The following is a 57,671-nucleotide window of genomic DNA, read 5'->3' on the forward strand; positions in this document are numbered from 1 at the left end:
TCTCCCACAACCCTTGACTGGGACGCGTTTTTAGGCGATGCGCCCAAAACGCCTTTTGATGCCAAACGATTTTTCCGTTGGAGAAACTACAAGGACTATGGTACCGGCGTTGCAGGCGATTTGTTTGTGCACCTGATCACCGGTGTTCATTTCGTAACCAATTCACTCGGTCCGGAACGTATATTTTCTTCGGGCGAGCTGAGTTACTGGAAAGACGGCAGAGACGTTCCCGACGTACTGGTTTCGATCCTTGAATATCCAAAAACGGATTTGCATGCAAATTTCCAGATGGTGCTACGGGTCAATTTTGCCAATGCCGGCGCTATCGCCAATAACACCCGGATCATCGGAACAGAAGGACAGATAGAATTTACAGAGAATAACCTCATTCTTACCAAGAAAAAATTGTCAAAAGCGCCGGGATATGGTGGATATGATAGTTTTGGAACCTTTTCCGCAAGCGAACAAAAGGAGTTCGAGAAACAGTACAATGCGCAATATCCTGCCGATACACGAAAGGCTGATCCCGTTAAAGAGATCAGGTTTGAGGCCCCGAAAGAGGACGATGCACATGCGAACCACTTCCGTGATTTCTTCGAGAATGTAAAAAAAGGAACACTCGGTACCGTTGAAGATCCTGTTTTCGGATTCAGGGCAGCTGCACCGGTACTTGCCTGCAACGACAGTTATTTCAAGAAGAAAATAATTCATTGGGATCCGGTAGCAATGAAACTAAAAAAATAATTGCTGACCTGCGTTGAAATGTACATCAGTTGGCATGGTTGGTACAATTATAGTAGCTTTTGGGAGGTGTAATTTTACGCGCCGTATTCTGAAAAAATACAGCGTTGAAATGATTCAAATCAATATATCAAACCTTTAAAGTATTTCGAAATGAAACCAGGAATCGGAATCTCTGATGAAAACAGAAAAGTAGTTGCTGACCAACTGGCCATACTGCTGGCTGACGAATTTATACTATATACCAAGACCCTGAACGCGCACTGGAACCTTGTCGGGCCTGATTTTCACTCTGTTCACGTTTACTTTGAAGAACTTTACGGACAATCAGCTGAAATTCTGGATAGCGTGGCAGAAAGAATCCGTCAGCTGGGTCATTTCGCACCCGCCAAACTGAAAAACTATTTGCAGATAAGCCACCTTACCGAACAATATGAAGGAGGTAATGACAGCCTGAGCCTGATCAAATATCTGTTGCAGGATCATGAAAGCATTATCGAGTTTATTCGTGGAAATATCAACACATTTGCTGACCAACATAAAGATGCCGGAACAAGCGACTACGTAACCGGCCTTATGGAACAGCATGAGAAGATTGCCTGGATGCTGAGAGCGCACGTTCAATAATATGGATATAAAGTAAAGAGGGTGTCTCAATTCAAAAATGAGGCATCCTCTTTTCTTTGGATTTCTAATAACTGAAACTCTATTCTGTAAGGCAACTGTGTCCAATTCTGAAAAAATCCGATACAGCCCTCCCATAAAGATGATCAGCACGCACACCTGTTTTTTGAAATAAACGGACTTCCCGGCATTGAAGCCATAGCGGGCGATGATGCCAAAAGTATCGCCAAAGCAGCCGGTATCCGGATACCAAGATTCCTTAGAAGCAATGACATGTCCGTCGAAATGCCAAGCCTTCCGGGAAATATATACTATTTGACACTTAAACATAAAAAGGGCCCAGTCCCGTTTCACATCGTTAAAACAAAAACTGGCAGCGTATCTCGCAGCAATATGGTATCCGACTGGTAAATCTTTTGAAATTCAACCGAACGATCTTCAAAAATCCCCTTTTGCAAACGGGTCGGGTGGTATGGCTTAACAAAAGACGCCCAAGAAAAACCTCGGCCGAACTGACAACACCCGAACCGGCCGACACGACAGCAATTAACCCAATGATTGCTGCTTTGTCGGAGACGCAATCTCTGCCGCCACAAAGACGCGGAAATCAGCCCCTTGGAAAGAGAAAAGTATGCATCAGCTTCTATTGACGAAAAACAAGATAACACGGTAGCCGAAAATCGTCAGCCGGAGACAGAAACAGCTCCCTCCGCTGTTGCGGCCGAGACGGAAACTCCCGCCGAGGAAACTAAACCAACCGACGATACGGTCGACCTGGCAGCTGGCGAGCTAGAGGGCAATAATAAGGGTGTAACCAAATCAGCGACGAAAGCTAAAACGGTATCAGGCAAAACAGAACCTAATTCACAATCCAAAAATCCATTTTCAACACCCTCTGAAAATGCCTCCCACATACCTGCCAACACGCAACCATCTGCTTTTGCCAATCCTCTGACACCAGTACCGGATAAACCGATTCCAGGTGAGACGACTTCCGCCGACACCTTTCACACGGTTCAGGATGGACAAACGTTTTTCAGTATTTCCTGATTGTATAATCTATCGGTGAAAGAATTACTTGCGCTGAACAATTTGCAAAAGCTTGTTACATTAAGTATTGGTCAGAAACTGATTGTAAAAAAGCAACCTCCTGCTACAAAAGCTCTCCAAACCGGCAACCCGGCACAATCGGCTAATTTAGAACGTAAGGAACCGGAACAAGCCACAACATACAGATCGCATATCGTGGCACCTGGTGAAACCGTATTCCGTCTTTCCCAGATTTATCAGCTTAGCATTGAAGAAATTCAGAAACTGAACAAGCTCTCTGATTTTATAATAAAAACCGGACAAAATATTAAAATACCTCACAAATAAAATACTCGTTCCGGGTATCTGGTAGAACAATACCGAATCCGTAGATTATCATAAAAAACATTTTACAAAATCTGATACTTTTTCGAATAATCACAGTCTATGATACTGTTATCTTATCTCCCATATTTAACCAAACGGACATGGAATTCTTGTATTTTCTATTGATTGGAGCTATTTCGGGCTGGCTGGCCGGCTTATTTTTCAAAGGAGGCGGTTTTGGTCTAATCGGTAATATTGCCGTAGGAATTGTTGGTGCGCTAATCGGCGGATGGCTCGCCCAACAGCTAGGCGTTGGAGGCGGCGGGCTGATATGGCATATTATTGTCGCAGCCATAGGAGGCTGGATACTTCTTCTGCTGATCAGTTTTGTGAAACGAGCCTGATTCACCTCATCAAAATCCCCTTATGTGTAGCCTGACTGCTACCCATAAGGGGACTTTCATCTTTACACCAAGCATTTTGTCAAGGGGGGCCGCGTCCTTTTGCCTGTAAACCCCTCCCGCTCACACCAAACGAGATCAGATATCCCTGGATACTTTAGAAAACTTATTCTTAGCCATAAGACAAAAAAGGATCCATGCAATCACACGAATCCTTATTAAACTATACAACATTAGTAATTGAATCTTCTAGGCAACATTTTTAAGAAAAATCACGAGGGACGGAACCCCGACAAAATTACACTATATCCAGAGGCCATTCGAAGGCAAATAGCAAAAGCCGATTGCAGGACATGCATGCAAATTAATTAACACACATCGAGGCAACATTAAATACTTCTTTACTTATATATCTTTTACCGGCCAGTAAATTCACCAGGCACTGGTTCAATTCCGATAGCGCGGCTTTTTTTGAAACGTAGGCATGCGAGCCAAACTTTAAATAAGAAAGTCCCAGGATCAGTTCGGCATTTTCATCATAAATAATCAGTTTGGCGCCAGAATATCGACTTCTGATTTTCGCAATCGCGTTTTTATTACCGCACCTGGCGCGGCCATTCACGCCTAAAAAAACCAGGGCCACACCGGAGGCCAGGTATTTGACCGGGACACTTCTCGGATCTGATGCTTCCTGGATGCAGGCGGTTGCAAAACGGTCTTTTAAATAACAGCTTAATCCTTTTCGAAATACAGGAAACTTATCAATAATCAAAATATTCATCGTCTTGATTTTAACTTACCCAAAACTATTTAGTTATGTAAAAAACTGTGAATTTAAAGGCACATCTCTCAACTCTCCGCTAATCAATATACGTCAATAAACTTAATGAGCTGACAATGAAACAGGTCCATCATCTCATTACATTCAAGAAAATTTCCAGGCGAGAAATCAAGCGTCTATGAAACAACAGCATTTCACAGATTGCTCGTGAACAAATGTAGAAAAACCAAAACTTAATACGGCTCGAACTAAAACGCAGAACCATTAGAAATGATACTAAGGATTTTATAAAACTCTCTTAACCCGTGATTGGTCTTTGAACAAATTGAAAAAAGGGAAAAACCAGAACAGACTTCTATACTTATTTAGAATTTATTTTCAAATGATAAATCAGCCGTTTACGATCAATAAATTGTTTAAATCAGAATTGGTCGAAACACATAAATCATAAAATCTATTTGTAAAACAGCAGATTCCAAATAAGAATCACTTTCAGTTACATTTATATCATTAAACAATGCAAAAATCATCGCAACGCTGCTCCGTTGAAATGTCAAACACATTTTCAGAGCCATAAGGCGAGTCGCACAGTAGAAATATTTCGAACGGATTTCGAGTAAATTACGAACGCGAACGTCGTATTATTACCGTGATAGTTCTAATTTTACAGAAATTCTTTACCCACCCGTGTTAAACTCATAACCAGATGAACCAAAACACCACTAAATTTTTGATCATCGAAGACCATGAAGTTGTCGTCTTTGCATTAAAGGAAATACTTTTTAAACATTTCCCTAATACCCATTTACAAGCCGTTAATTCGGTTGATGAGGGAGTCCGAACTTTAAAAGGCAGTTCCTTCGACCTGATTATTCTAGACATTGATGTAAACGGCGGAAACAGTCCGAAAATGATCTCGCAACTTCGACAGGTACAGCCGCAAATAAAAATCCTGATCCACTCGGGAATGGAAGAAGACAAAGGCTCGCTAAGATACCTTTCGGCTGGCGCAGATGGTTTTTTTTCAAAGAAAGATCCGTTTCCACTGCTGCCTATGGCAATAAAGACCATCTTAAATGGCAAACGTTATATTAACCACTCAACCCAGGCGCTAATTACCGACAACTACTTCAACCATCCCGGCACCTCAGAATTTGGGCAGCAGGCGGTGGTGTTTTCTTCCCGGGAACAGCAGGTGATCAGCCTGCTCCTTGCAGGAAAGTGGACAAAAGAAATTGCCGATGTACTGGACCTTAAGCTATCTACGGTAAGTACCCACAAAGCAAGGATATTTGAGAAGCTTGACATAAGCAGCATCATTGAGCTCTACAAAAAAATCGAAGTTGGCTGGCCTGAGCTACTTGAAAAGGCATAGCGCCTACGAATTAAAATTTTATAGTTTCAGAATAGCGTATATACCTTATCGTCGGCTGGTTATGTTTGTTTTCAATGATCTAGTGCCGTTTGTGAATCTTTAATGCCGCCCCGTACAATTTTTATTAAACCAAATCACCGACCATATCCATATTTTAGCCCGGTTACTGACTTCCATCATGCGTGACGTAAATCAATCCCTTAAAATAAAATGCGCTTATCTCCGCAACGATCGAAAAGACAGTTCAAACCGGTGAGCGGGATAAAGTATTCAAACTAGGTGTTATCATTTCCGATCTATCGAGCCGGATGTAGAGCATGCTCAAAGAGTTTCCGGACTACGTTAAGATCGAGGTGTATGGCAATCAAATGCAATTTAGTAATGAAGTAAAGGTCAGGCGGACTGATAAGATATACTTTCAGTTGCTTTTTGATCGACAGATGTAAAGAATTGCCTGGCATATCACAACATCTGCCAGGCAATTCTTTACATCTATTATTTTGGGCCGCGTACTGAAACTGATATTTGGGTTACCTGACTTTTCAGGAAATTTTTCCAGCTTCTTTTATGTCCCACACTTGTTACTTAGCCGAAGCCGCTTTTTCTGCCACTTGTTTTCTAAGAAGATCCTTAAGTGCAGCTACTTCCTGAGCGCTGAAAACATCCTTTTCGGCAAGTTTGGTCTTAAGTGATTCGATTTCTTTCTGCTGATCCTGAATGGCTTTGACAAGTAACGGCGTTACTTTGGAATAATCTACTGTCCACGGATTTACCTTAGGATCTTTTCCGCCAACCGTTACCGCTTCTGGATAAATCTTGTAAAGTTCCTGGGCAATGAAACCGGTTTGCCCCTCCTTCTTCTTGTCGCTGATATAGTTGTAATCCATTACCCCTACCTTCATTAAATCCCGGATTCCGTAGTGCGTAGTTTTGACATTTTCCTTTAAGCGACCATCGGAGGTCGTATTATAACTTATATTCCACCCAGTGGTGCGGGTAATAGAACCGGCAGTTTGCGTTGTTCCGCCACTAGTCATAGCAAACCTTACAAAAACATCACCACTTGATGCACGATCTTTGCTCAAATAAAGGTTGGGGGAAGCGCTGTTATTCTGGACGGCGATATAGGCATTACGGGTGGTAGTATTGTAGTAATTTACGATGCCATTATAGTTATGCGTTCCGTTTCCTAATCCTGCGTGGGTTTGGCCATTTCTGGTAATTAACACAAGGCCCTCCGTGTGAAGCGAGGCCCTCGGATTAGTTACCCGGCCCAAACCAACAAAGCCTCTCCGGTAAATCGCACTTGATTTATTCCCCTTCGCGTCAACGGTAGACTTAGCAAGGTAAAAAGGAGTGGTGTTGGGAGCAGGTTTCGGTACATAGTCAACCCAGGCCCCGGCTACACAACTCCAGGTATTACCCTCCGTATTGCTATCTTCGAGCGTATCCACATATATGGTGCCCGTGGTACAAGACCCGGTGGGTGCACCAGGCCCATATATAAACACCTCGTCCGCTTCCGCACCTACTCTTACCCATTTAGTTCCGTCGTTGTAGTAGATACCGGGCTCTACATCGGTGCCCGACGCCGTATTGTAGACCTGCATACCAGCAACATGGGCGGTGAGCGGTGAAGGATTGGTTGTAGCTGTAAGCGGTAGTCTAGGAAAGAGAATTCCCTTAGAAGCACTCTCTACATCCAATACCGCATTCGGGTTAATAACAGTAGGATTGTTACCTATTTTAACCTGTGCAAAGGACACGGCGGCACTAAGCAGTAATGTTAAAAACAATCCAACTCTTAGAATATTTGTTTTTAAATGTTTCATATGATGCATAATTTTAGTTTGACATTTTACTTTCACCAATAGCCTTACGCTCTTCCAAGAAAACTTCTCCGGCTTTTTGTTCAATGAAAACCGTTAGGATCGTTTTTAGTCGCTTAGTTTATACAATGCGACGTTGAAATTATAGGCGCCATTTCCGGCCCAATCTGACGCGGTGGTCAATCGGATTTGTACAATATCATTAGGGTTAAGCTTGTACATTCCGGTGTTTGTGCTACCTGTACCTTCGCCACTTTTTGCCCTTCCACAAATACTACCAATGTTCGTCCCATTTACAAATACTACATGACAGTAATCAAAGGCGCTTCCGGGAGCCCCCGGTTGGCCAGGACCCATTGCTGACACTGCATAAAAATAAATACCTGCCGTATTGATTTTAATTTGGCCATTGGCTGGTGTATATGCAATGTCATTGGTCAACTGAGGTGTTAAATTTATCACAGCTACGTTGGCCCCGTTGGTTGCAGTAATTACTCCGCCTTTTAATCCGAGGTAAGGGATTTTCCGTGTGATCGCCCGGACATTTCCATTTGCATCTACCGTCAGTATGCTATCGGTAGACGCTCCGGGCGGTGTGTTTTCAATAACTACGGTACCGTTGTCTTTGTGAACAATAACTTTTTTATTGTTAGTTGCCTCCACTTCCAGATTCGAGTTTGAACCTATCGTTGTAGGGTTCGTTCCGATCTTCACCTGCGCGGAAGAAAGCGTCGCACTCAGCAATAATGTGACGAGGAATATTGCTCTACTTATTTTTGAACTTTTCATTGCGTGTATATTAAAGTGTAACTAATTGCCAACCACTACCGACTTGGTATCGGCTGCAAGCAGCTGAGCCAATTTTGCTTGAACCTCTTTGATTTTATCCGTCATTAAGACCACCTTACCCAGTTCGCTTTGCAATGCCAGATTTTGGCTTTTCAACTTTTCTATCTCCGCCTGTTAAGACGTCCTCCCGGTTTTCTGTTCCATTGACAGGCATGATTACTAGTAAAAATGAAAGCCCTATCAAAATATTCAGGCCAATGCCGCTGATATTCCCTTGACCGTTTTATTTGCTCACTACGATTTTTTGAGTAGATGTAAGCCCATTGGCTCTGCTGATTTTAACGATGTACATTCCGGACTTCAGACCTGATATATTAATTTCACCAGTAGTGTTTGCATCCGCCTGATACACGGCATGACCGCTTAAATCGTTGATCTGGATATTGGTAATTTCTTTAAAATCGCGTAGAAACAGTTTATCGCTTACCGGATTAGGGTATATGGTAAGGTCTTTGGTGATCCCGTCAAACTTCACGCTTTGGATGCGACTATAGGCAAAAGTCTGGTCTTTATCTACCATTCTCAGGCGGTAAAGGTTTTCCCCATTTACAGGATTGCCATGGCTGAACGTGTAGTTTTTGAGTGTGCTACTTTCTCCGGTTGAGGCCACATTTCCTATTTTAGCCCATTCCTTACCGGTAACACTGTGTTGGATCTCAAAATAATCACTATTGGTTTCTGCCGTTGTCGCCCATTTAAGTTTTGCAACCTGTCCTTCTTTTTGCACATCAAAGGAAACCAAGGTGACCGGAAGGGGTGCCGTTACAGCAATGGATGTGATACTGTTGTCATTGGCGATGTTATTGCCCGACGTCTGAGGGCCCTGAAATCCCAGAGTTCCGTTAAAATTAGTCGACCCGCTAATAACCGTTCCTATCACCCAGACATAAAATTCAACGCACTCCCCATTAACAAGCGGAGTTTGATTCAACAGCCTTACAGTTGTCGTGGTCTTGCTTAGAATAGTCCATCCGGTCAAGGGAGTACCGTCTGTATTGGTAACTGATGAGAAAATGACATTATTGGGAGCCGACAGCTGCGGACGAAGTTTGTTTGCCGGAGCGTCGATTGGATTTGGGTCTTCATTGCAAAGACTGACAAGTACCGGTGTCGAGTCTCCCTGCGCGATCGAAGCAGCATTGGTAACGTTGATACTGACATCCTGTGCCTGGCTGTATTGAGAAACCAACACGCCGGTAACGATCATTAGATATGCGATGATTTTTTTCATGATTCAAATAATTAGAAATGGATAGAATAAATTATTGTGCTGTAACCGTGGTCACCACTTGGTTATTGGTTGTATTAATTTCGCCCCCTGATCCTCCGATAATGGTGGCTGTGATATTTTGGGAATTACCCGGGGGAGTACCTGCCTTTCTGGTAATATTGAAACCGATTAAGGCCTGCCCGTTTGCCGGTATCGTCACACCCGCCTTCGCAGTAGCCGTAATAAATCCACTCGTTTCTGCAAAAGTCCAATTGCCGTTTTGATTGGAAATTCCACCAAAAACGTTAGAGACGGTGTTCGTCGTTGGGTAGGTAATTGTGAAGGCAGACAGCTTCGTAACACGAAGCCGGATCTGGCCTGTTGCCTCCAGATTCTCAATCTCGTATAGGTTTACGATAAAATCCCTGCTGGTACCGTCTGTAAAAAAGCTTAGCTCGTCAATATCGGTTGTTGGCGTTAAATCCGGAAACCGACAGAGCGTGTTAACCGTTATCTCCTGATTTGTTAAACCGGGGAGATAAGCCCAGTTGTCTATAAATGCGCTATTCCCCCAGCCGGTTTGGGCGTTCATCGCCCATCCATGCGTTGTGGTGGTAAAGCTGCTATTTACGTTGGTTCCTAGTAGAATGGGCGTTGGATTCGGTCTATTGGCAGTATACACACTGGTGTCATCCCAGTTGATGAGACTGGAAGGAGAGCTTGGTCCGTTCGTACGTGTAATTTTAATTCCGCCAAGCCCCTCAGCGTCGCTCATTACAAAATGGATTTCACCTGGCCTATCCAGCACCACTTTTGCTTTCAGCGTTGCTGTACAGGGAATGTCATTCCCAACTCCATCTTTACCATCAAAAGCAATCGTATTAGCACCCTGCTGAACCCCTGCTGAAATAGACCTGTCCACCGCGTCGGTATACAGACCGTTGTTGTCCACATCGATCTGCAGTGTGGCATTGCCAATGTAATTGAAGACATTAAAGGTAAAAGATCCCGCAGCTACACCAGCCGCGGCTCCCGGCGTGTAAGCGAGGCCAGTAACATTTTCGGTAGCGATCTCCGGATTCAACCACTCTGTCACCGTCGCATTGGTAGTAAGATTGTAACGGGGTGCAGAAGCAGGGACATCCTCAGCAATCGTATTTAAAAATATTTTCGACGCACCTCCGCAATTATCTCCCCAGGCATATCTTGGATCACTGCTATCGGATGATTTGTACGCGGACGTACATGTTCCAGCCAGTACATTGCCAAAAGGATTGATAACGAATGAAATATAAATTGGGTACAGATTATAGAACGTCGAAGTATATTTGTATCCCTGCTGATTCACAGAATAAACAGAGAAAGTGCTCATGTTGGTGACCTCACCATGTAGAAAATTAAGGCGCTCGGTATATACCCGACCAACGATCGTGGCGCCCGTACTGGTTGCTTTTACATTGATGTCGGTAATGTAAGGAATTGAAAAATTACCAGCCTGTTCAATAAGAAATGTCCAGATTCCTATTTCGGTAGAAGCGGTTTGTCCGGTTTTAGCAGTATTAAGCGCATTTGACGCTAAAATAGTTTGATTGTAAGTCAGGTTACCAGAAGGCGAATACACTTTAATAGTCAACTTATCCGTAGACACTGCCCCCGTTACTGCCGCAGCTGATTTTATGAAACTAAAAGCTATCTGTTCTGCCGCAGTTTTTTTATAGGCGTAAAATGTCATAGCAGTAGCTCCATTGTTAGAAGGAACTGCCTTCCCGGGCCCTATCCCTTCGGCAGAAGCTACCATTATGGTTTCCGCAAGCAAGAATAGAAATAATAATAATTGTTTGGTCTTCATGAGTTGTGCCGGTTTGTGAAGAAGCTATTGCGCAGTAACCGTGGTCACCACCTGATTATTAGTAGTATTGACTTCTCCTCCCGATCCTCCGATGATGGTGGCTGTGATGTTCTGAGAATTACCCGGAGGAGTTCCTGCCTTTCTGGTAATGTTGAAGCCAATTAAAGCCTGCCCGCCTGCCGGGATGATCACACCTGCCTTCGCAGTCACCGTGATAAAACCGCTGGTTTCTGTAAAAGTCCAATTGCCGTTTTCATTGGAAATTCCACCGAAAACATTGGAAACCGTACTTGTAGTTGGATAAGTAATCGTGAATGCCGACAATTTGGTAATCCGGAAGCGGATCTGTCCTGTTGCATCTACATTTTCAATTTCGTACAGGTTCACAATGAAATCCCTGCTGGTACCATCGGTAAAGAAACTCAGCTCGTCGATGTCGGTCGTAGGCGTAAGGTCAGGCACCTGCGCAGCGAGTGTATACACCGTGAAATTACCCGGGATAACAGTCGCATTAGTTGTGATTGATCCGGCTGTCAACGTACTGGCTCCGCCACCTACAATAGCAGCTGCATCGATTGTCGCAGGAATTTTGACCCATTTTTTAATTGCAGGATCCCAGCCCACGATGGTCAATTTGGAAATACTCCCTCCCGTCATCGTCGTTACATCGCTAAGCGCGTTCCAGCTCAGCGTGATTTTAGTGGCAGTCGTTCCGTCAATATCCCAGTATTCAATCTTGCTCACATTCTTTACCGTCATGGTTACACTGTCGCTAGGGAAAGGTCCTGTGGTGGGTAATACGGGATAGTTGCCTCCTGCCAGATTACTGGTAATGGCCGAAGTCGGATCTACGTGAAAATAAGCCCCGGTCGTATTGGCTGCCGTGGCTGCAAAAGGGCCGTAAACAGCGTTATCGCCAACAGGATATACAAACTTGCCCGTACCGAGGTTGCGCACATATCCGTCAACATGGTTGGCATCATTGGCGCCTGTGACGAGCAGAGATGCTGATGCGTAATTCAATACCCCATAACCGGTACCGGTCGCGGATGTCGTACGCTCGGTATTGATGATACCGGGCATAACACCTGCACCTCCGGCGCCAAAATTATGATTACCAAATATGGTCATTTGCGCACCTGCAAAAATAGTAGTGTTTCCCTGGCTGCCTTCCTGCGCTTGCGCACCGGACGCAAGTGCCAACAGCGGGATTAAAATGACCCGACTCAGCCAGTTCCGCTTCCGCGAAAATGACGTATGGTATAGCTTATTTGTAGTTTTGTACATTGTTTTGGTTTGTTTGGTTTGTGTATAATTTTAATCGTCGCTAAGTTGACATCTGGTGATATTGATTTAAGGCAAATAGGTAACAGATAGCTCTCCAGACTCGATTTTAGTTGTGCATCCGGCCACAGCACCGAAATTTGCGTAGGCAGTAGCAGACACCAGGCCGTTTGCAGGCACGTACATGGGACTAACCAGGGTTAAAGAAAAACGATCATTGAGCCTTACACTCGTCCGATCGTCGAATACCGCGGCGTTGGTTCCATTTCTTTGAATCCACATCGCAGCACTTATTTGACTATTGCCCGGGCATCCATCGTTTACGAACTCTAATTTTTGTGTAACCATGTACACACCAGCTACTGGCACTCTCAAGGCCTGTCCAACCCTGACGACACCGCCCTCTGCATACTCGTTACTCGCAAAAGACACATCCACCGGATTCCCGGAGGCCAGATTATTAGTTTGGGCACCGACCATTTTCCCCTTGGGAAACGCAGCCACATTAGCAGCATCAATAAGCTGCCAGCTTGCTGCGCCGTTGGCATCAGAAGTTAAAACCTTGTTATTGCCCTGGGTTCCATCTTTAAGGGTAACCTGCCCGCTGGTTTTGTTTACCTTGAATTGCCTGTTTGCTGTTGAAGCCTCCACTTCCAGATTTGAAGCCGCTTCAATAACTGTCGGATTCGTGCCGATTTTCACTTGTGCAAATACTACCGGGCAGGAAAAGAGTAAGATACCTGCAAAAAAAGCCGCACGTAGAAATTTTGATAATGGTGGTTTCTTTTTCATCAGAAATGTAGTTTTTAGTTCTAGTAAATTGATTTTTGTTTATTGGTAAGAACAGTATTATCCTGTGCCGCCACGGTTTGATTAGCGGGCGGTTCGGGTGTATGTATAATATGAGATGTACAGTATTTTTTAGCCGGTTTCTACGCTTTATCCGATCCGGACGGCGTATAAAAGAATGGCAGAAGCCCCTGGCTGGTCAGGAACATATTTATCAATACGATTCCATCAGCTCACTTTATCCAATGCGTGAGTACATGCAGGCCTTTTCGGGTGAAGACGTATGAGTAAGTTTAATTCGGTTTTACAAAATAGAGGCTTTGTAAAAATGTAGTCTGATGTGGTATAGTGTAGTGTCATAATGAACAAATTTTAAAGTAAAATAAAATCGTAAAACTTTCAGTAAGTAATTGCTAACGAATAAGATATTCTGTCACCTGCTTCTATTTATGTAAAGCATTCTAACAAATGACAAACATCCTTTGTTAAAGCATAATCAGGTAATCTATTTCGTCATAGGTGTGTTAGTTATGTAAATAATCAGTTTTTCCTCAGATCTTAGACATCAAATAATAAGAGTACCTTTCGACTCAAACATTACTGTAAAACAGCGCCTTACAATATCACCCAAACAAATGAATCGATCTAAAATGACGACAGGTACCAGCGATCTAACATGACAAATTTAAATCAAACCCCGCGAACAATCATTAGCAACATTACCGCAATTGATTCGAAATATTTCTAATCATCATCCTGGTTTAGCAGGACTTATATGAACTGATTATAAAATAACATGCGTAATCGTACCGCCAAAAAGCTGCCGGATTAAATGAAATAAGCATGATCCCCGATCCTTATCGGTACAGAAAAAAGTGTTCAGCACGCGAAATCATTTGTTAAACAACTCATCGGTCAATGGCGTTGATAATATACTGGTGTCTAATAAGTTAGTCGATTCGAATTGACCGAGTGTCTGCTGTTTTTATTGATAAGACCTGATTTACCAACATCGTCACATCCGGTTTATCATTTTGACAAAAACCATGAAATTTTAGGCAAAAAGGTACTTATTCTCGTTAAGCAGAGTGAACGCCAATTAAATGAAGATATTGAAACATTAGATCCCTGCACGGACTATTCCTCTAAGCGAATGAACTGTGCGTGTAATATTCAATTACATAAATAACAAATCGTATCAACACTAACCTATACAAATATACGTATGCATAACTTTCCAGTCAGCCGACCTTTTTTAACCGGACAACAATGGATAATATTTAAGCAGTTTATTTCACAAAAAACATTGATTTCTTGTTCGCTTCTATTGTTTTACCGAGAAGCAGGACAAATATAAATTACTTTGCTCTTGTCAGTATTCGTAATAATCATAAAACAGATTCGAAATATTTCTAATCACTGTCAAAATGGGTAAAATGATTGACCGAAAATTTTAAACAGACGGCTCTGCTACTGGTAAATAGCACCGTCGCATTTTTCATCAGACCAAAGAGTCCATTTCTAGTGTATGTAATATTAATAACCTCAGCTCAGGCGGGAGAAACCAGACGAACACTGGCTATCAAGGATACGGACATATATTTTTCGAAGCATCTCTCTGGATCTTAGCAACCGCATTTTTATGGCATGCTGGCTGACTTGAAACCCCTCAGCAATGGTCTCAATGCCCAGATTGTCTTCATATTTGAGCAGCAGAATCTGCCGCTCTTTCGCCCTGAGCTGAATCAGGGCGGCCTCCATTGCCTCTTGTCTGCTGCTTTTCTCCTCAGAGTCTTGCCGGAGGTATTCAAATGAATATCCCTCCCCAAAATCATCAAAGGATAAGTGCCGGCTTTTATTTTTCGCACGCAAGTAATCAAAACACTGATTGTAAGCTACGGAAAACAACCAGGAGCAAAATTTTGATTCTCCTTTAAATGTGTTCAAGCGAAAAAACAGCTTCAAAAAGATTTCCTGGGTCAGATCCTGCGCTTCGGCTTGGTCCTTGACAATCCGTACACACCTTCGGTAAACTTTTTTGGCGTACCTGTCATATAATTTCTCAAAGTAAACGTCCGCTTTTGTACTCAAATATAAGGTGACGAGCTGTTCGTCCGTCAGGTTATTCCCATGAAGATCTATTTTGACCTTATGGTTTTTGCTGTACGCATTTTCCTTCATGATATCGTTGGGTATAGGCCTTCCCAGAAGTTTCAAAGTTCCCAAAAGCCTCGTTTAAGAATACTATGCCGTAACCGACATGTGGAATTAAGTTTTTTACTAAAAAAGACAGTTAAAAAATTCAGGTCAGAAACAAAATCTCCTGCTCTGAAAAGAGCAAAACAAACATCGGCCATGAGCCTTTGCCGGTTCGTAAAAATAAAATGAAATTTTTTGATACTTTAAGCTAACATTTAGATATTATTCTACAAATCATTAGAAGTTAATCGTTGGAAAAAGCAAAATCCAGAAGTCTGTAACAACTTATCTGAATATCTATACGGTAGATCACAAGAGCATAATGATTTTATTTAATGCGCCTTCACTCTCCAAATCTATTGTGGCTTCCAGATGTATCTATCCTCACGCATTCGAAATCTGGTCAGCCAAACACAAAGTAACACGCTGATAGTGAAAATCCCGTGAGCCTTCCAGGCAATATAGAAATTGACTTGTCTGGTATAATTCGTAAGTCACTTACAATTTATTAGAAATATTTCGAATCAAATATAAAAATTGTACTAGTAAAACTAGAAGATTTTGAAATCGATAATCCCTAATATTGCAACGCTGCTACGGTCAATGCACACTAAACACAGTAACTTAAATGGAACAACGGTTAAATCTAATGATTATTGAAGACCATGAAATTATTGTATGGGCTCTTACCTCTATTATTGAAAAATACTTTCCGAATTCAAATATTACTGCTGTATCCAGTTTTTCGGAAGGAATCGGTCGTCTTCGGGATGGCTACAACGACCTGATCATTCTTGATATTAAGACGCCCGGCGGCGGCACTCCAAAAATGATCACCGATTTAAGACAGATACAATCGGATGTTAAGATTTTAATTCATACAGGTTTGCCAGAAGAGGAATATGCTGTTCAATATCTACAACAAGGCGCGAATGGATTTCTATCAAAAAACGCCCCTTACGAAACCATCATAGAAGCGGTAAGACACGTACTGAGTAATCGCAAATATATAAGCCCTGCGATCCATCGCATTATAGCCGAAAACTTTCTCGCTCCAAATGAAACCAGCCATAAAAAACTCAATTTTGAAGTTTCTGAGAGAGAAAAGGGAGTGATTCGTTTATTGTTAAAAGGAAAATGGACCAAGGAAATAGCCGATGAACTGGAACTTAAGCAGACTACCATCAGCACCCATAAGGGACGTATTTTCGAAAAATTTGACGTAACCAATCCAATAGAACTATACATCAAGATCCAAAAGGTTATGCCGGAACTTTTAACTTGATCGGGTTTAAAACCACGTTTGACGTGTGGGAAGTTATGCTTTTTCGACACTTACAGGCAAGCTTTGTATAGTGCTTACTTTCTCCGGACCAGAATATCGATGAGACCAGGTTTCCTTTCCCGAAAAACAGTAGTGTTGAAATCTATTGTGTCTTTGAGACATCTTGATCTTCAATGATAACCAACGTTTTACCGGACCTGCATATAGTTAAGTTATATTTAATGCCACCCAAAAACAGCCCTCATGGACAATTGCAATAAACTGATAAACAAATGCCTGGTCACAGTCGGTGGATGGAATCAGTATTCTTCTTCTCAATGTATTCTTATCGTCTCCCTTGTACTTGCCGGCTATATTTATACGGTTTACCGGCTTTTTCAGATTAAAGGGGAAAATACCGTATTAATCGAAACGATTGCAACCAGAACCCAATCCTTTGAATCTACCTTAACTGAGCAAAAAGAGTATAAGGATAGAATGGCTAATCAGATTCGTTTTATTTCGATTCTGTTAGCCTCCATAACCCATGACATTCAATCCCCGTTGCGTTACGTCTCGCTAACCGCGTCTGGCATACCCGATCTGCTGAGGACCGGACAAATCGACAAAACAGCTCAATTGGGACAAATTATTTATGACGTATCTAAAACGACGAGTAACCTGATGGAGGATATGGTTGATTACATCAAATTCCAAATCTACGGTAGTGCCGTCAAAGTCGAAACCATTTTTCTTCTGGAACTCATCGATTCGAAAGTGAAAATTTTTAAAGCCGCCGCTGAACTAACCGGCACACATATCAGCATTAAATGTTCGCCAGAAACAACTGTCGATTCCGATTACCATCTACTCTCGATCATCCTTCACAATCTCCTTGATAACGCATGTAAGTACACGCGACGGGGATTCATTTTGATTGATGCACATGCGAATCAGGAAGGAAAAACGGAAATTAACATTTCCAATACCGGTTTGGGACTTTCAACAAAGGCCGTTGAATTGATTAATCAGGATCCAGGAGACTCCTCCGAAGCTACCCCTCCAAGGGAAAAGAGAATATTTGGACTGGGGTTGTTTATTGTAAAAGAATTGGCTAGACTCCTTAATATTAGAATAAACGTCAGCCAGGAAGATAAAACCCATTTTAAATTAGTCTTCAGTGCTGGATACGAAACCGAAAATTCATAATTAGAAATGTTTCTAATAAGGTAGACAAGGATTACTAACCGAACTTTGCACATCTGCAACTACATTTGTATCATATTCCTGCCAAAACGGAGAGCACAAGAAAACAAAAGGTTGCATAAAATGATAAAACTGCTGTCCGTAATAATTTAATCATTCGGTTAAAATTGTTTTTCACTCCATTGGCGTATACACACAACGGTTAAAGCACGTATAATCTAAAACACAAAAAAGAATTGCGTGCCATAAAAGACAGAAATAAACCCGGTTAAAAGTTATTGTGACATAATTGCTCAACGTTTGAATGACAACCCTCCTCTCAGCTAATGATACCTGGCATTTTACAGCGCGGCTTGATCAATTTGCCGCGTCAGCCTTACTGCCTATTTAGCCATCAGAGTACGCTGCGGTATCTCGATGAGAGCCGCAGCTTCTGTTCGCAGCTCTTTCTGTTTTGATCACTCTTAGCAGGCTTACAAGATATCTATTCATTCAAACCGCCTCACACTCACCTTACTGGTGCAGAAAACGGCTATCAAACTTTATGACCATATCAATTTAGAGCGTTAACACATTTACCGAACATCCATGTACCTACCCCTTTACGTAATTTCTCGAAAGCACAGCCAAAATCCATTAGATATATTTCTATGCGTTTCTAACGATTTTCGACAACTTCATTTGCACATTTATTCTAGATTTGAATGATTTTTCGGAGGCAGATAATGGCGAAATAAAAATTCATTTTACCGATCTTACAATTCACAACAGGCAATTCACAACATGACAAAAATACTGATGTTAATCAACAACGATCTGCTGAGCTTAGGTATCATTTCCTGCCTTCAGAACAAAGGTATCGAAGCTACTTTTTACCAGGAAAATACCTGGGAAAGCATCCAGGACACATTGCAGCAGACCAGCTTTGATCTACTTATTATTGACGGCCACAAATCTGACTATACCCATATAAATGTGTTTGATAAAATTCGCAGAAAATACCCTTCTTTAAAAACAATACTTCTCGGCGACGAAGCACATAAACAAGTAACGGTTGCCTACTTAAAGAAGGGTATCGAAGGAGTTTGTATGAAATCGATCGGCCAACAGAATTTTCTTCTCGCCTACGCGACAATTATGAATGGGAAAAAATATCTTGACGAAAGCATAACCGAATACCTTTTGGCTGATCTGAGGGATAACAATCATGTTGGCAAACTTTCAACGAGAGAATCACAAGTGGCAAATCTACTGATACAGGGGATGCGTACGGCGAGTATTGCCGATCGATTAAATCTTGCGGTTTCCACGGTCAGCACCATCAAGTTCAATATTTATCGAAAGATGGAAGTTCAGAATATAGTCGATCTTGCCGGCAAATTGGAGTATTCCCGGCGGGCACAAGCTATATGACGTTCCTATGAAAAATCAGAAAAAGCCTTACAGACTACTACTTTTGTAAGGCAAATGAGACTATCTGGTCAATTACCTTTGGCCAGCATGCTGATTCTATCGCGCCTGCTATACGCCATTAACTCAAAAGGTCAATGGCTGAGCTGGCTTTGCCTGAGAGCTAAAATCCGTAATTGATGTAAAACAACGAAGCACAAAAGTAGTCCTGATGTTTCACACAGGATCCCTGGGTACTTTGAAAAATACTCGCATGACCGAACCGAATGATAACCAAACACTACCCGGCGTTTTTAACATTTTCCGGGAGGCCGCTCCTTGTTGGCATCTGCATTGATTAAGGTAAATCCTGCCGATTTACAAATAATAAACCGACATCCGTGAGTGGGATTCCTAATCTTGAATGAGTCCCCGCGAACGCATAAGTGTGGGTTTCCAGAGAAAATCTTAATGTGTGTATAGTGCACTTCGCCGGGCAACGATATATAGTAATAGTTTGCTACATAACAGTACAAATATATTAGACACAGCGATATTTCGGTATCGAATTATGGCCAATTACAGTAGAGATATTTCTAATAAATAAACATCAGAGATTATAAAATTCTGTTACCAGACTAAGCTAAAAAAGGCCACTTCAAATTGTAATTGAACGAAACATCTGTGTTTGCTGCACCAAGCTACCCGGTTAAATATTGCGCTGTAAAAGCTAAATTGACCAACTTATTGCTGTACCTATCGCAGTAGAGCAACAAGTTGGTATCTTCGATTAAAACAATACTTCAATTCCGAAAATTAAGCCATTCTATGTGGACTCTCCCAAATTAGGCGAGTTGATGAAAAGGCACGTATTTGTAAATATGTTACTGCAAACAGGGGATTCTCCGCGGAGCTCTCGACAATGACTGTGCCTTCACCTTTTTTACTAGTCGGGCCTGGAAACCAGATATAGTTCGTCGTATCCTCGCAAATAAATTGCTACATTCGTGCGAGAGAAAATCTAAAAAAATAGGCTTCAATTGATTAATTCCCTCATTCAGATAGTAAATATCTTTCGGTCCCTGCTCATACCCGGTGCTGCGAACCGAATTCATATCGATTTTCCAATCACCTACCACAATTTAAGTTATGAAAAATAATTTTGCCTTTCTCCTCTTTTTTTTTGTTCCTATTTATCAGATTATAGTTTTGGACAAAGCGGTTACACCGTCGATCACTACACAGCCGAAAACGGTTTGCCGCAAAACAGTGTAAAAAGCATATCAGCAGATTCAGAAGGTTTTATCTGGCTGGCCACCGAGGACGGCCTGGTCCGTTTCGACGGACACAAATTTTATGTTTTCAACTCCTCCAACCTGAAAAACATAAAAAGCAATCGTGTGATGACCATACAACCTTCTTCCAGAAACGCCACTTTATCAGAAAATTCAAATACCGGTAAACGTTCCAATGTTACCTATGCACAATTTGAGTTTGGTCAGGCAGTTAGAATTGAAAATGGGTGCGCGGTATACGACTCGATGTATTTGAGCAATAGAGGTCCAAAAATACATTCGCTAACAAAAGATCCCAAAAGTATATTTTACGTTTTTGGCCTGCCTGACTTGTGGAGCAGGCCCACTTTGGCCAATTATCGTTTTGTTAATGCAGGCGGAAGCTTTATGATAACTGGCGGCAGCGCAGAAGGTAATTTCTATTTATGTGATAAAACGCATGCGACATACTATCAGAATTGGAAGAAAAAACATGAAGTGATCCATCCAGCACAGAATCTATGGAACTATTTTTCGTTGGGAGAAAGGCTATACTATCTTCATCAACGGGAATCATTTACCGAAATTTTTGGCCAAAAAGTATCTACGTTTATGATTAAGGGAGATATCTTGAATAACCCTTTCTTCAAAACCGAAAAAAGAGAAATCAAACTTTACTGGAACAACAATTCAGATCAAGCCTTTCTCTTCCTTGCCAAGAATCTATACGCTCTGGAACAACAAAAGGATGGAGGTTTGGTGACCAAGCTTATGCTGGAAGATTTTGACCTGCCCTCCCAAAATATCAAAGTCATACATTTCGACAAGATCAATAAAAAAATATACTTAGGCAGCACGACTACCGGCCTTTATGTAGTGAGCAAGCATCAATTTGAGACATTAACTATTTCCGAAGATAAAAAACTGGATATTTTTTTCACCCAGTCACAGCCAAACATTTTCTATTCACAACTACCCTATCAAAATAATGCGGTCTTAACATCTACGGGCTTTATCGTTGGAAAAGATGAACAAAAAAACAGGATCATTGATAAACGGCTTAAAATTCTGGAAAGAACCAATCCCTTTGACAGGCGCGCCATTACCAAAGACGCAAAAGCCCAAATCTGGGTTAAGAGTAACGAAAACATTTTTCAATTAAGCCAGGATGAGAGAAAAATAATCAGACACTGGAAATTCAAAAATGAAGTAAAGGCTATTTATCACGGAAAGGACTCGCAAATCTGGTTGGGTGTAGACAACGAGGGTTTATATAAAATAAATCCTGAAGATCCTGGCTCAACTCCTCAGTTTTTTGGGCCAGATAGTTTAAAGAATATTACCTACCTGGAATCTCTCACCGAACATGAACTTTTAGTTGGTACCACTACCGGTCTTTATAGTGTTAACGTATCTAAAAAAGAGTATAGACTCTTTGAAGGGACGAAAGGTTTGTCTATCAAAAGCTTTCATATTTTCGATCGGGAAAATATCTGGATTGCGGCACTGCAAAAGGGCATTATGCTTCTGAAGGGTAAGAAAAGCCTGGTTACATTTCCATTAGATAAAAACAATTACCTGGCAAGTCCCCACTGTGTGGTCAGTGATGGGCTGGGTTACCTATGGATACCTACCAACAAAGGGCTTTTTCAAATGAACATTAATGATCTGCTTAAGTATGCTGCATTGAACGAAACCGAGCATTCAAATAAATTACAGACCGGGCCAACCAAACCACTCCACGAATTATTTTATATGTATCATGCGATGGATGAAGGCTTTAAAACCAATGAATTTAACGGAAGTTGTCAACCATGCGGAGTAAAGCTGGCCAATGGATATATTTCCTTACCATCGCTTAACGGACTGGTGTGGTTCAGGCCTGAACAGATCAGCAGATATATACCCGACGGACACATAATTCTTGATAAGGCAGAACTTAACCAACAACCGATAGCTGTCGAAGGAGATACCGTCCGGTTTCCTCTAAATCCCGAAAACATCAAATTTCATTTTTCAACGGCTTTTTTTGGAAACTATAACAACCTTAATCTTTCGTATACACTTGTCAAGCAAGGATCGGATACAGAGCCTGCGAGCTGGCTACCCATAGACAACAAAGATTTTACAGTCCGGTATTCCAGTCTGAATTCAGGAAAATATACCTTGATTGTCAGGAAACAGGATGGTTTTGGAATTAACAATTTCAGTACAAAAAGCATACATCTTGTTGTACCCCAGGTATGGTATGAAACTACTGCAACGATAGTCTTTTTTGTAATTATCCTCATTTTGGCCCTTACTCTCGCAGTTTATTTTTACAACTTACATAGATTAAAAGCCATCAGGCGCGAAAAGGCAGAGCTGGAAAAAATTGTCTTATCCCGTACTGTCTCACTGAAAAATGCTTTAAAAGAACTTGAAAAGTCCAAAAATCACTCGGATCACCAGGTGCATGTTATGTCCAGGATGCTTGCATCCATTACTCATGACGTTCAATCTCCGTTGAAATTCATCGCAATCGCATCCGGATATATTTCCGATATGGTACAGGAACAGCGTTACGAGGATGTGTCCGAAGCCGGGACAATGATATCGGGTTTATCTCATCAGATTGGAAACATGCTTCGCGATTTGCTGGATTACATTAAAGTTCAGGTCTATGGCAAACGGATGGATTTCGAGGAAATAAACCTAAAAAAATTAATTGACCTTAAAATAGATTTATTCAAGAGCGTTGTGGAGCGCAGGGGAAATCATTTCACCAACGAGTTAACCGACAATATTCAGGTCAGCTCTGACTATCAGCTATTATCCATTGTAATCCATAATCTGATTGACAATGCCGTGAAGTATACTAATCAGGGAGAGATCAAAATTTGTGTACGGACCAGCAACAATCAGACAGAGTTAATTATTTCCAATTCCGGAATCGGCCTCGCCCGTGAAAAAATGGACCTGATCAACCTCGACCCTAATGTAAATGAAATCAATCATGCGATCAACAGCGAAAGGAAGACCGGCCTTGGACTGATCATCATCAAGGAAGTCGCCGAACTGATTGGGATTAGGATTAAGGTTACCCAAACCGAGGTAACGAGCTTTCATTTATTTTTTAATCAGTAGTTAAGCGCTGTTGAAAGGCCTGTCCGGGAAAGCCATCAGGTTCTCTAAGCCGGCTTGTGAGATTGCAGAGGCTTTTTGACAGTCGTATGGTTAGAGATATTTCTAGTACGCTATTCGATAGAGTACTAACACCTTACCGGTGGCCACTTTTTACATTTGTGAATCTTTTTCATTTTCTAAATCAGTTTAATTTCTAAAAATTATCACGACAATGGACAAATTTACACACTTCAAGTTTAGCTGTCTTACAGCACTTTTTTTTGTTTCATTTGGTGCTTTCTGTCAGGTAAAAATTGGCTCGAATCCTACTGTCATTGCCCCAAATTCCAATTTAGAAGTAGAGGCGGCTAGTGGAAATAAAACCGTAATCCAGAAAAATAACGGTAATGTAGGCGTCGGAACTGCAACACCGGGGAATAAGCTGGAAATTAATGAAGGAAATGCAGGTAACTCGGGATTAAGATTTACACAAATGAATGATGTGACGCCACCCGCCACAAATGGTGTAGCACCGTTGGGAGTAAACACAGCCGGTGACGTAGTCGTGATAAACTCCTCCGTCGGCGTGCAGTTTTCACTTGTTCCCTTTAGCGGTATAAATGGCAGTAATGTTGCCGGTGGTGAAGTGTGTTATGACAAAATTTGCGTCCGCTCCGTTGCAAGCGGTTCGGCCATTCCAAGTACCCCTGATGGAATTGATTTACAGGTTAGAAGTAATACGGGCGCTGCCCTGTTGAACTCTGGTGTAGGCGGTTATCAATTGGCAACCAGTGGAGTTAATTTAGGAAATACCTGGATAGGAACGTTGAACACCACATATACCAATGGCACTTATGCATTATCGAATGGACAAAGAGCGTATTTTTTCGGCGCCGCATTGCCCGGAGAATACATATTTTCCCATATCACGTTGGCTGATGCCTCTTACTATCGCGTCACCCAGAACGTTATAAACGGCACACCCGGCATGACCCAGCTTATTTTGGAGAAAGTGAAATAGATGGTTTCTACTGAAAAGACTTTATTTTAAAAGGTCTATTAAAATAAAGCCTTTTCAGCAGTATTTAAAAGCAGCGACCAAACACCAACAATAAGCAGATCGCCTGCGAACTGGGATTAAGCAGGCACACTGTTTTAGCGCACCGAAAGAATATGTTGCTAAATCCAGCCACGGATCTTTTGCCGAACTCGTTGCTGGCTAAACATCATTGGTAGAACTGACTGCTCAGATAATTGTAAGACAAAAAGCAATGTTCAACAACGCTGCCTTCGTTATTAACAACAACCAAAATGGTCTCACCTTTCCACCCACCCTGGCTTAAATGCAACCGGACGTAGTTTTTATCAGCAATGTTGATATGGTGCGCTATGGTGAGTCGCCGGCCATTGCGTTTGGCAAAGGGCCACCTTTTTTTAGATTGAATTGGAGAACGAAGGCCTACATAGAAACGGTGTTCTATATTTTGGGTGTAGAAAGTGGAGTCAGCAAACTCCTCAGCTCTTACTCGCATTTCTACACCATCTGATCTGTAAACTGATTGCAACGAGTTACATTTTTTTGCAAAAGGGGCTAATAAAGTGGCATCCTCTTCTACCAAGCCAGTTGAATATGCGGTGATATCGCCATAGATTTTGTTAAGCAGCAAGCTATCCGCGTAATAATTCAATGCTATCTGTTCGTAACAAATAGTTTCCTTAGCAAGTGCCAACTGATTTATTCCCAGATATTCAAAGGCTTTTGCCAGAGCAAGGTCGTTTCCCATGAGCATATCCGTACGTGTATGCAGAGCCAGTACATCGACTGGAACGCCCTTCCCCTCGTAACTGATACGTTTGCTACTCACCGTTTGTCCGTTCGATAATGAAATTTGCCAACCATTCGGCAAGCGCTCACCATGCATGGAAGAAAAAATACCATTTGTGTTTTCGCCAATCTGTTTAACATAAGGGAACTCCTTGAGATACATGGCGCAATGGTCACCAGCACTGATCGTGGCACCGCTGGTCAAAAGAATTGTTGGTTTAATCAATTGCTTCGCACCCTGCGGTGCTAGGTGATAAGCAGTCCAGGAGGTAAAATCGTGTTTTGATTTACCAGTACGCGTGCGTCCATATCCAACCAGTCGTTTAACCTGGGTAAGCCGTCCAATTAACGCACTCAGATATGCGGGTGAGCCGCCGCCATTGATACGAATGTCAATGATCAGTCCCTTTACGTCGGCAAATTCGTCAACCATATCATCCAATTGTTTAGTGAATAGCTCAATTGCCATACCGCCGAACCCATTCAACTGAATATATCCAAAGTCTGCTGATCGGCAATAACCGCCAATCTGATGAGGCTCGCTGTGAAATTTTTTAAACGCGCCAAACCCCTGTTTTTGTAGATTTTCGAGAGTTACCTGATGAAATTTCGCTTGAAGATCCTTGGTGGGAAACTCCTGATAAAATCTGGAATATTTAGCACTGGCGGCTAAGTCGCCCGTTGGCGATATAACCACATGGCCATCTTTAAGCGGAGCAACCATGTCATTAAAGACAGATAGTAATTGCTCATCGGTTGTATATTCACTAATGAGAGGCCTGAAACTTCGATACTGTTGCCGCCAGTCTACGTTTCTATTTTCAAAATGAGCATAATTACGGTCAAATATCTGCCAGAACTTTTCAAAATTCCGTTCAGGACTGTGTTTTGACACCCGGTCGCCGGCTTGAGAAACATTTTGAAAACCGCAGAAAAGTAAAATCAAAAAGGTAAATCTCATATCGAAGACCCTTTCCCGAATATTGAATTGTAGCTCTATTGCCATCATAAATCATTTCAGACTAAAATAAGGTAAAATGTATTTTATCATCAGGTCAAAAGGCAGTTTTGATCTTGAAGAATTATAGCTATTACCAGTGAAGGTTACAACCAAATCCAGATCTTTTATCACCATAATATACTGCCCCCCGTTTCCTGAGGCAAAAACAATGTTATGCTTAAATTTTTCAGTCCTGACTTCTTCATTATACCACGCATAACCGTAATAAGTGGGTTGCGGAATAGCTGCTTTATTTTTAGAAATCCTCACATTTGAAAAATTTTCAATTTTTAGATGCTTCTCTGTCATGACTTCGACCCATTTTTGGGGAACAAGTCTCTTATCATTAAAAACACCGCCATTTAAAATTAGCTGCCCAATTTTGTTCATATCTCTTGGGGAAATGTAAAAAGAACCCGCTGTCATTTCGTGACCAACAGGATCTTTTGTCCATCTGTACTTTGTAATTCCCAGGGGTTTGAAAAGATATTTATCTGCAAAATCCGAAACAGTCATATGGCTGGCATGGGCAATTACGCCTCCTAACAACATGGTATTAATGGAAGTATAATCCCAATGAGTCCCTGGTTTGTTTTTTAACGGCAGGTCAAGACAAAATTTTATCCAGTCCCGCTCATTCTCCATGTCGTCTTCACAATCCTTGCTCCCATCCCATTCTTCACAATCAAAACCGGATTTCATTGCAACCAAATGCTCAATCGTCATGCTGTCTTTTAAAATATTCCAGTTTTCATACGGCTTATACTCCGGGAAAAAAGTGTACACTTTCTCTTGCAAACTTTTAATAAATCCTTTCTCGATAGCAATGCCAAGCAGTATCCCTGTAACTGACTTTAATGAAGAACGGGAATCATGCAAACTATCCTTACTTAGTCCATGGAAATAGGTCTCAAAAATAAGCTTGCCACGCTGGGTTATGGCAACTCCGTCAATGTTAGGATAAGTGCCGTTGTTCCCTGTAATTGTAATGCTATCCAAAAGACTTACTGGAATCTGCTGCGCTTTTCCGGAACAGCAAAAAAATAGCAGTAAAACTAGGGTTGCGGATCGTTTCATTAACTTTTCAATTATTTAAGTTTTTTCAAAGAATGCTCAAAAACGGACACCCATTTCTTGGTCAGGGCTCTTCGGGTAACGGATTCTGTCACTGTGAGGCGTATGTTAAATGAGAAAGGGACAAAAATAGAATTTAAAAGATTGGAAACGCCTCAGTGTTTGTTATTTGAGATAAAATTTATGGGGATTAAGTTATAAAAGGTTACTAATAAAACAAAGCACAAGGGCGTCAGCTATTTGGAAAAAAATCAGCAAAACATCAAGAAATTGTAAAACAAAATATACGCCGGAAAGCGGTGTCTATTTCTTTTGAAATATTTACAGCACTTCAACATTTCTGCAATATCGGTTACATAACTCCTGACATTTAAACCTTCGGACAATGAATTTCAACAAATTCAGTAAACCTTTCCCGACTAAAAATTCGGTATTAATGGTGCTCCTATTCGCTGCTTTGGCATCCTGTAACGATTTTAAAGAAGCAGATTGGGTATCAATCGCGTTAAAGTAGTTGATTCTGGTAAGGATACCATATTTTCAATAGCGAATCAAAAACCTGATGATGCTCTCAGAGTCACCATTGAAGGCGCATTGTCTGACACTTCGGGGCGTCAATCACCGCTAAGCTTAAAAGTCGTCCAACATTTAACCAATTATCGGCCCTGCCCCAACTAAACTATGAGGTTGCAGCAAGGTCCCCCAATTTGTCGAAACATTACTTGTCCTATGAATTGCCTTTTCAATCCAATCAAGTGTCTTTTCACTTTGAAAATATAGCAATGCTGAAATATTTTCGGACAAGTATTTGTCACCTTTACGTTCGATTTCCTCTATTACTGTTTCAAACGCCTCATCGAAGCCAAAACACTTTGAGATGGGCCGAGCAAAAATTAGAAGTTCATCTTCTCGTCTGTTTGCCCATTCGTTTCTAAGCCAATTTTCTGCCGCTCTCCCAATGACTTCCCCAGCAATTTCATACGCTTTGTAGTTGATGGCTCTGTTATATTTGACTTTCTTATCAATAGTTTTTAGCACTTCGTTTTTGTCAAACTGTCTAAGTTTTTCAATAACAAAGTTTTCGTGAAACATTGCACAAATCCAAAATCTATAAGCCGGTCCAGACTATTCTGAATTTGTTCAAAGTAGGGAAAGGAAATTTTTCAGACTCTACGACTTCAATGTCTGGTTGAGTTGCTTCACCCGTTTCATAATCATAAAAATCATCGTGCAAGTGCGAACTATGTCCGTGTATCGCAGTTAAATTGAAAAACTCCAATGGTCTTAAAGCTTTATTTTCTAGTCTGTCAAAACAGGACTTGCACAAATAATAAGGCTTCTGTTGTTCATCTTCAAGCTGCTCAACTTCAAAATCGTTAATTTTACAGCTTTCACATTTCATATCGGATGTCGTTAGTCTAATGCACAATTGCATTGAATAAATTCACCAAGAATAAGTATGACTTACACAGGTAAGCTGCTTAGTCATTTAGTTACCATCCAAGGTAAAGATTATTTTCAATATAAACCCGTGTTGCATATTCGAATTTATTTACTGTTGTTGAGCAAAGGGACTTTCAATATTTTAAAAAAACCTCCAACTGAGCGACCTCCCATTAGAAGAATTATTTCAATTTATCGTAAAACTCGTCGCCACCGAATAAAGGTTTGAATAATTATTATCAGTGAACAGCTTATAATTAACTTTTCTTTCATGATTCCAGAAATAGATACTACCCACTTCATCAGCCCACAGGAAATACAGACTAAATTTCCTAGCCGTGCTAAACTGGATTCGAATTTAGATTCTTAAAACTAACTAACCCGCAAAAGTGTAAACCAAAACGGAATCACTTCAGCTGTCTTTGCTTAATAGCTTTATAAATTTGTGCGTGCATATTCACTAGGTGTTTTACTAAAAACCTTCCTGAATTCCCGGCTAAAATATCTTCGATCACTGAAACCTACATTTTCTGCTATCTCATTAATGTTGTAAGAATCGGTCCTTAATATTGAAGCAGCTTTTTTTAGTCTGATATTTTTTGAAAATTCATTTATCGACATGCCCGTTAAAGCCTTCAGCTTACGATAAACAACAGGTCTGCTCATTCCTATGTTAATAGATATCTGATTGACACCAAATCCGGGATCTGACATGTTTTCTTCAATAATGGCCGCTAGTTTCCCGAGAAATAAATCGTCTCGGCTACCAGTTTTGTTTCTTGGGAAATCTATTTCGCTGACAGATTTACCAAATTTGGTTTGAATAGCTTGTTGGAGGTTCAGTAAATTTTTCACAGTCAATTCCAATTCATTGATCTCAAAAGGTTTAGTAATGTAATGATCTGCCTGGGCGATCAAGCCTTCTATTCTATTTTCCCTCGTAGCCATCGCAGTAAGTAGAATAACCGGAATATGGTTTGTCCGATCATCCTGTTTTAATTTTTCACATAATTTCAGTCCACTCATTTCACCCATCAAAATATCACTTATGACAACGTCCGGAATAATGTCACTAGCCCTCTCCCAAGCGTCTTCCCCATTATAACATTCTATTACAGTGTAATTTTCGGAAAGGCTTTGTATGATAAACCGTCTGAGTTCCGGATTATCTTCTGCAAGCAGCACACATTTTCTTTCAACAGTAATTAATTCCTCTGACTCCTGATCATATTTTTCTAAGTCTTGATCCATTTCGGGATCGATAAAGGTTCTATTGACCAACTTAGATACATAATCCTCCGGCAAAACATTTTCTGCTGAAAAATGATGGTTTCCCTTTAAGAACGTAGTCGTGAAAGTTGTCTTTCCCCGCAAAGTTTCAGTGGAAGGAGTGCTCTCAACGCCAAGTGTTCCATGGTGCATCTCTACAATTTTTTTCGACAAGGCAAGTCCTAATCCGTAGCCAGTATTTTTGTCGCCATATTCATAAACCTGAAAATAATTTTTGAATATGTTTTTAAGGCTATCAGCTGCGATTCCCTTACCATCATCTGTAATTTTTATTTGGACATTATTTACATTTTCAAACACCTCTATTGATATTTGCGCCCCTGCATCACTAAATTTGAAAGCATTGGAAAGTAAATTGTAGATTACCTTTTGCACTTGAAAATGATCATACCAGACAAAGATCTTTTCGTTACTTGATTTGAGCGTTAACGTGATCTGTTGCTGCTGTGATAAATGTGCAAAAACGGGAAGAATGTCCCTTAGGAAAGACACTACATCGTATTGTTTTGTTTTCAGCATTACCTTGTTTTCATCAAGTTTTCTAAAATCCAATAATTCGGTAACGAGAGCGACTAAACGTTTTGAATTATTCTGAACCATTTCCAGATAATTGCCAACTTCGTCACTTTCCTTCTGCATACGAACTAACTTGTCCAGGGGACCGGAAATTAAGGTCAAATGTGTTCTTATTTCATGAGATATGTTTGTAAAGAAGTCAAGCTTAGAACGGCTAAGCTCTTCCTTAGCTCTAATCTCCTTTTTTATCCAAAACAAGCGAATGATCAGAAACCCAATTCCTGCAATAATACTTAGATAAATTAAAATAGCCCACCATCTTTTCCACGGGGGCTGCAAGACTGTGATTTTTAATTGTCTTGGATATCGAGACCAGACATTGTCATTATTAGAGGCATTGACAATCAGGGTATAATCACCCGGTGCCAAATTATTAAAAATAACTGAGGGCTCCACGCTCTGATGCCAGAATTTGTCTACACCTTTCAGCATATACGAAAACTGGTTTTTTTCGGACCTTACATAATTAAGTGATGCAAAACCAACTTTTAAAAAGTTATCCTTATGTGACAAGACGATCTCGCTGGTTAAACCAAGGTCGCTTTTAAGCAACCCTGTACTATCCTCAGGAAATATTGGGACGTTTTGAACCTCCAGATCGGTAAAGACTACACTTGGGGGAAGCTCATTCAATTTGACATCATCAGCATCAAAATACAAAACTCCTTCGTTCGTTCCCAAATAGAAAGTATTATTTTGCCCTTTTACCAGAGAATTATACGAGATATCAATAGCGGTCATACCGTCGCTTTTGCCATATACCATCAACCGATTACGTTCTTCATTGAGCAGCATCAAGCGATGGAATGAAGTTAGCCACAGTCGGTTTGACTTGTCTGCCCGGATGTTACAAACTTCTTCACCTTCTGGTAACCCCTTAATTGAAAAAGTCTCAAACCTACACTTCAAGACATTATATCTTTTAAGGCCATCTTTTTGAGTGCCTGCCCATATAATCCCTTCTGCGTCTTCTGTCACACAAAACACTTCTAAGTCCGGCTTATAAGCTTTGTTTTGATTATCATAAACCGGTACTTGCTTAAAAGTCTTTTCATTATGTTTAAGACGATAAATCCCAGAGAAGGACGAAATCCAAACATTTTGCTTAGAGTCTTCAAAAATGGATAACACCATCTGTTTTTTACCCTTATTTTTCAAATTTACATGGGTAAAATGCCCTTTATCAAATAGGTCGAGGCCTTCTTTAGTCGCCACCCACAACCTATTGCTTTTATCTACGCAAACTGACAAAACATCATCAGAAATTAATGATGTTGTGTCAGCGCTGTTGTGTCGATAAGATTTCCAGGAAGCTGTCAATGGATCAAAATAACTAATACCGCCACGGAACATGCCAATCCACGCTTTACCATCATCTGTAAGAAAAATGCTGGATATCTGGTCCGAGCCAAACGCACTTCCCACAAGTTTTTCTGAAAACTTGGTAACAACTCCATTTATGCCATTTTTGACATTCAATCCACCCCCATTTGTTCCGATCCAAAGGTTATTTTGCAGGTCTGGTGCGATACAATTCACAGTCTTAAAACTTAGGCTTGTGCTGCTTTTCCCTGCCCTAAGATTTCCAAAAACGTTTTTGCGATCACCTAATAAATCAACCCCATTAGTATAAGTTCCGATCCAGATTGTCCCGTAATTGTCATCAAAGACGCTGAAAACTGTGTTATCGCTGATGCTCGTCTGAACGTCCGGATCATTTAAGTAGTGTAAGATTTGGTTGGTACGGGGATTAATTTGGTATGCCCCTTTGAATGACCCAATCCACACGTTACCCGCTTTATCTAGTGTTATGCAGTTCACCACATGACGACTAGACCATTCTTTTGAGATAGGTAATGGCACCTCTGTAAAATTTCTACTTTTGATATTAAATTTGCTAACCGTCCCTGCTCTGCTTCCTATCCAAAGGAAATCTTTTTTATCCCATAACAAACAAGTCAGATCATCATTTTCCTCTTGCATATTTCCTGGGTGATGTCTATACAAACGTAGCAGTTTTCCTGAAGCCGACAAGTTCAAAAGCCCTCCGGCGGTAGCGACCCAAAACAATTGGTTCTTATCCTGACACATCGCGGTAGTGAAGCTGATGCCAGGATTGGCCCCCGCTCCTGTATTCAATAAATATCTTTCAAATCTGTTTTTTTTACTATCAACCAGTTTATTCAGACCATTTGCAGTGCCCGCCCAGATAAACCCTTTCTGATCTTCAAAAACAAACTTTATATCATTATTGCTTATAGAATTTGGATTTGCCTTTTCATTTAAAAAAATTTGAAATCGACAGGTTTTCGAATCAAATTTGTTTAAACCGTGGGAAGTCGCAACCCAAATTGCACCCTTTGAATCAATGAATAGGCTATTTACATAATCGCTGGATATACTACCCTGTTTTTTCGCGCCGGTTTTGTATGTACGAACACGTTTTCCATCATACCTGCTAAGACCTTCTGGTGTTGCAAACCACATAAATCCGGTAGTATCGCGGATTATTGAACGGATACAATTACCGGAAATACCATCGGAAATATTCAGGTTCCCAGTTTTCGATAATTCTTTTAGCTGTGCTTCCGAAATCGAAGGCACCAAAACCAGTATTAAAAAACATAATCTGTGTATAAGTATATTTTTCTTCATAAACATTACATAAGTGTGTAGGCTCCATTTCTTAGGAGTGTTTGATAAACCGAAGAGAGTATTTTAATTATTCTGATTGATAAAAACACTTTTCCCGGCTAGATAAGCGTCCAATTAACCGTTGTTACAAGGATCGCGTTGAAAATAGAAAAGTTTTAATTAGTAGAATAAATTTTAGAATACCTAAATATAATTGAGTTTACTTCAACATAAAGTATCGTACTAAGCTCGATTTGATCAAATTTATTCTACTTAAAACTTCTGACGTGCTGATGAAAATTTAGTAACAGATTTTATTGAAATTATTTAACTGATAGATGTAGGTCAACCGCCTAAGATAATCCAATTTAAATATAAACACCTGATTATCAAATTACTGCATATTCATTTAAAAAATTACGATTTAATATATTTCTGCAAAACTATTGCTCAGTTGCTTGTACCACACTGGAAAACTGTCAGGAACAAAAAAAATCGACAGGATGTAATTCCATAGAATTTTGTGGTAAACATTTTACTATGAACTTTGAACGAAAAGCACACCTGTAAGTCTATATTTTCCCCCTATCGCACTTTGAATAATCGCTTACCTCACTAAGGTTGCAGATTTTCACACCACTTTGAACCATATGTCACCCTTCATTTGCCATTTAGAAATCTTGTTCTAAATTTTTCCGTGAGCAAAAAATTTTTTCTACTTATAAAAATCCCCCTTTTAGAACAATTCCTTAACCCTCTGGTAACGAATGTTCTATCAACTTTGCAGAAATCACTAAATCGAAGTTTTACTATCAAACACACATTTATGACACGACAAAAATCACGTGCAATCCAGGCATTACCATTGGGCTCACCCCAAATCAATTCATCTCAAGTCTTTAAACAATTAATTCAATGAACGAAGAAAATTACCTACTAAAAAAAGAAAGATCGAACAATCCGGCACTATTAAGTGCAAAAGGTTTGTTACTGATTGTCTTCTTTCTAGGCCTTATTCCGAATTACGGATATTCGCAATATGTGCATCCAAATCAGGCCGGCCGTAAAGGTGGCGACACCGGCGCGGGAACAGGAAACCAGGTAGTAACCTCGACCTACTGGGGTAACGCAGGTTCTTTATATGGCCAGGGAGTTCTTATGTCCGTAAATAAAGATGGAACCAATGCGGCGTCCTATTACGACTTCAAAGGGTGGCCAGGAGATGGTTCGTACCCGTTGTATACCACACCTCACCAGGGGTCTGATGGAAAACTTTATGGAACTACATTTTACGGTGGAACTTCAAATTGGGGCTCAGTTTATACTTATGATTTCGCAAACTGTTCAGAATTTGTAATCAGCAATTCAGGACCAGGACCAACGGGTGGCAGTGCTACGCAATATGCAAATGTGAATGAATTCAGTGATGGTAAACTTTACTTTCCTGAAACAAACGCAGGATCAGGCAGTCACGGCGCGCTGTTTCGTATGGACAAAGACGGTACTAACAAAGAATTGCTTCACGAGTTCAAATATAATGTCGGTCCATTCCCAACCTACACAGCTGCAGCAACTGCCCAAGCTGCTCTGGAAAGCTTGTCTGCTTATCAATATGATGGGGCTTCACCCATGGGCTTTGTCGTTGAAGGTGCTGATGGTAAAGTCTATGGATCTACTTATGCAGGTGGCCCAAGAAACTGGGGTACCTGGTGGAGATGTAATAAAGATGGCAGCAGCTATGAGATCATTCGCGTTGGCGCATATATTAATACCTATAAATCGGGAACCAATACAGATGTAAGCGCTTACCACATCAATTATCCTGCGGGTAACGTTGCACAGGACCAAGCTGGTAAAATCTATATTACGGGTTATTATGGTGGAGTAGGAAATCTAGGCGGAATTGCCAGAATGGATCCGGATGGTTCTAACTATCAGCTTCTTTATAGCGGGGCGTTGGCTACCGGTTCTTATCCATACCGGGGTGCCCTCATTATTGACAACAAGATTTTTGGCACAATGCGTTATGGCGGCACGTCCAATGCAGGTGTTGCATACAGCATGAATCTGGACGGTACAGGATATTCGATCATGAAAACGTTTGGTGCAGTGGTCGATGGAAGTGAGCCTCATGCAGGCCTGTCTTACGATGGCGCTCATTTATTTGGCACAACGTTTACTGGTGGTGGTACAGGGGCTATCGGAACCTTGTTTAAAATTAAGCCAGACGGTACCGGTTATCAAAAGATACATACCTTTCTTAACACTGCCCTGGCGTTGTCGAGCGCTTGTGCAGGAACAAATAAGACAGGATTCTATGCCTGGTATCCCTCTGTCGAGCGCGTTACTTTCGCTAATGCCACATTGACCTGTGCGATTACCTGTATTGCTAATCCGGCAGCTTGCACGGCGCCTGCTACGGCGCCCTCCCTGTCCGCGCAGACCGTTAGTAATGTGTGCTCGGCAACGACAGCTGACTTAACGACCCTGAACGCTGCTGTGGATGTCACATGGCATACAGCTGTTCCGGCGCTGGCTTCTAATCGCATAGCTGATCCTACAAGTGTAGCAGCAGGAACTTATTATGCATCCTATTATGATGCAGTTAATGACTGTTATTCAACAGCATCATCAGCGGCAGTAACCGCAACGATCATATATTGTAACCCAACAATACAGTTGAATGCAAGCCACGTTGCCATTACGACCTCGGTTAATACCCAAAAAGACGGCAGCATAATTTCAGACGTAAATCCCCAAGGCACCGCACCGCTCAGTTATACATCTGTTGATTGTACAACAGAGGCATCCACTACAACTACAAGTAAAAATGGTACTGTGCTCGTAATCGGCTCAACCGGATCCTATACTTATTATCCGGCAGATGGATTTGTGGGTGTGGACACTTTTTGCGTAAAAATTTGTAACGGAAGCGTCCCTGGTACTTGCAAGATAGTGACGTATACAGTTACAGTTAGCCCGGAAGAGTGTGATGCACTTGGAACCGTACCTGCAAACTAGTTTTTGAAATATCAAATCTGATATAAAATGAAAAATATTCTAAAAATATACAAATTACTTCCTCTAATGGCAGTAATGTTCTTTGTGCAGACCACGCTGTTTGCCCAATATGTTCACCCCAATCAGGCTGGCCGTAAAGGAGGCGATACCGGTGCCGGAATTGGAAAGCAGGTTGTAACCAGCACCTATTATGGTTACACCTCAGATAACTCTGCACAAGGCACAATTGTGTCAGTCAATAAAGATGGAACAAACGTGGCAACTTTCCATGGTTTCAAAGGCTATCCCTCAGATGGTTCCTACTCCTGGTACACAACACCCCACCAGGCATCTGATGGAAGTCTTTATGGGGCTTCCTATGTCGGTGGATCCTACAACTGGGGCTCAGTTTACAAATTCAATCTAGGAACCGGAGTAGAAAGCCTCATATTCAATTCTAATCCAGGAAATGGAGGAAGTCCCGGAAATTTTGCAAACATCAATGAGCTGAGCGACGGAAAAATATACAGCGTACAAACTTGGGGGGGAACGCATTACCTTGGAGGGCTTTACAGTATGAACAAGGATGGTTCGGGATTGACATTAATCCATAGTTTCAGCAATTCAGTAATTGTCAATTATACCTCCGCGGCAACTACTCAATTGACTACCGAATCAAAATACGATGGCGCTTATCCTTATGGATTTGTTGTGGAAGGTCACGATGGGAAAATATATGGATCAACCCTTGATGGAGGCGCTCATAACAGAGGGGCATTTTACAGATGCAACAAAGATGGGTCAGCATATGAAATAATTAATGTAAGCGACCCTTTTCTAAAAGCCTACGTAAATGGTAAAGGCGGAGTAATTCCATCTGCATACAACTTAAATGATCCTTGTGGAAATGTAGCTATTGATCAGCAAGGCAAAGTATATGTTACAGGTTTTTATGGGGGTGCCGGAAATACTGGTGGCGTTGCCAGAATGAATGCCGATGGAAGTAACTATCAGTTACTACATTCAGGAAATGCTGCGGAAGGTACATATCCATACAGAGGTGCAACAATTATAGATGGACGTGTTTATGGTACTTATGGTACGGGTGGCCCTTGGACGGTGCAGGGTGGCGCTTCCATCGGCGTGGTCTACGGAATGGATCTGGATGGATCCAATTATAAAGTTTTGAAAGCATTCGACGCCCCGGGTGGAGTTTACAGCGACGGCACCGATCCATGGGCTGGACTTTCTTATGACGGAGAGTATTTGTATGGATCCACTCATGTCAACGGAGGTGCAGGAATGGTCGGCACCCTTTATAAACTTCGCCTGGACGGCAGTGACTTCAAAACATTGCACCGGTTTAGCGCCACGGCTGCGACAGCATGTGGCGGAAAACCTGCCTTGTTCTCATGGTATCCAAGTACCGAACGTGTTACCTTTGCAGATGTCTCACTCAAATGGTCGCAGACCTGTATTCCTGATGTGGTATGTAATGCCGGTTCTGCTGCTCCTTCTGTCACCAATAATACCGGTATTAGTAACGAGTGTTCAAGCACAACTGCCGATTTGACCAATGTTATCATTACCAATACACCTGTTAATGCACAGGTAGCGTGGCATACTTCCACCACCATTTCATCAGAAACAAAAGTGGCAGATCCAACAGCAGTGGGCGCCGGTACCTACTATGCGGTATTCTACGACGCGATCAACGGCTGTTACGCCAACGAGGGTACATCTACAACCGCTGTTGTAGTAACTATTAAAGCTTGTCCTTTTGTCAACTATGCACCTCCAGTAGCATCCAAGGTTCTAGCCAATGTATGCCCCGCAGCGACAGCAGATCTGACAAGTTTACTTTATGCAGAGTCTCCATCCGGAGCAAGTGTAACCTGGCATACCGCCACTCCGGCAACGGATGCCAATAAAATAGGTACTCCGACAGCGGCAACTGCTAACACTTATTACGCTGCATATTACAATGGTACAACGTATGGCCCTACATCAACTCCGGTTGTTGTTACTATTATTTCATGCGGCGGTACATCCGTAAATGCAGCATGCCCGGCAAATACAAAGGATTTGACGACAATATTGATTGGGCCTGCGCCAGCCAATACCGTTCTTACCTGGCATACAGCAGTTCCTGCTACCCCAGAGAATCAGGTTGCTGATCCAACAAAAGCGGTGGCAGGGACATACTATCCGGTGTATTTTGATGAAACAAACAATTGCTACGGAACAGCCGGAGCTCCTGTCACAGTCGTTGGATGCCCTATACCAGACCTGACACCTACATTTAGGATAACACCGTCAAGTGTAATTGGAAACGGAACGGCTATCGCCGGCAGAATATTTGTCAGAGAAATCGCAGGTTTTGCCACCACTTCCAATCCAATCTATGTATTTGTGCCAAAAAGTGCGAACTACACCTTAAATACATACAACTCGACCCAAACTACTTCAGGAGGACTGCCAGTCCAAAACAGTCAGTGGACATATCTGTCAGCTAACGCCACCTATTATATTTTCCAATACAACGGCAGCGTTCCCTTGAATAATTCAGGTTCCGCATTTGGTTTTAGTATGATTTACAATTCAAACAGCCTGAGTGGCAAGGAAAACATTAACATTTTAGTGTTTGACGGATCGGGTGGAGAAACAAACTTCTCAAATAATTCTGATGGAGAAACGATCAGGTTCTCAGCAAATTAACAACAAACTTTAAAAATCTATATTATGAAAATTAAATCATTATTAATGGTTACAACGATGTTCTTGGGCATAAAAACATCATATGCGCAAGATCCGGCAATTCTATCACCGAATGTATCACCTAGTCCAGGACTTGTCAATGGCCCCGTCTCAGCCTCTGTCCGTTTTGTAAACTCTTCTACAAAGCCAATTCCTGGGGATGTGAATAATCCAACGTATCTTTCTTTCACATTGGTTAAGATAACGCCAACGCTTGTCAATGGAATTCCGACGGTATCAGGTGCCGGAGCTATTTACTTTGACTGGAGTGCAACCCTGGAGGCGAACGGAACATGGACCATATTAGGAATTCAGAACCAAACGATTCCGGGGCAACCCGATCCTTTTCTAGATCCCTTCGGTGGACCAGTTGTCATTCCCGGAACTATCAATGCGGCTTCAACTTCCGCCGATGCTGCAGCAAACAACGGAGATGGTTTCAATGCAAACGTAATTCCAGCAGCAGGATTTGATGTTAACAACAATGATAACAGCAATAACCAAGCAATATACGGGTACACAGACGGAGTGTTACCGGTAAAATTGCTCGATTTTGACGCACGTGAAGAGAATAATACAGTTAATCTGGCATGGTCAACAACCGAAGAGACAAATAGTGATCGTTTCGAGGTCCAACACAGTACTAACGCAAAAAATTGGGCCGAGATAGGTAAAGTGGCATCCAATGGGGAAAGTAGTGTTAAAAGGATTTATAACTATAATCACCAAAGTCCATCTAACGGCTTAAATTATTACCGCCTTAAAATGGTTGATAAAGATGGCACTTTTGCTTACAGCAGGATCGAAAGCATTAATATAAAAAGCATTGCTATCACAGCTTACCCCAATCCTGCGTCCGAAGTCCTATTCTTGAGTGAGCCATCGATTACTAACGGTAAGTCCATTAAACTCATTAGTGCCAACGGAAACACAACTTATCATTCCTCCACTATCCCTAAATCTGGTATTAGCGTAAAGGGGTTTACCAACGGCATATATATTTTGGAGATCACACGCAATGACGGAACGATAAGCACCCAAAAAGTGGATATAATAAATAAGTAAAGCTGTAAGCTTTTAAACGGATTTTAGCCCGTCAAACATTTGTGTTAGCATTTTTCCTCGCCAGGAAAAATGTTAACACAAATTTCCTACCGCACTCTTAACTCTACCGATTGTCATTGATTTATTTATGGCAGAATTAAGAAGTTTTAAATCTGAGTTTAATACTACAAAATCAAATTAGTTGTCATCATTACCCAACGCAAATTGAAACAAAGCATAACTGTACTTACTATGAACATAGCAATAATTGATAAGTACCCTATTATACGCAATGGTTTGAGAATCATTTTAACTGAAAAATATAACGATTTAAATATAACGGAAGCCGAGACTTTTGCAGATTATTACGTTAAATATTACGACTTAAAGCTAGATTTAATTATTCTCTCCGTTGAAAAAGATATTTTCAGTGATCTCAATATGATAAAGAAAATGGATAAACTAGAAGTGACAATCCTCTTTGACGACACAATTAGTTCAAAATTTATTTCCAACTTTTTTCGTATCGGTATAAGGGGTTATTTGTCTAAACTAGCAATTCCTTCCGAGTTATTACGATGCGTAAGTAGTGTATTTAGTGGGCAAAGATATGTAGAAACAAGTTCGCTTGATTCTTTACTATCCGGCTTAGGAAAATCAGCAAAAGAGGAACGAAGCCAGACATCTAAACTACTCACTAATAAAGAATTACAAATAGCTACTTATCTCAGTGAAGGGCAAAAAACATCTTGGATAGCAAATAAATTAGGTAGAAAACCCTCAACCATAAGCACTTATAAAAACAACATATACAAAAAGATGAATGTTGATAATATACTGGACCTTAAAGAATCAATTTTTCCATCTAGAATTTTCTGTTAAACTTTAAGTATAGACACTTTATAGCTGTGTTAATATTCCTAAAAAGTAGCCAGCTGATCTGCGCTCTGCCACTGAACAAACTGACTACAAATCCCTTCTGAATTAGGGGAACGATATCTTTCGGCTTTTCATGAAAATCCACATTATGAAACTTATTCAAAAATGGTCTTAAGCAACAAAAAAATTGTTCCCCAGAAATAAAAATACTATACACATACTGCTCTTTTTGTAAACCTAACTTAGTTGAGTTTGTACTTAGGCATCTCACCGGAGTTTCCAGAGAGATGCTCCACCCCGCAATCATAGAAAACCATCTCCGAACCGGCTCCTGTTAACACAAAATACCACGCTGATTTACCAAAGTACACTAATAACAACACACCTAATTTTTATTTTGCTTTCATCTCAAAACAGCCAACCCAACCAACGACAGAGATTATGAAAAAGGTTTTAATTTTAGAAAGCTACCCCATTGGACGCAGGGGCTTGATCATATTATTAGCCCAGCAACTGGAATTCGAAGTGATGGAAGCAGCCAGCGTCCGAGACCTAAACTTCGATGATACTTCAAAAGAGCCCGATCTGGTCATTCTGAGCATCAACAATCAGCTTGACACTGTGAACCTTCCTTTCATTTTGGCCCGACAAACTCCAATCATCATCTATTACTGCGAGACTGAGTATAAAAATATCTTAAAATTTACCGGGGGAAATATCGTCGGATGGATCAACAAGCGGAGCCCGGTCGAAGATCTACTCCACTGCATGTTTTTGGCAGTACAAAGAAAAAAATTCATGTGCAGCCTCACCCTGAACTGCATCACCAATGAGATTGCCAATAACATCAAAAAAAGGAAAACTTCGGACAAACTTGCCGACAGAGAGAAGCAGATCGCCAACCTGTTAGCCACAGGCATGAAAACTTCAGAAATTGCTGTGTTTCTAACACTGACCCCAAGTACCGTCAGCATTGTTAAAGGTAAGATTTTCCAAAAATGAACGTAAACAATGTTTTCCAACTGAGTACAGAGATGGTTTAGCTTGTTCAAAGCAGTTGCAAATGAATGCAAATCTAGTATGGATCGTATGGTTATATTTGAAAAATCTGACACCGTAAGACACCAATTACTGACAATCTTCGACCTCTACCCACTGGGGAACGCATGTTCAAGAAGCCATTTCAATTAGTAAGTATACAATGAAGTCTGTAAACAATTCCTATTCAATTTTTAACTGATAGAATTCTGACGCCTTTTCGGATACCATGATCGATGGTGATCCGAAAATGTTCCATTAACATGTATCATGTGAAGTTGTGCTTAATTAAAGTAAAGATTAACTTCACAAATATCCGGACTACAAAATCGGGAAAATAGGTATTTTCAAACCGAAAACAGGCAAAATCAATCGGTTAAAGCGGTATTGATCTTTACCAGCCTTGGTGATCTTTGGACTAGTAACTAGGAATATATCTAGCTCTCTATTGGCTAGGATTTCATATCTTGCCACTCAGAAATATCAAACATAGACCCTTAGATTTGTTTACAAGATGAGATACATTGGTAGCTTGGTTTTGACTGTTTTTCTTCTCTCGTGTAAAAAGGAAGACATTAAAGAACCACAATTTCCCTCCGAACTATCGTTGACAAGCATAAAAAAGAAACAAGGAATTAGGCTATTCACCAACAAGAGGGAAATAATGGATCCACAAACCATTAATAATTTCGTAAAAGGTTCGGTGCAATTTGGTGTACGAGATAGCCTGGTGACCGGGAATGAAAAAATAACATTCAAATCTATCGATTCAGCTTTTGTGGGATCTATTTCTAGTCCGTACACGATTGAGAACCGCGGAGACACACTGCGATTCATTTCTACCTTAGAAGGCTGGTTTTCAGAAGAAGTCGCAAGGTTGCTTTATCCAATGTCTCGATACCGGGGTATGTTAGTGTATAGTCCATTTTTCGGGTATATGGCGAAAAATATAATGGTTGGATATGGGAATTACAGTCGCTTGAAATTGTCAGCTTATAATTACAGACTAGTCCGTACGGGAAGTTATTCCCATATGGATGGGTTGCGTAGGTCAGTGTACTCAGGAAACACTTTTAACGAATTTGATAAATCCTATATCAATAGCCTTCTAGATACGGATACCCTTGCCATTGAGGAATATTCATATATTTTTGAAAAAAGATAAATTAGCACTGAAACGGTTGAAGTATCTTCTTTAATATTGGATTTTAGCGGAGTGATACTTTCCAGCATTGTCAAGAATTTGTGTAGAGAATTCGGATACAGGACCAGTGAGTTCCGCAGCATAAAGACCACTTTGATAAATCGATAAAAAAATAATATATTTATCTATTAATCAATTATTTACACTTAGTAAGAATACCCAATTTTATAATACCTCAATTTCTAGGTCACAATCAATAAAATCTACTATCAAACGTCGTGATGGACAATAGCACTGGATTTTGGACGATATAAAACCAATGTTCTCGTCAACTGGCCGGTTTATCCGGCATATTGGTAGTTGTGCGGACAGCCACTCAGAAAAAATGTCCAATACTCGGATTTGTAACAAATGTGTTGATTTGTCTGGGAAGCGACATAAGTCGCGAGCAAGAGTCAGCATTTTGGCTGCATCCGGTCGTACAATTGCGACTAATCCACTATGACTCTCTTCCTTTTTCTCCATAAACCGCCCAATTTTTTAACAGGTAGTTCACATAGCCAGTCCCGCTACTTCATCATCGTTGCCATATAAAAGTTGATACTATTCCACAGCACCATGTTTCTGATTCTCTTTTAACCGAATGAGTTCGGATTCGAGATTCCTGATATGTTCTTGCAGCGGTGTCAGCATTTCGTTGATCTCCTCAATGGTATAGCGGGGCGTAATATATTTGGGACAGTTCCAGTCAAAGGCAATCACATGAAGAAGAACAATCCGCTCGGCAATTTTCTCATCGCCTTCCGAGATTACCAACGCCGCTAAATCCGGATGATCGGTAATGTCCACTGTTTCCAACTCTGCATATATTTTCAGGCGAGCCTTATGTGCATAGTCCATGAGGATAAGTGAAACTTTCGGATGCGTGACGGTATTGCCTATTGAGATGTATTGCTTGTTTCCACGCAAGTCAGCAAACGCCAAGGTAACCGGATCGATCACGTGTAGAAATCCCTTTCTCCCACCTCTGTGCTGGATATAAGGAAAGCCGTTTTCGCCAATACTGGCGATATAAAAACTATCCCGTCCCCCGATAAAACCACTTTCGCTGTCAGATAGCTGAGTTTTCGAAGTTCTCTGCTCCATGTGAGCATATGCCTGACGGCTCCCATAACGCTCTTGCAGGGCTTTCACTTCTTCCGTGAATGCCACAGATGCATAGTTTCTTGCCATAACTGGTTAATTTAAAATTTCTACATCAAACCTAAAACAATGGTTCATTGCTCTTACTTACTGGTGGCAGTTGAAGAATTTTGTTGAATCTTTATTATTGACTCTTCGGATAAGGGACTCTTATTATCACTGCTTTTCGGTGGATTCAAATTTTCTTCGTTCCACATAGTATCGCCGCATTCCTCATTAACAAATGGCATTTCATCAAATAACTCTATCGTTTTCATCGTATTAAAAGTTTAATAAAGTTTTAGCTTAAAACTGTTTATCATGTGAACCCAATATTCTGAATATACTACCTTGTCAATAATATCATTTCTCACTTCATTTCAAGAAATAAGCGACCTATTTTATTTACCGAACGTTCGGTAAATAAAATAGGTTCATTTTCGATGATGTAGATTTTCTTACGCCCTCATCATTTTCTTGCCTCTATCGACACGAAGCTCGTTATGGCTCCAACTTTTATAGTTGAAAACAAATCCACATAGCTGAAAACATAGGATGATCGAAGTTATTTGATTGATTATAGTTTAGGAAAAATGGAGCTTCTGGTAGATCCTGCACTTTTTAAAGGAATGAACAGGAATTGAGTTGTATCAACAAAATCAAGTAGTGAAATCGACCTCCTTGTCTGACTTCAATAGACTTGTATTCTATGATACATCCATCCGGCGCATACCAATGTTTGAGTTTTTCCGGGTCAGTCCACGCTTCGAAAACTCTATCAATACTCGCGTCAAATAAATAGGATATTAAAAGTTCTTTTTCTTGTGATTCCACCTTTACTGTTTTTTGGTCTCTGCAAAAAAATTATTCAGTTTTTCAAAGCGCTGATTCCATAGTTTACGCGATTCCTGTACCCAATTCATCACATCTTCCAATTGATCCAAATTGGCTTCACAAACTTGTTGCTTCCCCTCCTTGGAAAGCGTTATCATACCGCATTCACTCAACACCCTGAGATGCTTCGCAATGCCTTGTCGGGTTATGCCTGAATTTTCTACAATCTGCCGGATATTCAGAGATTTTGAAGTAAATCCGGATTCATTGTAGATCTCGCTAAAATATTGGATTCATAATACCATCGATTTAGAAGATGTTTACAGTCGAAGCTAATTAATGACAAAGCAGTTTTGTTACAAAAAGACTGATTTTAAACTATTTTCCCTTATGTACACCTTTTGTATACCCATTCTTATTCTCCGTAAACCTATTGTATACATAAGAAAATAGCGGTGGTTTCTGTCGCTGCGTATGTTTGTATCGTCTCCTGAAACCAGGTTTGAGGCAAAGGAAAAACAACAGGAAATTGATCGTTTTACATTTAAAGATGCAATCTAAAGCAGAAGCCATGAAAAATTATTTACATATCACCTTACAGGTGATCCTTTTATTTACTGCCTTTTCAGTCAGTCTTTCGTCACATGCACAGGACTGGAATCAGATTATGAAAGCGAATGCGGGCGACCGGAATGACAAACCTACCGGTAGCAGATCCAAGGACGACTACTATGGATGGTCCGTAGCTATTGCCGGTAACTATGCCGTTGTTGGTGCCAGGTCCGAGGAAAAGGATATGAACGGTGAAAACGAAATTGAACATGCGGGCGCGGCATACGTTTTGGAGCTGATCAACGGGAAGTGGAAACAGGTCAAAAAACTCAGCGCATCCCACCGCAATTTTGCATCGTTTGGTTACGCCGTAGCGATGGACGGCGATTACATTGTGGTTGGTGCGGAAAACGAGTGGCATGGAAATTCACCGCTTGATCCACACTTCATGACCTTTGGTGCTGTTTACATTTTCAAAAAAGATGAAGGAGGAGAAGGGAACTGGGGAGAAGTTACGAGGATAGAGGGTACTAAGAATAATGGAGGTGGCGCATTTGGGAAATCTGTTGCTATCAAGGGAAATTATCTGGTCGTTGGGGCGCCAAACGAAGGTTTCAATGTCGGTGCAGCTAATGAGGTCGTTTGTGTGGGTGCTGCTTACATTTATAAGAGAGACCAGGGCGGAACTGGTAATTGGGGACTGGTTAAAAGACTGGTGGACACTGACCGCAAAACGTTTGATCAGTTTGGAACAGCCGTGGCCATCAATGGTGACGACATCGCAATCGGTATTCCCTCCGACGAAGTCAAAGATGCAAATAATATGATCCTGGAACGGGCTGGTGCGGTCTGCATTTATAATAAATACCAGGGCGGAACTGACAACTGGGGACAAACTAAAAAAATTACCGAGCCTGATCCGGGTCCGTATAACTCATTTGGAGGAATTATTGCTATGGAGGGCAACGACATGGTGATCGGCCATTACGTTTTTGGTAACGGCAGCGGTAAGCCAGAGTCAGCATATGTGTTCGAAAAAAACCAGGGTGGCACGGGCAACTGGGGAGTAATCAAAAAACTCGTTGCGCCTACGCCTGCAAAAGGAGACTACTTTGGGCAGTCGGTGGGTATTGGCGATGGGTACATTATCGTTGGCGCGGTCCAGGAAGACGGATCGAATTCTATGGTCGAGTCCGGTTCCGCTTATATTTTCAAAAAGAACCAGGGTGGCAATAAGAACTGGGGACTGGTCAAGAAACTGACTGCTCCCAATCCGGAGCACTTTGAATTTTTTGGTAAATCCGTCGCAATATCTGGCGAACATGCACTGGTGGGAGTTCCCCAGGAAGATGATGACGAATTTGAGAAAAATAATATAATGGACGCCGGCGCTGCTTATTTTTATCAAAAAGAAAAGGGAGGGAACGAGAACTGGGGATTTACCAGAAAAACTATCACCGAAGAACGCACTCCGGATGACAATTATGGTTACTCAGTAGCAATCAGCGGTGATCTGGCCGTTGTTGGATCGCCTTACGAGGACCAGGACCGTTTTGGAAAAAATACAATACCCGATGCAGGGGCCGCTTACATCCTGCGCAGAAGTGCCGGCAATTGGGTACAGGTCAGAAAGCTGACACCAATCATCCGTGGATCTCATGATAATTTTGGATCATCAGTCGCGATCAAAGGTGATTATGTGATTGTTGGCGCACCTAAGTATGATATGAGCACAGCCGGAAACCAACTGAAAGACGTGGGCTCTGCTTACGTCTTCTATGCAAATCAGGGTCCTGGCAACTGGGGCCAGGTGTGTCAGTTGGTTGCTGCCAATGGGCAGGCTAATGATCTGTTTGGTTATGCAGTGTCTATCGGAGACAATGTGGCTGTGGTCGGTGCACCCAACACTGGGGGGACTTCGGGTGAACAGAATCTGGGTTCCGCCTATGTTTTTGAAAAAGATCAAAATTCCGGTAACTGGGCAGAAACAAAAGAACTTACAGCGGTAACACGCGTTGCCAATGCTTATTTTGGTCATTCAGTTTCAATCAGCGGTAATTACATCATCGCAGGAGCACACAGCGACAACCATAATGGCAAAGGGGCTCCCGTGATCGGTGCGGGTGCTGCTTACTTGTTTAGAAAAAATCCGTCTGCCCGAAATACCTGGATCATGCAAAACAAACTGGTTGCCTCCGATCCAAACTACAATGATCGTTTTGGCTATTCTGTCGCAATCAACGGAGATTATGCGATTGTGGGTGCCTATGCTGATTCCGAAAACAGCCAGAACGCTGGCTACAAACCGTTTACGGGTTCTGCCTACATTTTCAAAAAGGATACCGGTGGAAATGAGAACTGGGGACAAGTCAAAAAGCTGGTGGCCGAAGATCAGTCAGATGAAGATCTGTTCGGCGTGTCGGTTTCGATTTCTGAAAACTATGCAATCGTCGGCGCCCATTATGAAGATGAAAATGCGATGCTGACCAACACCCGTGAACAGTCGGGATCCGCTTACATTTTCAGGAAAAATCTGGGTGGAGATGATAATTGGGGACAGGATCAGAAGATTACTGCCGATGATCGTCACGTGGGTGACCAGTTTGGCATTTCTGTTGCAATCAACGAAACCTATGCAATTGTCGGATCACCTTTTGATAAAACAGGTGAGTCGGGCCTGGATGCCTTACCAGGTTCAGGTTCGGTGTACCTATTTTACAATTCCGCTTTGACAACAACGCCCGTATTTGACAAAAAGCTAGCCCGAATGGCTGCAACAGGAGCTGATGCCCACGAGATTTCAGAAGAACACCAAAAAATAGGCTTATACCCTAATCCCGTGGTAGACAAGATTTACGTCGGTTCTGACCAAATAAACCAGATAGATCTGATCCGGGTGGTCAATACAACGGGACATGTCGTTGCCGCTGTTTCTAAAATCACAGCAGCAGGTTTGGATGTGGGACACCTTGCTCCTGGTATTTACGTACTTCAAATCAAAAAAACGGATGGGAAAGTGCAGACTGACCGTGTGATGATTGTCAGGTAAAGTGTTGTAATCAATGCAGGTGTTTCCGGTGTGTCGGGCATCTGCATTGATCCATATCATTTCTTATTTTCTGTATCTAAATTGATTTTTTATCATTGGGCATTCTGTGTCTGTACTGATTAGTTTTTTACTTTTCTACGAATTTGTCTGTACCGCGTTGTTGGTCATTGGACTTGACTGACATCCAGACTGCGTTGCGTATCAAGTCCAGAATTCGCTGGCGAGACCATCTGATTCCCTAGCAGATTGAAGACTAACGTAGTCTCAGCATCCTATGTTATTCTTTTGTCAATCAATTTCTTACTCTGGTCCGTGCTGACCGAACCGATGATCCTAAGTTCCGAATTATGATGATCAACGGTTCAGAATTTTCCATTAAACAGCCCGTTGCGGTAGCATTTCGATAATTGAGAAGGTGTAACGGAGTATTTTCTTTAATTGAAGCCAGGAAGCAGTTTTTATTCAATTGAATTCAGTTCATTCGATCATGAAGCAGCCTATATGTTCAGTGACCTGATGCGTAATAGGGTGATCCAATCCGACGCACATTCCATATGGTTTACTCATGTATTTCGGTTTTGGAGCAGAACTGACAAGTTCCACGGCGTAACCCACAATACCTTGCGGGTAACTATGAAAATATCGTAATCAGTTTGCGAGAAAGATCGCTAAGCGACAGCTAACCATTGTATTTAATTCTTGTTGTGTATACCAGGCTATTGTAAAATCAAACATAACATAAAGATAATCCGAGAAATTGTAGAAATAGTATTACAAGATCTACCTTGATAAAAAATGCTGGCATTATCTGGGTTGTGCTAACTAGCTATACCCCATTGTTATATACCGTTTCGTCTATTTTTCACTTAATACCATAGGACGTATGAAAAAAAACTACTTAAGTGTCATTGCAACTCACCTGGTACTAGGCGGACTGACGTCAGTTTTTACCCAGGTGCTGGCCCAGGCGGATCTCGGAGCATTGCAGAAGGAGAGTAAACCAATCCGATATGTCGCTTTGGGCGGTTCTCTTTCAGCCGGAGTTCGGGACGGCGGGATTAACCAGCAGTCGCAAGTTACCTCTTTTCCTAATCTGCTTGCCAAGCAAATGGGAATTGTAAATTTCAGGCAGCCTTTGTTTGAAGGGCCTTACAAAAGTGGTACTGGTACAATTTCAGCCTCTGTCAAAAATGGGAAACTTCAATTCTTCAATGTTTCAGAAAGTATTTTTGCGAGAGAGGATAAATTGCCAAAGGTCGTCAACATGATTGACAACATGGCCATTCCTTACTTAAAAGCCAGGGAACTTGTCATTGCAGAAAATCAGCCTGGCGCATTTCTGGATTTTTTTGATAAGACTTCTTACAGACATCTGGACAGATATGTCGAAACCAGGGAAGATGGAAAATCGTCCTACGCTAAGGTTTTACAGAAGAAACTTGAAAAAGCGGATTTCTTTACATGGGAACTGGGAATGGACGATTTTACAGACTATTACTCGAAAGGGGCCTTTGGACAACAGATTAGTTATGTTACCGCCGATAGAGAGGGTATTTACCCCGAAAACGACTTGTTAAAATATCTTGTAGCAAATGGAGCGAAAGGAGTAATTGCCAATGTCCCTGAAGTACTTGACTTCCCCTATTACAGATTCTACACTTACAAAAGTATTACTGAACGAAGTGGGAAAGAAATATATGTACAGCGCTATGGAAAAAACGATGTACGATTGTTAGATCCCAGAGATATATTGCTACCAACGGAAGATGTAGCAGGATTACTGACTAGTATATCCGAAGCTGGCAGGTCTCTACATAACCCGTTGCGGGACGAAGATGTATTGGGTTTTGAAGAACAAACTTCCGTTGGAACTTATAATCAATGGGTAGCTGGCTTTGCAAAAAATAACGGACTGCCTTTAATAGACCTTCAAGGTTTGTACAAACGTATTTTAGAAGGAGGTTATGTATCACACGACGGTGTAAAAATTGACCCTTCTTATCCGTCTGGTAATTTTTTCTCGGCCGATGGGATACACCCGAGCGCGATAGGGCAGGGAGTAATAGCTAATGAATTTATTACCGCGATTAATACACACTACGATTCAAAAATTCCGCTCATCAATATTTCTGGTATTCGGTAACCTTCAACCTCTATAATCATGAAGAAATATATTACAGTTTTGTTAGTAATTGCATTATGCGGAAAAGTAATAGGCGCCTCGTTGCCAACTATTAGCTGGCCGCGCGATTATTCTGTTTTTCAACGTAACACCACTACCACCGGTGGAGCCACTACTGTCTATTTTTCGGGCCAGATATTTGATATGACCAGTGTTAATTACCGAATTGAAAGACTTAATGCGGACGGATCTTATAATAATGATTGGCAAACTTGGCAGGCACTTCCGGGGGGAGTTCAACCTATTGGTAGCTCTTCTTCCGGTACATTTCATTTTTCTCTTTCGGTTCCAACAGGCTGGTACCGGGTAACTTTCCGGGACGGGGTGAGTCAGACTGTCAGCGTTAAATTCGGGGTTGGCGAGGTGTTTGTGATTGCAGGGCAATCCAATGCCCAAGGCGCAGGTAGTGACCAGTTTATTAACGGACTTACATCTTATGACTGCGTGGTTGGAAACAAAAATTACATTGGTTCGGACCTGACCTTGTACCCGACAATTGACCAACCTGTATTTGGGGTTATAAATAGCGGCAATATGACCATAGGACCTCGCGGGGATAGACCATGGTATTATCAATCATTGGGTAACCAAATCGCTACCAGGGAGGCCGGACAGGTAATACCAGTCTGTTTCTTTAATGTATCACACGGTGGGAGCAGTATTAACAACTGGTACGATTCAATGCAAAGAACGAAGACCATGTTTAGCAGTAATTATTCAAATGTTATGGTTACAGGTTCTACATCAACAACAACAAATCCTTGGAATCCACCACCTTTTGATAATCGATTTCCGTATATTGATCTTAAAAATATTTTGAGCTTTTACGGGAATATGTTTGGGGTCCGCGCGGTCATATGGCACCAGGGAGAGGCTGAAACGAGGACTTTGCTGAGCCAGTACCTTTCAGGTACGTTTGGATCCCCATATATTCCTTCCAGCTATTCTGTTAATAATTATGATACATATCTGAATGCCATTATCGCCGATACCCGCACTATTCTTCCAAATTTGCCTTGGGCGATCAGTAAGGTGTCTTTGATTGATGAAAACACTACCAGCTCTGTTGCCAAGTATAACATTGTCAATAATAGTGGGAACCTTATTGTCCCGGGCACAACAACCGTAAATATAGGAAATAGCGTTATTCAGGAACAAACTAACGTATCTTCCACATCGGATGTTTCATGGGCCTCTCAAAACTCAGATTCTTTTATATGGACATCTATTCCAACAACTAACAAAAGGTCGGATGGCACTCATTTTAGTACAGAAGGCCTTAAAAGTATGTCCGAAGATGTATATTCCAATATATCTTCGATCTTGTCCAAGTCTCCGGTTCTACCTGCCTCTGTACCCCGAATGATGTTGAACCGCGTGGCTGAACGTTACTATAGCATTTGGACCGCATCATTTACATCTTACTTATGGCATGATAATGCTGATTATAGATATTACCAGACCCAGACCAATATGGGGAATAATTGGGTTAATAATGGCGGTGGACCTGATTGGGGTTACAATGGGTTTTCTAAAGACGGAAATGGACGTATCTTCAAAGTTGTACCCGAAATAAGGCTCCAAGGGGTGAACGGTGGAAGAGTAGGGATTTGGGAGGAATATACAGGAGAAGCCAGCGTGGTTTATCCCAATCCAGTATTGGATGAGAATAATCTCCATGTTAATTTTAGATTAATAGAGGCATCACCTGTTAAGATTCAGCTTGTAAGAGAAAACGGTGAAGTTGCTACGGAACTTATAGAACCAAAAATGGAACCTGGAAGCCATAGCCTTGCCATTCCATTGAAAAAGTTGCGTGCTTCAAAGAGCCAGTCCGTTATTATATATCATTTGAAGACTAATGAGCACAACGAGACCAAAAAAATATTACTCATTCGTTGAAATTAAACTATAAATCTTCCAGCCTTGCCGTTAACCATCGGCAAGGCTAAACCACAAAACCATGGGCAAACTCTTTGCAATATTTATAATGTTAATTATGCTATTTGCGGGCTGTAAAAGAGACCCTGTTATCGAACCACTAGTAGAATTGACCGATAGTACACTGGTAAAAATAGCAGGTGCTTTTGAGCAGGAATTGATCCGGCAAGGAATTGACAAGACAGGCCGGAAAGACGGCATGATCCGGTACGGCGACGCAAAGAATGTAGACAGCTTGTACATCTACGGAAGTCATTTGATCGAAAGCTTGAAAGGGATCGAATACTTTATAAATATTAGGTCTTTAACTTTATACATGACCCAACAGGACTCTCTTGACCTAAGCAAAAATGAGAAGCTTGAATACCTGAACTGCCAGACAGGAGTAGATATGGCGGGTGTACGGCCCTCTCTTAGTTACCTAAATATCAGGAACTGCAAAAAACTTACATATTTGAATTGTTACAATAATCTGCTGACCACCATTGATGTTGGCCAAAATGCCGCCCTGAAATATTTGAACATTGGTTTAAACGGGAAACTCCAGGCAGTAGATGTATCTGCCAATACTCAACTTGAGGTTTTCAGATCAGAGGGATGCTGGGAACTGGTAAGTCTGGATGTTAGTAAAAATTTAAAACTTGTAGAATTATATTGTTCTTCAAATTACAAACTGACCAGCCTTAATGTCAGTATGTTGTCAGAACTGACAAGCTTGAGTGTAGAATCTTGCTATAACCTTGTCAATTTGAATTTGGGCGTTAACCATAAGTTGGAAAACCTTAATATATCTTCTGCAAAGATCACTCCTCCCGATTTCAATAAGACTCCTAACATAAGTCTTCTCTATATAAATAGTACAAAATTTTCATCATTAGATCTTGGTCCATTAAAAAAATTAAGAGGTTTAGGAGCGGCTTTTGCCGAGTTGCCAGGACTTAATTTATCCAGTAATACGATGCTGGAATCTATTGATATTAGTGGTAATAATCTAAAAGAAATAGATTTTACCAACAATTTTAAGCTTACACAGCTTTACTGCCGGCATCAACCCAATATAACCAAGCTGGACCTGCGTGGCAAAACCATACAGGTATGTCTTACATTTAATTGTGAAAAGCTTAATACAATTTGTGTAGACAAAATCCCGGATGCTGCTAATGAAAACTGGAAAACTTCAACCTGGACTAAATACCATGTCTGTAAGGATTAAATGTATTGAGACGGAATGGGGAATTCGGATAGCTTGACCACCTGATTCCGTGGCAGGTTGGTTCGTCCCCTCTTTTTGGTGGTCACTCCGAATTTAGCAATAGTCTTCTTTTCAACAAGTCAAAACCTGCACGGCCATACATTTGCCTTTTCATCGTTTTAATTTTATTTACATTACCTTCAACAGGTCCGTTACTCCAGGGTAAATTAAATGCGTTTTAGATCGATAGAAAATCTTGTTTCATACTTTGTGCAAATCCTCCAATATCTTTGAGCCTCGAGTCAATGGCTTGTAAAATCCATCCATTTAGTTGATTACCAGATTTTGTTTTCACTAGAACCCTGAAGTGTCGCACTAGCTGCAATGCTTTGGTTAACGTATGGGACTTTTCACAAATACTAGCTAATGTGTTCTTTTGCTTAACAGAAAGTGCATCTGCATCTTTGAAAAGCAGAATACTGGCTTTTGAAGGTGTCCATAATAAATCTGATAATCTGGAAAATTGAACGATCTTTGACTTTTTGCCCATTATGACACCTGCTTTCTTTAGGTTTTCAGATAATGTTGTGTACGCTCCATTATACCCCTGTTGTTGAAGCTCATACCATAATTCACGAAGCTGTAATGAAGGTTCTTGGAGTAGTCTCTCTTTTATATAAATCATGTGCTTATCCAATTGATTATAACTGGATTTTTTTGGTAGAGAATGAATACCGATATATTTTTTAACAGTTTGTCTGCTCATCTTAAATTTTTTGGCAATCGACAATATTGATTGACCATCTGTGTAAAGTTGCTTTACCTCTGTAAATCTGCCCCAATATCGATCAGTGGAAATAATTTTAACAATTTGACATTCAGTGCCTTTCCGCTATAACTTCATCTCTGACCTGCTTTAACAAACTGTATTCACGGTCCAATTGCTTACGGATTGCTTCTCTCAGATTTTTAAGTAAATGCCACCGATCAGCAACGGCCCGGCCGCCCGGCTGCACAGCATCCGTTGCCCCATTAGTAGCTCCTTGAATATATTTACCATAACGATCCCTACTAATAATAAATACACCCGGATTGTTTTTAAGCCATTTCTCCAATGTCGAAGCCTCTCTGTCAATAAGTAAATCTATGATTTTCCTGTTTGTTAAATCGACGAGAGCTGTTCCATATCGGTCTCTTTTTTTCCATGTCCGGCGGGCGTTCCCGCAATCACCAACACCCAATACGTTTGGCGTATACGTGGCTGGCAACGGTTCTCGCTCCACTATTCTTAGAAGAGTAGTATCGCTAACGAAAACACCCATTTTACCAGCTAATCGTTCAGCAGATTTTGCGGTTGATTCTAAAACGGCAGAAACAAATAGCCGCTCTAATCTGTAAGTAATTCTCTTATAGGGTAAAAAATGCTTTTCGAATCTTTCCGTAAATACTTTCAATATACATTGCGGATGACAGCAATAGAATTTTCTTGCCTGTAGGGTAATTATGACTTTGTTTTCAAAGGCAGGTAAATCTTTGATTTCCCTATAGTAATAACTATGTATTTTACTGGCCAACACACGGCAATTAGGGCAATAACTTGTTGGCTGAATGCTTTTTTATTTTAATAATAAGTATGGAATCTCCTTTATCGCATGATACAATTTCAAATTGTTGAGAGGTGGAAGAAAATAAGTTTTCGGTGGTCATCAAAGATTTCACGAACTAATAAAACCCTTTAACGAATTTACCACCAAAAGTGGGGATGAACCCCAGATTGACCATCAACAGACTATTACGAGCCATGTTCTAAATAATTATCAATCATTTACTTAAAATGGTCAATTCCAACCGAGTGGCTCCGAATTCTCCACCTTACCAGCTATCAGTCAATGAGATGCCGATTCCTTATAAAAACCTTCGTCAACGTATAACTGATATCTTAGATCGCAGTACATCTTCCGTTTTTGTCGTTACCACCAACTGGTAAATGCCGGCCGGTAATGAACTGATATTCATCTCCGAATCCGTGGCGCCGCTAAATGAAAACACCTTCCTGCCCAACCTATCGAAAATGGAGATGTCACCCATTGTCCCTGGTTTGAAAATACCTTTTTTTATTTTGACAACATCTGTGCCTGGATTGGGGTAAAGAATTAGTGTGTTATCGCTGTCAAAAGCAATATAATTGAGGCTGCTAAAGGCAAATGTTCCATCCTGATCAATCATTTTCAACCGGTAATAATTGTCCTGGGGTAAAGGTTGGTAGTCTGTAAACCGGTAGTACATTTTATCTTCCGATTCACCGATTGCAGCTTTATTTCCAATCGTTTCCCAGCTTTTAGCATCTGCACTACGCTGTATATCAAATCGCTCTACATTGACCTCTTTGCTTGTTATCCAAGTCAACATTGAAACATTTTTCTCTTTTGTTACATCAAAATCCAGAAGTCTAACAGGAAGAGCTCCCGATTTTGAGGAAATAAATCCGATGGTTGAAAAGGAGGTGAGGTTAGGGAACTCTATGTAGGATATTCCGTTTTGAACACCTGCTGTTCCAACAAGTTGTGTATAGGTTCCGGGTGTGAGTGTCCCGTCCGGTGTAAAATCATCCAGTATTTGCTGAGTTGTTGCCTCCTTTTTAAACCAAAAATCAGTTCCGCCAGCAATCCTTGTTGCGTCTAGTTCACCAGGTTGGTAATAAAAGCGTATCGTGGCATTAAAGGTAGCCGGTGTATTGAGATTTAAAGTAAGCAGCCTTCCCATCAGTGCGGAGCGGAATGAAGAATTCTCAAATTGAACCGTCCCGGCTTTCTTTTTAATACGGACAGTAAGCGCATTCAGTTGTGTTTCACTCAACCCACTGATCGAGAATACAGGTTTTCCGAGCTCGTCGACGAAATAATTAAGTCCGTCAGCTTCTTCGCAATTACTAAATGTATGAGACTCAACATCTCCGTCGGTAACGACAGGCGTTACCTGATGTTCGAGATTCGCAAAAGTGAAATACGATTCTCCCTGAGGAAATACAGCATGAACAGCATATCTCGAAAAGCTGGTAGGTGAGTTGATTACATCGGGTCTTAGTTTTACAGATGAGTATGTTTCAAAGGCAGGCGTACTGCTAATCACCAAGTAATTTGACTTGCAAGGCGTTTCTGCGGGAAACCTGTCCGGCGCAACACCGAGCCATAGCGAATCAGTCATCCCGGTATTTTGCGCACGAAATATTCGCTCAGGCCGGGTACCTCCGGGAAGGGGCAGTTGAACTGTGCGTTCCAATGGTTTGTCATTGTCCCCGAATAGAAAATATGTGTTGTCATTCAAAAACGGTACAGCAGCAAAACTCCCCCCTCCAAGCGTTGATACCGGTAAAAATCCTCCCCTGTCCTGGAGGGAAAGTCGCTGATCCAGACCGCTGGAGGAGTGGCGCCCGATTCCGGTGATATGATAATTGAAACCAGCGGTGCTTGTCCAAAGATCGGTTATGCCATCCATAGTATATTTCACCGA

General features: G+C 41.2%; 41 protein-coding genes and 2 pseudogenes (2 of these 43 running past the window's edge). 22 read left to right on the plus strand and 21 right to left on the minus strand.

The window, feature by feature from the left end; all coding sequences use genetic code 11:
- The 5 genes from M1L62_RS17625 to M1L62_RS17645 form a co-directional block, all read left to right on the plus strand.
- A protein-coding gene (locus M1L62_RS17625) for a Gfo/Idh/MocA family protein (protein ID WP_254560935.1) crosses the window boundary here: on the plus strand, window positions 1-744 show its 3' portion. Its footprint begins 633 nt before the window's first position; only the last 744 of its 1,377 coding nucleotides appear in the window; the start codon falls outside the window, past its left edge; it ends in the stop codon at window positions 742-744.
- Window positions 745-894: 150 nt separating this feature from the next.
- Window positions 895-1,368, plus strand: coding sequence for a Dps family protein (locus M1L62_RS17630; protein ID WP_254560936.1), 474 nt, complete (start codon window positions 895-897; stop codon window positions 1,366-1,368).
- A 612-nt stretch (window positions 1,369-1,980) separates the two neighbouring features.
- Window positions 1,981-2,415: a hypothetical protein gene (locus M1L62_RS17635; RefSeq protein WP_254560937.1), complete on the plus strand. Its 435-nt coding sequence runs from the start codon at window positions 1,981-1,983 to the stop codon at window positions 2,413-2,415.
- A 15-nt stretch (window positions 2,416-2,430) separates the two neighbouring features.
- Window positions 2,431-2,742: a LysM peptidoglycan-binding domain-containing protein gene (locus M1L62_RS17640; protein ID WP_254560938.1), complete on the plus strand. Its 312-nt coding sequence runs from the start codon at window positions 2,431-2,433 to the stop codon at window positions 2,740-2,742.
- Window positions 2,743-2,882: 140 nt separating this feature from the next.
- Entirely contained in the window at window positions 2,883-3,125 is a 243-nt protein-coding gene (locus M1L62_RS17645; protein ID WP_254560939.1) for a GlsB/YeaQ/YmgE family stress response membrane protein, read from the plus strand.
- Window positions 3,126-3,486: 361 nt separating this feature from the next.
- Here M1L62_RS17645 and M1L62_RS17650 read toward each other — a convergent pair whose 3' ends face one another.
- Complete coding sequence (locus tag M1L62_RS17650; RefSeq protein WP_254560940.1) at window positions 3,487-3,903, minus strand: response regulator; 417 nt, start codon at window positions 3,901-3,903, stop codon at window positions 3,487-3,489.
- 706 nt (window positions 3,904-4,609) lie between these two features.
- Between M1L62_RS17650 and M1L62_RS17655 the strand changes: the two genes are divergently transcribed.
- On the plus strand, window positions 4,610-5,278 hold the full coding sequence (locus tag M1L62_RS17655) for a response regulator (RefSeq protein WP_254560941.1): 669 nt from the start codon (window positions 4,610-4,612) through the stop codon (window positions 5,276-5,278).
- Window positions 5,279-5,859: 581 nt separating this feature from the next.
- Here M1L62_RS17655 and M1L62_RS17660 read toward each other — a convergent pair.
- The 8 genes from M1L62_RS17660 to M1L62_RS17690 form a co-directional block, all read right to left on the minus strand.
- Window positions 5,860-7,110 carry a tail fiber domain-containing protein gene (locus M1L62_RS17660; RefSeq protein ID WP_254560942.1) on the minus strand — a complete coding sequence of 417 codons (1,251 nt, stop codon included), beginning with the start codon at window positions 7,108-7,110 and terminating at the stop codon, window positions 5,860-5,862.
- Between the two features lie 105 nt (window positions 7,111-7,215).
- Complete coding sequence (locus M1L62_RS17665) at window positions 7,216-7,896, minus strand: hypothetical protein (RefSeq protein ID WP_254560943.1); 681 nt, start codon at window positions 7,894-7,896, stop codon at window positions 7,216-7,218.
- Between the two features lie 21 nt (window positions 7,897-7,917).
- Entirely contained in the window at window positions 7,918-8,052 is a 135-nt protein-coding gene (locus tag M1L62_RS29390; protein WP_256527722.1) for a hypothetical protein, read from the minus strand.
- 127 nt (window positions 8,053-8,179) lie between these two features.
- Window positions 8,180-9,187, minus strand: a complete 1,008-nt coding sequence (locus tag M1L62_RS17670) for a T9SS type A sorting domain-containing protein (RefSeq protein ID WP_254560944.1) — start codon at window positions 9,185-9,187, stop codon at window positions 8,180-8,182.
- Between the two features lie 31 nt (window positions 9,188-9,218).
- The gene (locus M1L62_RS17675; RefSeq protein ID WP_254560945.1) at window positions 9,219-11,015 is read right to left on the minus strand and encodes a hypothetical protein; all 1,797 of its coding nucleotides are present in this window, start codon (window positions 11,013-11,015) and stop codon (window positions 9,219-9,221) included.
- Between the two features lie 24 nt (window positions 11,016-11,039).
- Window positions 11,040-12,302: a hypothetical protein gene (locus M1L62_RS17680; protein ID WP_254560946.1), complete on the minus strand. Its 1,263-nt coding sequence runs from the start codon at window positions 12,300-12,302 to the stop codon at window positions 11,040-11,042.
- Between the two features lie 66 nt (window positions 12,303-12,368).
- Window positions 12,369-13,091, minus strand: a complete 723-nt coding sequence (locus M1L62_RS17685) for a hypothetical protein (protein WP_254560947.1) — start codon at window positions 13,089-13,091, stop codon at window positions 12,369-12,371.
- Window positions 13,092-14,633: 1,542 nt separating this feature from the next.
- The gene (locus M1L62_RS17690; protein ID WP_254560948.1) at window positions 14,634-15,314 is read right to left on the minus strand and encodes an RNA polymerase sigma factor; all 681 of its coding nucleotides are present in this window, start codon (window positions 15,312-15,314) and stop codon (window positions 14,634-14,636) included.
- 601 nt (window positions 15,315-15,915) lie between these two features.
- Between M1L62_RS17690 and M1L62_RS17695 the strand changes: the two genes are divergently transcribed.
- The 6 genes and pseudogenes from M1L62_RS17695 to M1L62_RS29735 all read left to right on the plus strand — a co-directional run.
- Window positions 15,916-16,572: a response regulator gene (locus M1L62_RS17695; protein WP_254560949.1), complete on the plus strand. Its 657-nt coding sequence runs from the start codon at window positions 15,916-15,918 to the stop codon at window positions 16,570-16,572.
- A gap of 243 nt (window positions 16,573-16,815) precedes the next feature.
- Window positions 16,816-17,760 (plus strand): sensor histidine kinase, encoded by a 945-nt coding sequence (locus M1L62_RS17700; RefSeq protein ID WP_254560950.1) that lies wholly within the window; start codon window positions 16,816-16,818, stop codon window positions 17,758-17,760.
- Between the two features lie 780 nt (window positions 17,761-18,540).
- Window positions 18,541-19,170 carry a LuxR C-terminal-related transcriptional regulator gene (locus M1L62_RS17705; RefSeq protein WP_254560951.1) on the plus strand — a complete coding sequence of 210 codons (630 nt, stop codon included), beginning with the start codon at window positions 18,541-18,543 and terminating at the stop codon, window positions 19,168-19,170.
- A 1,232-nt stretch (window positions 19,171-20,402) separates the two neighbouring features.
- Window positions 20,403-23,546: a sensor histidine kinase gene (locus M1L62_RS17710; protein ID WP_254560952.1), complete on the plus strand. Its 3,144-nt coding sequence runs from the start codon at window positions 20,403-20,405 to the stop codon at window positions 23,544-23,546.
- Between the two features lie 211 nt (window positions 23,547-23,757).
- The gene (locus M1L62_RS17715; protein ID WP_254560953.1) at window positions 23,758-24,546 is read left to right on the plus strand and encodes a hypothetical protein; all 789 of its coding nucleotides are present in this window, start codon (window positions 23,758-23,760) and stop codon (window positions 24,544-24,546) included.
- 95 nt (window positions 24,547-24,641) lie between these two features.
- Window positions 24,642-24,761 (plus strand): annotated as a pseudogene (locus tag M1L62_RS29735) (hypothetical protein); the annotation flags it as partial.
- On the opposite strand, the gene M1L62_RS17720 reads toward M1L62_RS29735, so the two are convergent.
- The 5 genes from M1L62_RS17720 to M1L62_RS17740 form a co-directional block, all read right to left on the minus strand.
- Window positions 24,752-26,359, minus strand: a complete 1,608-nt coding sequence (locus M1L62_RS17720) for a S41 family peptidase (protein WP_254560954.1) — start codon at window positions 26,357-26,359, stop codon at window positions 24,752-24,754. The pseudogene M1L62_RS29735 and the gene M1L62_RS17720 overlap by 10 nt on opposite strands.
- Before the next feature lie 3 nt (window positions 26,360-26,362).
- Window positions 26,363-27,427: a serine hydrolase domain-containing protein gene (locus M1L62_RS17725; protein WP_254560955.1), complete on the minus strand. Its 1,065-nt coding sequence runs from the start codon at window positions 27,425-27,427 to the stop codon at window positions 26,363-26,365.
- A gap of 645 nt (window positions 27,428-28,072) precedes the next feature.
- A complete protein-coding gene (locus M1L62_RS17730) occupies window positions 28,073-28,516 on the minus strand; it encodes a hypothetical protein (protein WP_254560956.1) in 444 nt (147 codons plus the stop codon).
- Window positions 28,517-28,532: 16 nt separating this feature from the next.
- Window positions 28,533-28,826, minus strand: coding sequence for a hypothetical protein (locus tag M1L62_RS17735; protein WP_254560957.1), 294 nt, complete (start codon window positions 28,824-28,826; stop codon window positions 28,533-28,535).
- A 476-nt stretch (window positions 28,827-29,302) separates the two neighbouring features.
- The gene (locus tag M1L62_RS17740; RefSeq protein ID WP_254560958.1) at window positions 29,303-33,388 is read right to left on the minus strand and encodes a hybrid sensor histidine kinase/response regulator transcription factor; all 4,086 of its coding nucleotides are present in this window, start codon (window positions 33,386-33,388) and stop codon (window positions 29,303-29,305) included.
- An 894-nt stretch (window positions 33,389-34,282) separates the two neighbouring features.
- Between M1L62_RS17740 and M1L62_RS17745 the strand changes: the two genes are divergently transcribed.
- From M1L62_RS17745 to M1L62_RS17770, 6 genes are all read left to right on the plus strand, one after another.
- Window positions 34,283-36,388, plus strand: coding sequence for an Ig-like domain-containing protein (locus M1L62_RS17745; RefSeq protein ID WP_254560959.1), 2,106 nt, complete (start codon window positions 34,283-34,285; stop codon window positions 36,386-36,388).
- A gap of 27 nt (window positions 36,389-36,415) precedes the next feature.
- Window positions 36,416-39,085 (plus strand): choice-of-anchor tandem repeat GloVer-containing protein, encoded by a 2,670-nt coding sequence (locus tag M1L62_RS17750; RefSeq protein ID WP_254560960.1) that lies wholly within the window; start codon window positions 36,416-36,418, stop codon window positions 39,083-39,085.
- 24 nt (window positions 39,086-39,109) lie between these two features.
- Window positions 39,110-40,189, plus strand: a complete 1,080-nt coding sequence (locus M1L62_RS17755) for a T9SS type A sorting domain-containing protein (RefSeq protein ID WP_254560961.1) — start codon at window positions 39,110-39,112, stop codon at window positions 40,187-40,189.
- Window positions 40,190-40,420: 231 nt separating this feature from the next.
- Window positions 40,421-41,050 (plus strand): response regulator transcription factor, encoded by a 630-nt coding sequence (locus M1L62_RS17760; protein WP_254560962.1) that lies wholly within the window; start codon window positions 40,421-40,423, stop codon window positions 41,048-41,050.
- A 438-nt stretch (window positions 41,051-41,488) separates the two neighbouring features.
- Window positions 41,489-42,049, plus strand: coding sequence for a LuxR C-terminal-related transcriptional regulator (locus M1L62_RS17765; protein ID WP_254560963.1), 561 nt, complete (start codon window positions 41,489-41,491; stop codon window positions 42,047-42,049).
- 700 nt (window positions 42,050-42,749) lie between these two features.
- Complete coding sequence (locus M1L62_RS17770) at window positions 42,750-43,250, plus strand: hypothetical protein (RefSeq protein WP_254560964.1); 501 nt, start codon at window positions 42,750-42,752, stop codon at window positions 43,248-43,250.
- Window positions 43,251-43,832: 582 nt separating this feature from the next.
- On the opposite strand, the gene M1L62_RS17775 is transcribed toward M1L62_RS17770, so the two are convergent.
- The 3 genes from M1L62_RS17775 to M1L62_RS29740 all read right to left on the minus strand — a co-directional run bounded on the left by M1L62_RS17775 (window position 43,833) and on the right by M1L62_RS29740 (window position 45,245).
- Window positions 43,833-44,462 (minus strand): pyridoxamine 5'-phosphate oxidase family protein, encoded by a 630-nt coding sequence (locus M1L62_RS17775; RefSeq protein WP_254560965.1) that lies wholly within the window; start codon window positions 44,460-44,462, stop codon window positions 43,833-43,835.
- 53 nt (window positions 44,463-44,515) lie between these two features.
- The gene (locus M1L62_RS17780; protein WP_254560966.1) at window positions 44,516-44,689 is read right to left on the minus strand and encodes a hypothetical protein; all 174 of its coding nucleotides are present in this window, start codon (window positions 44,687-44,689) and stop codon (window positions 44,516-44,518) included.
- Window positions 44,690-45,032: 343 nt separating this feature from the next.
- A complete protein-coding gene (locus M1L62_RS29740) occupies window positions 45,033-45,245 on the minus strand; it encodes an SRPBCC family protein (RefSeq protein ID WP_374760309.1) in 213 nt (70 codons plus the stop codon).
- 571 nt (window positions 45,246-45,816) lie between these two features.
- Here M1L62_RS29740 and M1L62_RS17785 point away from each other — a divergent pair.
- The 4 genes from M1L62_RS17785 to M1L62_RS17800 all read left to right on the plus strand — a co-directional run bounded on the left by M1L62_RS17785 (window position 45,817) and on the right by M1L62_RS17800 (window position 54,182).
- Entirely contained in the window at window positions 45,817-48,846 is a 3,030-nt protein-coding gene (locus tag M1L62_RS17785; protein ID WP_254560967.1) for a T9SS type A sorting domain-containing protein, read from the plus strand.
- Between the two features lie 883 nt (window positions 48,847-49,729).
- Window positions 49,730-50,989 (plus strand): SGNH/GDSL hydrolase family protein, encoded by a 1,260-nt coding sequence (locus M1L62_RS17790; RefSeq protein WP_254560968.1) that lies wholly within the window; start codon window positions 49,730-49,732, stop codon window positions 50,987-50,989.
- A gap of 18 nt (window positions 50,990-51,007) precedes the next feature.
- Complete coding sequence (locus M1L62_RS17795; protein WP_254560969.1) at window positions 51,008-52,930, plus strand: sialate O-acetylesterase; 1,923 nt, start codon at window positions 51,008-51,010, stop codon at window positions 52,928-52,930.
- Window positions 52,931-52,991: 61 nt separating this feature from the next.
- Window positions 52,992-54,182 (plus strand): leucine-rich repeat domain-containing protein, encoded by a 1,191-nt coding sequence (locus M1L62_RS17800; RefSeq protein ID WP_254560970.1) that lies wholly within the window; start codon window positions 52,992-52,994, stop codon window positions 54,180-54,182.
- Between the two features lie 82 nt (window positions 54,183-54,264).
- Here M1L62_RS17800 and M1L62_RS17805 read toward each other — a convergent pair.
- The 4 genes and pseudogenes from M1L62_RS17805 to M1L62_RS17820 all read right to left on the minus strand — a co-directional run.
- Window positions 54,265-54,387, minus strand: a pseudogene (locus tag M1L62_RS17805) (hypothetical protein); the annotation flags it as partial.
- 12 nt (window positions 54,388-54,399) lie between these two features.
- A complete protein-coding gene (locus tag M1L62_RS17810) occupies window positions 54,400-55,032 on the minus strand; it encodes a helix-turn-helix domain-containing protein (protein ID WP_310589982.1) in 633 nt (210 codons plus the stop codon).
- A 7-nt stretch (window positions 55,033-55,039) separates the two neighbouring features.
- Complete coding sequence (locus M1L62_RS29595) at window positions 55,040-55,771, minus strand: transposase family protein (protein WP_310589983.1); 732 nt, start codon at window positions 55,769-55,771, stop codon at window positions 55,040-55,042.
- A 310-nt stretch (window positions 55,772-56,081) separates the two neighbouring features.
- Window positions 56,082-57,671: the 3' portion of a T9SS type A sorting domain-containing protein gene (locus M1L62_RS17820; protein ID WP_254560973.1), read on the minus strand. 819 nt of this gene lie beyond the right edge of the window; 1,590 of the gene's 2,409 nt are visible here — the last part of the coding sequence; its start codon lies beyond the right edge, outside the window — the gene reads right to left on this strand; the stop codon is at window positions 56,082-56,084.

It is taken from the genome of Dyadobacter diqingensis (genome assembly GCF_024220585.1).
GTDB lineage: Bacteria > Bacteroidota > Bacteroidia > Cytophagales > Spirosomataceae > Dyadobacter > Dyadobacter diqingensis.

What these genes read in the sequence shown, in the direction of transcription:
- M1L62_RS17680 (WP_254560946.1), bottom strand. Translation starts at nt 12,302, where the DNA reads ATGTACAAAACTACAAATAAGCTATACCATACGTCATTTTCGCGGAAG.
- M1L62_RS17745 (WP_254560959.1), top strand. Translation starts at nt 34,283, where the DNA reads ATGAACGAAGAAAATTACCTACTAAAAAAAGAAAGATCGAACAATCCG.
- M1L62_RS17700 (WP_254560950.1), top strand. Translation starts at nt 16,816, where the DNA reads ATGGACAATTGCAATAAACTGATAAACAAATGCCTGGTCACAGTCGGT.
- M1L62_RS17645 (WP_254560939.1), top strand. Translation starts at nt 2,883, where the DNA reads ATGGAATTCTTGTATTTTCTATTGATTGGAGCTATTTCGGGCTGGCTG.
- M1L62_RS17725 (WP_254560955.1), bottom strand. Translation starts at nt 27,427, where the DNA reads ATGAAACGATCCGCAACCCTAGTTTTACTGCTATTTTTTTGCTGTTCC.
- M1L62_RS17705 (WP_254560951.1), top strand. Translation starts at nt 18,541, where the DNA reads ATGACAAAAATACTGATGTTAATCAACAACGATCTGCTGAGCTTAGGT.
- M1L62_RS17795 (WP_254560969.1), top strand. Translation starts at nt 51,008, where the DNA reads ATGAAGAAATATATTACAGTTTTGTTAGTAATTGCATTATGCGGAAAA.
- M1L62_RS17660 (WP_254560942.1), bottom strand. Translation starts at nt 7,110, where the DNA reads ATGAAACATTTAAAAACAAATATTCTAAGAGTTGGATTGTTTTTAACA.
- M1L62_RS17715 (WP_254560953.1), top strand. Translation starts at nt 23,758, where the DNA reads ATGGACAAATTTACACACTTCAAGTTTAGCTGTCTTACAGCACTTTTT.
- M1L62_RS17685 (WP_254560947.1), bottom strand. Translation starts at nt 13,091, where the DNA reads ATGAAAAAGAAACCACCATTATCAAAATTTCTACGTGCGGCTTTTTTT.
- M1L62_RS17670 (WP_254560944.1), bottom strand. Translation starts at nt 9,187, where the DNA reads ATGAAAAAAATCATCGCATATCTAATGATCGTTACCGGCGTGTTGGTT.
- M1L62_RS17735 (WP_254560957.1), bottom strand. Translation starts at nt 28,826, where the DNA reads ATGAAATGTGAAAGCTGTAAAATTAACGATTTTGAAGTTGAGCAGCTT.
- M1L62_RS17790 (WP_254560968.1), top strand. Translation starts at nt 49,730, where the DNA reads ATGAAAAAAAACTACTTAAGTGTCATTGCAACTCACCTGGTACTAGGC.
- M1L62_RS17760 (WP_254560962.1), top strand. Translation starts at nt 40,421, where the DNA reads ATGAACATAGCAATAATTGATAAGTACCCTATTATACGCAATGGTTTG.
- M1L62_RS17775 (WP_254560965.1), bottom strand. Translation starts at nt 44,462, where the DNA reads ATGGCAAGAAACTATGCATCTGTGGCATTCACGGAAGAAGTGAAAGCC.
- M1L62_RS17800 (WP_254560970.1), top strand. Translation starts at nt 52,992, where the DNA reads ATGGGCAAACTCTTTGCAATATTTATAATGTTAATTATGCTATTTGCG.
- M1L62_RS17630 (WP_254560936.1), top strand. Translation starts at nt 895, where the DNA reads ATGAAACCAGGAATCGGAATCTCTGATGAAAACAGAAAAGTAGTTGCT.
- M1L62_RS17720 (WP_254560954.1), bottom strand. Translation starts at nt 26,359, where the DNA reads ATGATGGCAATAGAGCTACAATTCAATATTCGGGAAAGGGTCTTCGAT.
- M1L62_RS17740 (WP_254560958.1), bottom strand. Translation starts at nt 33,388, where the DNA reads ATGAAGAAAAATATACTTATACACAGATTATGTTTTTTAATACTGGTT.
- M1L62_RS17785 (WP_254560967.1), top strand. Translation starts at nt 45,817, where the DNA reads ATGAAAAATTATTTACATATCACCTTACAGGTGATCCTTTTATTTACT.
- M1L62_RS17765 (WP_254560963.1), top strand. Translation starts at nt 41,489, where the DNA reads ATGAAAAAGGTTTTAATTTTAGAAAGCTACCCCATTGGACGCAGGGGC.
- M1L62_RS17780 (WP_254560966.1), bottom strand. Translation starts at nt 44,689, where the DNA reads ATGAAAACGATAGAGTTATTTGATGAAATGCCATTTGTTAATGAGGAA.
- M1L62_RS17750 (WP_254560960.1), top strand. Translation starts at nt 36,416, where the DNA reads ATGAAAAATATTCTAAAAATATACAAATTACTTCCTCTAATGGCAGTA.
- M1L62_RS17730 (WP_254560956.1), bottom strand. Translation starts at nt 28,516, where the DNA reads ATGTTTCACGAAAACTTTGTTATTGAAAAACTTAGACAGTTTGACAAA.
- M1L62_RS17695 (WP_254560949.1), top strand. Translation starts at nt 15,916, where the DNA reads ATGGAACAACGGTTAAATCTAATGATTATTGAAGACCATGAAATTATT.
- M1L62_RS17655 (WP_254560941.1), top strand. Translation starts at nt 4,610, where the DNA reads ATGAACCAAAACACCACTAAATTTTTGATCATCGAAGACCATGAAGTT.
- M1L62_RS17675 (WP_254560945.1), bottom strand. Translation starts at nt 11,015, where the DNA reads ATGAAGACCAAACAATTATTATTATTTCTATTCTTGCTTGCGGAAACC.
- M1L62_RS17650 (WP_254560940.1), bottom strand. Translation starts at nt 3,903, where the DNA reads ATGAATATTTTGATTATTGATAAGTTTCCTGTATTTCGAAAAGGATTA.
- M1L62_RS17755 (WP_254560961.1), top strand. Translation starts at nt 39,110, where the DNA reads ATGAAAATTAAATCATTATTAATGGTTACAACGATGTTCTTGGGCATA.
- M1L62_RS17770 (WP_254560964.1), top strand. Translation starts at nt 42,750, where the DNA reads ATGGATCCACAAACCATTAATAATTTCGTAAAAGGTTCGGTGCAATTT.
- M1L62_RS17665 (WP_254560943.1), bottom strand. Translation starts at nt 7,896, where the DNA reads ATGAAAAGTTCAAAAATAAGTAGAGCAATATTCCTCGTCACATTATTG.